Below are 55,271 nucleotides of genomic sequence, written 5' to 3' on the forward strand. Positions count from 1 at the left end.
GACCAGGCGGAAGATGTTATCCAGGATCTTCGCGTCGCTCGGGTCCTGCTCGAACCGCACCAACTGATTGTCGACCGTATCCAGGCTCTCGCTGGTTTCCGTCAGGAACTCCCGCAAAAGGTCGTCCATATCAGCATGCCTTCCAAAAATCAGATATCGGCCTTCTGCAGACTAGCCCTCCGGATTTCACGGCTCCGTTAATTTCACCGTCCGTGCTAATACGGATATGGTGAACAAAATATCGTCATGGACTGTTCGCGGCGGCGGTCGACGACATTTGCTCGGTCGACGACGATGAAGCCATAGCCTTGTAGCCCGGGCGAGCGAAGCGACCCCGGGAGCGGTGCCGGACGAATAGAATGTGGGAAGTTGTTACCACCGTTCCTCGGGGTCGCTTCGCTCGCCCGGGCTACAGCAGCCGGATCCTTGTCGAGCGCGCCGGCGGCAACATGGGCGTTGGCGGCGTCGATCATGATGCGGGCGTCGGCACAATCCCCGTTCGACGACGCGGGTGAACGCAGCGGCTCACGACGTTTGCGAATCATCGTTCGTGCAAATAGGCGGCGGATATACCGCCATAGCGTCTTCAGGGATTTTGAAACGAAGAAGGCGGCGGGGTTTCCCCCGCCGCCATTATTGTTGAGATTGCCGTCCCGCTTAGCGCAGGAGCTGCAGCACGCTCTGCTGGCTCTGGTTGGCCAGCGCCAGCGCGGACACTGCGATCGACTGGCGGGTCGACAGCGCCTGGCTGTTCGCCGCTTCCTCGTTGGTGTCGGCCAGCGTCAGGTTCGACGAGCCGGTCTGCAGCACGTTGATCAGGTTCTTCGAGAAGTCCTGACGGATCTGCACGATCGACAGGTTCGAACCGAGGGCGGACGCCTGCGTGCGGAGAGTGGACGAAGCCTTGCCAAGGCTCGTGATCGCCGAGTTCGCCGAGGAGTTGTCCAGGAAGTCCGTGCCAGCGGTCAGCTTGGACAGGCCGAGGCCCGTATAGTTGAACAAGACTCCCTGGATCGACAGGGTCGACTTGCCGGTTTCGTTGAAGGTCAGCTTGAGCTGATCGCCATTGAGCAAGTTGATGCCGTTGTACGAAGCATCCTGAGCCGTAGAGGTGATCTGGTCCAGGATGTTGTTGTACTGCGACACCAGGTTAGCGCGAATGAGCTGCGCCTCGGGATCCAGGACTGGAGCAGCCCCCGCCAGGCCGTTAAACGGCGTGGCACCCGCAGCCGCCGTACCGCCGATGGCTCCGATGGTCGAGGAAGCCGCTTCGTTGGTCGTCGTGATGGTGATCCGTCCAGTCGAGTCGAGCGACGCCTGGAGGTTGTTGGCGGCGAGCGCGGAGTTCAGATCGTTCAGCGATTTCACCGTGCCGCCGGTGCCGTCACCGAAGGTAATGTTGGTAGCAGTGCCGTTGCCGGTCGCGCCGATGGTCAGGGTCAAGCCGTTAAGCGCGCTGGTGCCGCCGCCACGGGTGGCAGTGTTGGCAGCAGCCGCGCCGAGGCCGAGGGCGGTCAGGACGCCCGCCGAGCCGGTCACGGCAAGGTCGGCGGCAAGGCCGGTGTTGAGCTGGATCGCGCCACCACCCGTAATCGTCGAGGCGTTGGTGGTGTTGCCCTGCAGCGTGTCGATCGCGGCGACCAAGTCGCTCAGGGTCGTACCGATGCCCATCGTGCGGGCGTTGCCCGTACCGGCCAATGCACCGTTGCCGGCGGCAAAGGTGATGGTGATGCCGTTGACGGTGAGCGTGTCGTTAGCGGCGATTGCCTGGGCGGCACCGCCGTTGGTGGTCAGGCCCGACAGCAGCGTCGCACCGGTCGCCGCGGTCGCGGCAGCCGAGAACAGGCCCGCGCCGGCGGTCGCGGCGGTGTTGGTGAAGGCCGAAACGGTACCGCGAAGATCCGAGGCAGTTGCGCCCGTGATCGCGGTTGTGGTGACGCTGGACTTGGCAGAGTAACCCACCGCAGCTTGCAACGCCTGATTGGCAACGGACTTCGCGCTGTCGACGAGCTTCTGCAGCGAGGTGATGCCGGTGTTGGCGGCCTGCAGCACCTGAACGCCGTTGCTGACGCCGTCGAGCAGGTTGTTGATGTCGCTGGCGCGGTTGTCGAGCGAGGCGGCCGTGAAAAAGTTGGTTGGATTGTCGAGGGCCGTGTTGACCTTCTTGCCGGTGGCGAGACGGTTCTGCGTCGTTGAGAGCAGATCAGCGGTCGACTGGAGGGAGAGGAGGTTCTGGCGAACCGACGCGGAGAGGACAATGCCTGACATGTCTATTTCCTTCTGGTTTCAAAGCCATTTCTTTGGCCCTGCCAGCAATACAGAGCGAGATTTAACAATGCCTCAACTTGACGGCTCTGATTTGCAGCAATTGGACACTGAACTGCCAATGGTTAAAGCTGACCTAAGCAGCAAACCGTAAAAACACGGTTAAGTGGCCGTGACCGCGGCTCGCAAAAATTCTGGCGATTGCTGCGGCGAGAAGTTCGCCGGCCGCTAGTTCGACTGGGCGATGCCGCTGAAGCGTGACCGGGCTTCGGCAAGACATTCGTTGACGACCGCCAGCAGCGCCCCCGGCGTGAACGGCTTGCGCAAGCAGCGTGTGGCGCCGAGTTCGAGCGCCATGCGCAAAAAGTCCGGCGCCGGCGAGTCGAGGTTGGCAAAGGCGTATCCCGACATCGCAACCAGGGGAACCGCCGGCGCGCGCTCGTGGAATATCCTGATCGATTCGAAGCCGCGCATGTGCGGCATGAAGATGTCGACGAGCATCAGGTCGAAGCAGGAATCTTCCAGCGCATGAAGCCCGGCTTCGCCGCCATCGGCGATCGTCACGTCAAAGCCGTGACGATCGAGATAGATCTCGATGGCCGCGCAGACCATCGGATCGTCATCGACCACCAGGATGCGACGCATGACCACCTCTCTCGTGGCGGCGGGTGCTCAATGCGCCAACCCCTCCTGAAAAGGGACGACCCTTCCTGAAAAGGGGACGACCTTCCACACGATCGCGCAGGCGGTTTTGCCTTGCGAATCAGTGCGCTACCGCATTTCTGCGGCTAATCGCCGGGCTGTCTGCCCTCTACAGTGTATAAGGCCGGTTCCCCAACCTGGCGCCGTCAGAGCGGGAATTTATGCTCGGTCCCGGCACGCGGCGCCCGCGCCACCGTTGACGCGAGACGTTCGATCTGCCGCGTTCAATGCAAGCGGCATTGCGCCCTCTCGGCAGTTGCGGATCTGGCATTCGCGTCGTTCTGCCCGCATCTCGAAACAGCCTCGGCGGTGCTCCGCGACGGACCGGCGCTGACCGATGCGCTCGTCGTAGAGCCGGCGCGACCTCCGTCGTCAACGCGGATTTTCGAGCCGCCGCCGAGCAGGGCCGCGCATTTCAAGAACACCTGGCACGACATGAGCAGCCCGGGTTGATCGAACGCCCGGCGATGTGCTGCGCGCAACAAATGCGTCTCACCCGGTCGAGCCGCGCTTGTCGCGGCGATATTGCCCGCGCGGGATTTTCGCGGCGGGCGCTCACCTCTCTATTATGCGGCCCGGTGCGGGCGCTGACTGCGTGCGTCTATTTTGCCTGTTCTGCTTGCCGGGAAAATGTGCAAGGATCGCCCTGCATTTCGGATTGCGCATTGGACGCCAGAGACCGGCTTGGCCCGTAAGGCAGGAGACTGCTTTGGATTCAGCCCCTCGTTCTCAGAATGGTTTTTTGTCCTCGCTGACCGCGGACGACTTCGAACTGGTTCGTCCGCATCTGCGTGCCTCGGATCTCAGCCAGGATATGGTGCTGGTTGAAGTCGACGAAACGCTCAAGCGTGCGTACCTTCCGCACAAAGGCGTTATCTCGCTAGTCGTCAAGCTCGCGCGCGGCGAGCATGTCCAGATCGCGATGATCGGCCGCGACAGCATCTTCGGCGCGTTCTCCGCGCTCGGCGACCCCGTTGCGCTGAACACCGCCGAGGTGCTGGTGCCCGGCGCCGCCTCGACCATCGATCTCGACCAGCTTCGTATCGCCGCCGACCAGAGCGCCACGTTGCGTACCGCACTGACGCGGCACGGCCTCGCCGTCTATGCGCAAATCCAGCAGACGGCCGGCTGCAACGCCTCCCACACGGTGGAGTCCCGGCTGGCGCGATGCCTGTTGCATACGCGCGACCTCTCCGGCAGCGACAAGCTCGTCCTGACCCAGGAAGCGATGGCCCAGATGATCGGCGCGCGCCGCAACAGCGTCTCGCTGGTGGCCAACACGCTGCAACAGGCAAACTTCATCCACTACAGCCGCGGACATATCGAAATCACCAATGTGGACGGCCTGATCAAGACTTCCTGCGAGTGCTACGCGACGGTCAAGTCGCAGTACACGAGGCTATTGCATCCGCGCATCCACTGCGCGGCCGCATAACCGCTTGCCGCGACCGGCGGCGGCCGCGGCCCGATCTATGATACGCATCGCGCCGTCGTTGCGCGCAAGGATTGCGAATCCCCTGCACCCTTACCGTATTATTACGGCCAATCCCGGCCTTTGCGACGTTTCGACCGGCGCCGAGTTAACGCGCTGTTCAATGAGCCCTGATAGTTGTCACGGTGCTGACGGGTGCGGGTTCGAGAAAAGGCAATCGAGACTCTTCGCGGCAACGCGCATTCACCTGTGTTCGGCGGCCTGCTGTTTGCGCGGAGTTAAGGACATGGCTTTTGACTTGTCGATGCCGATCCTGGTGGTCGATGACTACAGCACCATGATCCGTATCATCCGCAACCTTCTCAAGCAGCTCGGATTCGAGAATGTCGACGAGGCCAGCGACGGATCGGCCGCGCTCGCCAAGCTGCAGACCAAGCGCTACGGCCTTGTGATCTCCGACTGGAACATGGAGCCGATGACGGGCTACGACCTGCTCAAGGAAGTCCGCGCCAGCCCGGAATTCTCCAAGACGCCTTTCATCATGATCACGGCTGAATCCAAGACCGAGAACGTCATCGCCGCGAAGAAGGCCGGCGTCAACAATTACATCGTCAAGCCGTTCAACGCCGCAACGCTGAAGACCAAGATGGAAGCGGTGTTTCCCGACGCAGCCGGCTGACATCACGCCGGAAGCGCCGAGTCTTTCAGAGCCGCACTTCGCATCCGATCATACCTGCTGCCGATCGACATGAATGCGGCGAACCTCACGAGAACTCCTGCCAAGATCGATTCGCTCCGCGCCACAGATGCGCGGTTAGCCGTACTTCTACGGTTTGAGATTTTCACCTCCGGATAACGTTGACTGAGGATAGTGCGGGGACCAACGGAGTCCCCTCATGTTCACGTTTGAAACGAGCGATCAGAAGGAAGTACGGCGTTTCCGTATCGCCCAGTTCAATGGCAGGACCGCAACTATGCGTTCGGCCGGATCGGCGGTCACCGGCCACGTTCGATCGATCGTAGAAAACAAGTCGAGCGTTCCAGCGGCGTGGACCATCACCATCATCCCGGAAGAGCCCAAGCCGACGCTCTCGTTGCGGCCCGCGCCGCGCGCTCGCTCCTTCGTGGAAGACATCTGCTGAACGGCAGAACGCGCGATCTCGCAGCCCCGCCCGGCCTGCCCGCTCAGGGCATATCGCCAACCTGAAGCCGCGCACTCAGCGGCGCACCGCAGGCATCATTCCGGGAAAAATCAGGCGGGCTGCAGCAGCGCCTTGCGAACCAGATCCGCGGTGTTGCGGGCGCCAAGCTTGCGCATGGCCTCGGCGCGATGGCTCTCGAATGTCCTTGGGCTGATACTCATCCGCAAGGCGCCTTGCTTGTTGGAACAGCCTTCGCTGATCAGGCTCAACACCTCGCGCTCGCGCCTGGTCAGCGGCTTCTGGCCGTTCCCCGCTGCGAAGGTCAGGCCCGTGCGGACGCCATCCGTGGGGTGGCGGGCCTGGGCCTCGCTTGTCTGCTTGCCAGCAGCATCGGAGGCCGGCGCCGGATGATTGTCCGAGATCTGCTTCACCAGCGCGCAGACGCGCTCGGTTTGCTGAAGCGCGTTCTCCACCACCTGTTGCAGGTAGAGCCGATTGCCGGGCGCTTGCGAAAACTGGTGACTGTGCTGCTTGATCTCGTTCATGTAGAGCAGCAACGCCGTCAAGGGCCCGTTCAATTGCCGGGCAATCGCAGCGCTCGCCTCTTCCGCGACACGCGAGCGCGCGGCGGACAGTTGGACGATCTCAGGATTCTCTTCGAGAGGTGTGATGCTTTCCATCCACTTCGTGAAGTGCGAATCAGCGGTGCGACGGTCTTGTCCTGACATATAACTATTTTATCGAGCCCATCCTCGTTCATGGTTAATTTCCGAACCGGTAAGACTACGGAGAAATTCCTCAGCGCGCCCTGTTGGTGGGCCGAAATTGGCTAAAAGCACCTCTAAATCGGGTCTATATCGGCCATTTTGGATCGAAATTCATGACCCAAAGGTAAATGCTGTAGCCCGCTACTCCCGCATTTTTACGGTGAATCCATTTGCTTTGTTAATGAGTCACAACCGGTTCTCTGATGGCTTTCGAGCCCTTGGCACTCGAAGCCGGCGCCCTGCTCCGACGCGGCATTTCACGCCCGGCGCGCCACCAGCCATTGCGCTGACGAATACGTTCGGCTGAGGGATCGTTCGACGGGAGAGGCCAGGATCCGCCTGTCGTCGCGGCGATGGATCAGGGGCGACGCAGCTTGAGGAACTTTTCGAGAAATCGTCCCGAGACGACAAACCTGAACCACCAATAGGCCATCCGCCGCGCTTTCATCGGTTCGATCCTTGCTGACTGGGGCGGCCGCGTTTGGCCGCGGATTAGCGCAAGGTCCGTCACGGGCGTATGACTTGCTTCACAACTGGCCGCGAAAGCGAGAGAGGGCGACGCCGCCATTTTTCGCCGATTCCAATTTACAGGCTGCGGTCGCCTCGCAAGGATCAAGGCCCAAAATCATCCCGCAACGAATCCAAAAAAGGAGACGGCGATGTCGCAAGCAAAGGGATCATGGATGAGAATGGCCGTGCTGGCCGGCGCCTTGGCGGTCAGTTCGGGCGGCAGTAAGCAGAGCCAGCACGTAGCCCGGATGGAGCGAAGCGCAATCCGGGATCAGACCATCCGCTGACATACCGCCCCCGGATTTCGCTTCGCTCCATCCGGGCTACGCGTCTCGGCATCGCGGCGCACGAGAAGGCGCAGTAGGGCGGCACTGAACAGTTCCGATGGGAATGCCCCCGAGGGGTCAGCCGAGCCTGGAGATCTGTTCTTCGGTCACGACGCGCTCGACGTTCTCGGTCTTGCTCTTGATACGATAGCGCGGGCGGCCGTCGGACTCGATCGGCAGGCAGGTAACGATGGTGTAGATGCTGCGTTCCTTTGCCGTGGCGCGGCCCTGCGGGCCCTGCTGCTGGTGAAGAACGTCGTCATTGATCGCGAAATTATGGGCCATCGCCGGTCTTTCCGTTGAAAAAAGGCTTGTAGTCTCCACGGCCTCGCAACGCAACAGATCGTTCAGCGGATTTTGACCTAGATGACCTCGGGTTCCGCCCGTCAGGCCATCAAGAGCGCCTTTCGCTTAGCCACCCGCGCGATCGATTTCTCTATTGCCGAACCGGACAAGGTCTTGTCGCGCAGGCTCTGTTCGACGTCTTCGGCGATGCCAGCCATTTCCTGCTCCTGATCGAACAGGTTGTTGCCGATGCAGAGCATGTCCATGCCTGCTTTCAGCGATTGCAGGCTGGCCTCCCTGGTGCCCAGCGCCTTCTGCAATCCCTGCATCTGCATGTCGTCGGTGATCAAGAGCGTGTCCGGAAGGCGGTTGCGCAACCGGCCAAGCCCCGCCGCGGACAGCGTCATCGGGCGATCCTTGTCCCATTGCCTCACGATGGCATGGCTGACCAGCACCGCATCGCCGAACATCTTTGGCGCGAGCGAATAGAACAGCTCTTCCTGTTCACCCCGAAGTGCATCGGAAATATCCATGAATTCCTGATGCGAATCCACCACCGCGCCGCCGATGCCGGGGAAATGCTTCAGGCACAGGCCGACGCGCTGCGCCCGCGCCACTTCGCTCACTAGGCGCGCATTGGCCTCCACCTCGGCGATGTCGGCGGAGTAGGAACGCTTGATCCTGCCGATATTGGGATTTTCCGGGTTGTAATCGACATCGATCACCGGCGCGAAATCATAGTGGATGCCGAGCCGCCGCATCTCGGCAAAGCTCGCGGTGAGGATCGCGCGCTTGTGATCCGGCGCGAGATGGTTGAATTCCTTCGCGCTCGGCAACGGCGCAAAGCCGCGGCTTTCCTTCAGCCGTCGCACCAGGCCGCCTTCCTGGTCGATGAACACCATCGGGCCTGACGGCAGCGCGGCAATCTCCTCGCAAAGGCGTTGCACCTGTTCGGGCGATTCGATGTTGTTGTCGTATTCGCGCGTCCGGCAGGAATAGTCGAACAGGATCACGCCGCCGAGGCCGTAGCGGGCGGCGAATTGCTTCAGCCACACTGGGACGGTCTTGCCGAAGAAGCCGAGGATGAAGAGTTCGCCGATGGGCATGTGATAGCCTTGGGAATGCGCGCTTTGAGCCGGCCAGGCCAAATTCAGCAAATAATCGCGCCTCGCATGAGGAAGATACCGGACTCCCCGAGTCATACCAAATTGGGAGAGTGACCCTGATCACATCGCATCGCAGCCAGCGCCTCTAGGGATGGATCATCGCAGGGCGATCCTCGCTCTGCCCAACCAGGAGACGTCCATGACGAAGATCAAGAAGATCATTACGGCCACGATCGCTGCTCTGGCGTTGACCACCGCTTCTTTGGCCATCCCGAGTCAGGCTTTCGCTGGAGGTCGTCACGGTGGGCATGGCGGGCACGGTGGAGGCCACGGCCATCACGGGCACCACGGACATGGCCATCATCATGGTCATGGTCATCATCACCATCATCATGGGCATGGTCATCACGGCCATCGCCATCATTTCCACGTTTATAACAGCTGCTGGAAATGGAGCCCCTACGGCCCGGTCAACGTCTGCTACCGCTATTGATTCGAGGCGAAGGAAAGAAGCTCGCCCGGGCCGAGAGGCTCGGGCGAGCTTCTCGATTCCGCGATGCCCGATCGAGGCAGCTGTCCGATCCTGGCGAGACCTGATCAAGGTCGACTGGCCTTCGAAGCCCCAGGTTCGATGGCAGCTTGAGTCTCAATGTTTGCTCCGCAAGCGCCACGTCCTTGAACGCACACATCCGTGAACGCATTGCCTTGGCTTCAAGCTCAATGCGCGTTGAACGGAACCGGCAAAGAAAAGCCGGGTTCCGGCTGCGGCAAGCTGGATATGTGACGGGTCGCACATTTGTCGGCGCGCAGGTGGGCTAGGCTTCAATTCGCGAGAGGTGCTGGGGGAGACTTAGCCCGTCAGCCGCTCGTAACAAGCAGGCGATCGTCGACTCCCGGCTGAGAAGCCAAGCTGAAAGCGTGGACAGCAATGCGGCGCATCCTAAATTTCCGATCGATCAACCCGATCTCAAACCGATCACCGCGGGCAGGATTTCGCTACGCGATGTCGCAGGCCATGAAGCGAACAGTTGTCGCAATTGCCTGCTGCTCCGCTCTGCTGATCGACATCCACACCGCCCTCGCCGACCCCGCGTCCGATCAGAAAGTGGCCAATCACTACGAACAGGCGGCACAAGCGGGCGATGACGATGCCCAATTCTATCTTGGGGCACTTCATTCAGCAGGCGTCGGCCGTACGCGTAGCGACGCGGAGGCATTTCGCTGGTTCTCGCGCGCCGCCGATCAGGGGCACGCCCATGCCATGTTGATCGTCGCCGGCCTATACGCGAGCGGGCGCGGCATAACGAAGGACAATGTGAAGGCCTATAGCTGGGCCTACATCGTCGCTTCGGCGAGCAAACTCGACGAGGACCGCAACGGTGCGCGGCAACTGATGTCGCTGCTCATGAAGAAGATGACGAGCGATGAGATCGGCCGCGCCGTCGTGGCCGCGAGAGCCTGGCGCGCCGTTCGGACTGCTGGCGCGGGCAAGGCTCCGAATATCGAAAAAGCTGTAGAGCAGGACCAGGTCGCGCCGGCGGCGCCTCCACCGGCACCCGCCGTCGTGCAGCCGGCGCCCGCAGCGTCGACGGCGCCCGCGGCCTCGCAACCGGCGCCATCCAACGCCACGGTGTTGTCGACATCTCCCAAGGCAATTTCGGCACCTTCAGTGAAGAGTGCAAAGAGAGATGATGCTCGTGATCTGCTCGACCAGGTTCCATCGGGCCTGCGCAAGCGATTTGGCTTCTGATTTAAGGGGACGCACCATGAAATTGCAGCATCTCGTCGCAACCGGCATTCTGGCCATCGCCGCAACAGGGGCCGGCTATTACGGCTACTCCCATTTGCTTCATCCGCCGTTGGTGACCACCAGCATTGCGAGCCTCGCGCCGGTTTCCGAAGCGGTTTACGGAACGGGCACCGTCGAGCCCGAGCGCTGGGCCAAAGTGGTGCCGCTGCAGCGTCGCCGGTTGGTCGAGCTTTGCCGATGCGAGGGACAGGTGGTCAAGAGCGGCCAGATTCTCGGCCGCCAGGACGACGCCGAGGAGCGCAGCGCGCTGGAGCAGATGGACATCAATCGAGGCCAGCTCGAACGTGATCTGGCGCGCGCCGAAAAGGATCGCGACAAGAACGACGCCGCGCGCACTGAGTACGAGCAGCGCTGGACCAAGCTCGAGGAAGCCAAATCGCGAATCGCCGCGCAGAAGGTGCGGCTCGACTCGCTGTTGCTGAGAGCGCCGCTCGACGGCATGGTACTGCGGCGCGACAGCGAGGTCGGCGAGATCGCCGGTCCCACCGATGTCTTGTTCTGGGTGGGACCGCCTGCCCCGATGCAGGTCGTTGCCGAAATCAATGAGGAGGAGATCAATCGCATCGCGGCTGGCCAGAAGGCTCTTCTACGAAGCGAGGCTTTCCCCGGAAGGGCCCTGCGGGCCACGGTCTCCCAGATCACACCCAAGGGCGACCCGACCCGCAAGACCTTCCGCGTCTATTTGCGGCTGCCGCAGGATACGCCGCTGCGGATCGGGATGTCGGTCGAGACCAATATCATCTTCCGCGAGAAGCAGGCGGCCATCGTCGTACCGGCAGAGGCCGTCGCAGGCGATTCGGTTCAGATGGTCGATGACGGCCGGGTCAAGCGCGTGCCCATCAAAGTCGGCATCCGTGGCAGTCGCAACATCGAGATCATCGGCGAGCTATCCAAAGGCACCCCTGTGCTTTCACCCGCACGCATCGACCTCGCTGACGGCGCCCGGATTCGCATCGACAACAGCCTGACCAGAGCTGTGGAACCGGCGGCCGTGAACGAACCGACCGATCAGCCCAGCGCCACACCTGAAGCTGCCGTGGTAGCCTCGGTCACCACAGCGCCTTCGGATCCCGATGATGCGGTGATTTCGGCAGCCATGACCGCCCACATCGATTCGGTCGTTAATGACGCGCGTCGCAACTTCATCAGCAACAACCGGTAGCCGCCGTGAACCTTATATTCAACATCGCATGGACCCACGTCAGCACCCGGGTGCGGCAGACCCTTGTGGGCATGGCCGGCGTATCCATGGGAGTAGGTTTCACCATCATGATGGCGGGCCTGATGCAGGGGTCGCAGCTCGACTTCCTGCGGCAGCTCGTCGACACCATGCCGCATATCACGGTCGAGGATGAGCGGCGCTCCGTGCCGACGCAACCCGCAGAGCAGGAATATGCGGCGGTCCAGATGTCCGACATCGCCAATGTCGGCAAACGTCCCGGGATCAAATACCCGGAATCGGCGATGAGCTCACTGCGCTCCTGGATACCTGGAGACGTGGCTCCCTCGGCCAAGACCACCGCGATCATCAATCACGGCGGCGCGCGCATCGGCATCACCTTGAGCGGCATCGACCCGCGCCGTGAGGTTCAGGTCTCGAAACTCACCTCGCAAATGCGTGAGGGAAAGCTCGACGACCTTTCACGTGCGCCGAACGGCATCATCATGGGCGAGGCCCTGGCCGAAAAACTCGGCGTGAAAACCGGCAACACCGTCCTCCTGATCGGCGGCCAGGGCGTCCAACTCAATTCGACGGTGGCCGGGCTGTATCGCTCCGGCCTGAAGCGTGTCGATGAGAGCCAGATCTATTCGCTGATGGGGCCGGCGCAGGTCATGATGGGGCAAAGCGGGGTCGTCAACCAGCTCCGGCTGCGGTTGAACGATCCGATGTCGGCGCAAAAGGTCGCGGCCCAGGTCGAAGCGCAGACCGGCTACAAGTCGGTGTCGTGGCAGGAAGCCAATGCCGACTTGCTGTCATCCTTTACCGTGCGCGATTTCATCGTACTCACCGTGATGGGCGCAATGCTGCTGACGTCGTCCTTTGCCACCTACAACATCATCTCGACGATCACCCACGAGAAGCGCCAGGACATTGCGATCATGAAATCGCTGGGCATGCGCGAGTATGCGGTGCGACGGATTTTCATCATCGAAGCCGCCATCATCGGCGTGGTCGGCATCCTGTTCGGGTGGATCCTCGGTTATCTGCTCTGCTTCGGCTGGTCGAAGATCACGATCTTCAATCCGCTGACGGGCTCGACCGTTCCGCTGCAGATCTATTACTCGCTGACGCACTATTTGATCGCCGGCGGCATATCGCTTGTCTGTTGCGCCGGGGCGGCCTATTTCCCGGCGCGCAAGGCGACGAGTGTGCATCCAGTTGAAATCATCCGGGGGGCATCATGACCGAGATCGCTTTGCAGGCGGTGGAGCTGGTTCGCCGCATCGAGGGCGCTGTTTCCCACACCCTCGTCAACGGTATCGATCTTGCGGTGAACAAGGGCGAGTTCGTCGCCATCACCGGGCCGTCGGGATCGGGCAAATCGTCGCTGCTCTATCTCCTGGGCCTGCTCGATGCGCCCAGCGAAGGCGAGGTCATGATCTGCGGTCAGCCGACCTCGAAATTATCGGAGTCTGACCGGGCCGATGTCCGCCTGACCAAATGCGGCTTCGTGTTCCAGTTCCATTTCCTGCTGCCGGAGTTCACCTCGCTCGACAATGTGCTGCTGCCGATGCGCGCCGCGGGCACGATGGCTGAAAGCGAGATGCGCGAGCGCGGCCTTGCTCTCCTCGGCTCGCTTGGGCTTGCCGAGCACGCCAACAAGCGCCCCAACGCGCTCTCCGGCGGCCAGCGCCAGCGCGTCGCCATCGCCCGCGCGCTTGCCAACCGCCCCGAGATCATCGTCGCCGATGAGCCGACGGGCGCCCTCGATACAGCATCGACCGAACAGGTGTTTTCGATCCTCCGCGACATCGCGGACCAGGGCCAGACCGTCGTCGTGGTGACCCACGATCCAGCGCTCGCCGCCCGCGCCGACCGCCGCATCCACATCGTCGACGGCAAGATCGCCGAGATCACCGAACGGGGTGGTGGCGAGCTGGTTTGTGAGGTGGCGAGTTAGTCGGAAGCTGGCGGACCCGCCTACTACACCGCGCAGTGGCGGATAAATTGGCCCCGGGTATAGCGGGCCTTCAACAGGTCGCGCTGCGAGCACCAAATCGACATGCCATATTCGTGCTCGGAGCAGGTATTGAGCAGGGGGTCGGCTGCAACGCTGATGAGGCAATCCTGGCCGCGAAGGTCCTCGCCATTATTCGGAAAGGGAGGCTCGATCCCGAAGAGCCGATGGCCGCGCCAGTCCGTGATATGTGCGGCTACGAATGGTCGATAGGCGGAGGAGATTCTCTGAAATGCCTCCGGGCCGGTCAGCCCCGGGTGAAGGACATTGATCTTTTCCCACGTCTTCTTGGCATTGCCTGGCAGAATGAGCTTGGGCCAATAGTTCTCTACCATTTCATTGGTCAGCGCCGTCCGCTTGGCGAAAATTTCATCGAGGGAAGCCTTGTCGATGATGTCGTCTTGAACCTGAGACAGTGCTCTGTCTCTCCAATCGGTTAGCGCCGCGACAAGTGCAGGGGCTTTTTCCGCCATCAGTGCGTAGTGCAGCGTCTTGCTTCTTATGACATGAGTATCTTGGCGGGGGGGGGGGTCCAGCGGCGGCCTGACGCCGTTCGAAATCATGGAACCACTTCGCCTCTTTCAATTCACGATTCAGGCAATCGATCGCCAGATCGGCTTCAAATGCAGCGATGCCCCAATTGGTGATCCAGTCGGAGGGCTTCTCAAACGTATCAGGGAAGCAATCGGGTCGATCGCTTCCGCGATCCAGATAGGCGACCAGTCGTACTGGCCAAGAGGCGAACGTCTGCTCGTCACTAAAGAAGCCGTGTTTTCTGAGGCTGGGCAATTGCTCGGGCAGAGTGAGCGGTTTGCTGCGCGCGATTTCGTCCGCCCTCAGGATATGGCACGCGTAGGAACGACCGACGAAAAACAGCAAGGCGCCGCTTTGCGGCAGGCTTGGCGGGCGCAAGCCGCTCTCGGGCTCCGGCTTCACATCCGCCAAATCTATTTGGGCGATGAATGAGAGCGGCGTTCCATCACGGTCGAGCGGCCATTTGAAGTCGTCTGGCGCCCGCGGCACGCCACCGAGCCAGGATGTGATGCTTTCAGTTGCCTCGAAGGGAGAACGAAGAAGCAAGGCCCACGCCGGCAATGGAGAAGTACGAGTTTCGGTTCCGGCCCGATCCAGGAACTCGCGAGCAAGATCCGCCCCGCTCGGTGCGCCCTGCGCTATTCGACGGAAAAGGCCGGCGCTTGTCTTGAACACACCGAACATTGCCGCAACCTCCTTGTATGGATGCAACCGTATGGCGGCACGCAGGGGCCTTCGATATGGCGCGTCCGGGGCACGTCTATACCTCTTGTCACAAGGGGGCGTTAACGGCGGCTGGCCTCCGGCTGCGCCAGGCATCCCTGTCGTGCCGCCAAGGTGGACGGAATTGCTCTACAGTGCAGCGGTTGTTGCGAAACGGCCCATGCCACACATCTGAAGCATCGCACCAGACGCGACCGAGCGAATCATGTTTGGCGGAGGAAGGATGTGAAGCCCGGCTTCATCAAACAATCGTGCTCAGATCCCTGATTGAAGTGATTGGGCTCGCGCGCTGCGGCTTTTTAGCTTGCCATGCGCAGGCTTCCGATAGGCAACCTTCAGATCGCTGGCTCGTCCGCCTGCGTCCGGCGATCTCGCATGCAGGTCCGTATGTGGGCAGGTTCAACGAGATTGTGGCTTCGCCGCTCAAGCGCGGGTCTGTGCCTCTCGCTCTTGTTTCTACTCGGCTGGACGCGAGCCATTCTTGCGGATCCTGAGATGGACGCACACGTACGAGCGATCGTGACGGAGAACATTGCTCCGGAGACGACGACCGGCCATCCCGGCGGCGTCGCCGCCGCAGTTTACGTCGTCGGTCATATACAGTTCTTCAATTTCGGGCTCGCTGATGAGGCCGAGAGGCGGCCCGTCACGTCGGACACGCTTTTCAATGTCGCTTCGGTGCGCAAGGTGTTTGAGGCCACGCTGGTCGCGCTCGGCGTGCTCCGCGGCGAATTGAGGCTGGACGACCCCGTCAACAAATACGTCACCGAATTGCACGGCGGCTACATCAGTCGGGTAACCATTGGCCAGCTCGTTACCCACACATCCGGTCTCTTGCTGCCGACGGATCATCCGCCGTGGCCAAGCGCCTCGTACTCCCTGGCCGAATTCGTCGACACGCTGAACGCCTGGACGCCGCACGCCAGCGAAGAGCCCGGCAAGCAGCGCATCTATACTCACGCGGGCTACGTCCTGCTCCAGCTCGCACTTGAGCGTCGCTATGGAGTTCCGATCGGACAACTTGTCGAAAGCCGTATTCTGACGCCCCTCGGCATGCATTCGACACTGATCCCGGAACGCGGGCGGGATAACCGTGCGATCGTGCCGCCGGAGCTATTACAGAAGACCGTCCAGGGTTATTCCGACCGGGGCACGCCGATTGGTTCTCCCGGAAACCAGCAGGGCTATTTCGATTTTCCGGGCACCGGACAGATGTTCTCCTCCGCACGAGACCTTGTCACCTTCATGGCTGCCTGCATCGACGGCAACGTGGCCGATCCGCAATTGCGCGAGGCCTTGCGAATGACCCAGCGCGAGGCGTTCCATATTGACAAGGAGTTCGGACAAGCGATGGCTTGGGAAAACGTAGATCTTGGCGACCTCGACATCGTCGATAAACCGGGCGGTCTCAATAATGCGTCGGCCTATGTGGGACTGGTGCCGGCGAGAAAGATCGGGTTGCTTCTCTTGGCGAACCGTGGCGAATTTTCTCATGAGATCGGCCGCTATCACATCCTCCCGGCGTTGGCGCGACAGTAGGTTGAGATTCAGCGGAGAGGTCGACCGTGATGGCCGGCTCGTAAGGCCGTCGGCCTGCTTGCGCGGTGCGAGGCCTACCTGGCGCTTTTGCTGCTTTGACAGTGGATGCAGGCGATGCGCTCCATGAACGCGGAACCGCCAGGCTTCACAATTATACGCGCCGAGACCTGTGAGCGGCTGGCGGAGAGGGAGGGATTCGAACCCCCGATAGGCTTGCACCTATGCCGCATTTCGAGTGCGGTGCATTCGACCACTCTGCCACCTCTCCAGGCGCCATGACGGGTCGGATTCGACCCGCGGTCGGGGCGAGTTCTAGGCGAGGATGACGGGCCAGACAAGGCGCGGGGCCAAGAAATCCGTCCCGGCCCCGGGGAGCAAAAAAGGAGCCCAAAATGGAGCATTTGACGGTTCAGGCCAATGGCGCGGCACTTCACGTGGCCCGCATGGGTGCCGGGCGACCGCTGTTGTTGCTGCATGGCTGGCCCGAATTCTGGCTGACCTGGGAGCCGGTGATGACGCGGCTTGCCGATCGCTTCACGCTACATGCTCCCGACCTGCGCGGCTTCGGCGACAGCGACAAGCCGGAAGGGCTGTTCGGGCCCGACCAGCAAGCCGCCGACATGCTGGCATTGATGGATGCGTTTGGCCTCGCGCAGGCCGGTATCGTCGGTCACGATGTCGGCGGTGCATTGATGCAGCCGCTGGCGCGGCTGGCGCCCGAGCGCATCGCCGGCCTGTTCTTCTTCGATTTCGTCTATCCTGGAGTCGGGCAGCGGATGGCGGAGCCAGAGCGCCTCAACAACATCTGGTATCAATCCTTTCACCAGATGGAGATGGCGCCTGCCCTCGTCGGCGCGAGCCGCGAAAGCTGCGGGCTCTATATCGGGCATTTCCTCAAGGCGTGGTCGCATCGCAAGCACGTCTTTGACGATCAACTCGAGGCCTTCACCGACAATTTCCTTAAAGAGGGAAACCTTGCCGGTGGCTTCGCGCATTACCGCGCAGCCCATGCCGGCCGGATCCGGATGATGAAGGGTGAAGCGCCGGCGTTACCGCCGATCGGCGTGCCGACCTGTGTTCGCTGGGCCGAGCATGATCCGCTGTTTCCCTATGAGTGGACCGACCGGCTCGGCGAGACCTTTACAAATCTCGATGTCGCGATGTTTCCGGATGTCGGTCACTTTCCCCATCGCGAGGATCCCGATCGCGCAGCATCCGACATCGCGGCGTTCTTTGCGCGCATCGGCTGGAGCTGAAGAAAAATGGGTGGGACCGCCAGACGCGACAAAACACTGACGGTCCCGTGCCGCTGCTTTGAAATCCTGGCCGGGAAGTGCGGCTTCACCGGTCAGCGGAGCGACGAAATGACGGTAGCAAGGCGGAGCAAAACGGCAACGCGAACCCGATTTTAACCTAACCAGTCAACCTTACCCGCGCTGGACAGCGTTAATCCTTGCCCTTTTTCGCCTTTTTCTCGTCCTTGCTGTTGTCTTTCCGACGATTGGTGAAGCGCGCATTGCCAAGGCCGGTGCCGATGGTCAGCACGCCCCAGTGCTCGACGTCCTGCATGAAGGGAACTTCGGACAGGCCCTGCACCACGCCGTCATTGTGCATCAGCACGGCGGTGTCGTGGTCGCCGATCTGCGGGATCGCATCCACCAGGCTTGCCGGCAGGTTGAACTTGCTGCTCTCCCAATTGCCCGGCAGGTTCTGCGCGCCCTTTTCGATCGAGCCGTCCGCGTCGATCACGCCGGGACAGGCAATGCCGATGAAGGGCGCAAGCTTCAGGCCTTCGGTCTCAGCCGCCGTGATCAGGTCCTTCAGCATCTTGACCAGCCTCTTCACCGCGCCTTCGCGCGTCGGCTCGTCGTCGGCGTGGCGCCACAGCTCGGACATCCACACCTCGGCCTTGGAAAGATCGGGCGCCTTCTTCCAGCGCGTGTCCACCACACCGCAACGGATGTTGGTGCCGCCGATATCCACCGCAAGGATGCTGTCATGGCCCTCGAATATCCACGACGGCGCCAGGTGCAGCGTGCCGAGCAGTCCGGCGTCATCGGGATGAAAGCGGATCGGCACCAGATCGACATCGAAGTCTTCGGCCTTGAGGATGATGTCGGTGCGGGCGATCGCGAGCTCGCCGACCCGGCTCTGCCTGAAGCCGCCGCCGACCACGATGCGCTCGGTATCGGCCCACGCCTTGGTCTTCAGGAACCGGCCGGTCACATAAGCCAGCTCCTGGGCGAATTCTTCGATCGCTCCGTGCACCAGGGCCGCAGCGCCGACGTCGTCGCCAACCAGCGCCTCGTCGAGTTCGGTCTTGGCAATCTCGCCGGCGGATTTTTTGCCCAAGGGATCGTCGCCATTTTTCTTCAGCGGCTTGCGTAAGCCGTCCAGGATCTTGCGGAAGGCCCCCTTGCTGGCGCGGTCGCCGAGAAAGCCTTCGTCGTCCTTCAGTTCGATATTGAAGCTGTCGACCTCGACCGACGGCAGGCGGGTGGCCCCGTGGCGGGCAATGCCCGTGGTCGTTACGCTGTCTTCTGCCATGTGCCCAAGCCCCTGCCGGATTTCGCTGTCGATAACGGGCGGGGAACCCATTGGTTTCAAACAGCGGGCGAATAGCGAGTGGCGAATAGCGAGTAGAAGGTGGCTGGGGAGGCCTCCCCATTCGCCATCCGCCACTCGCCGTCAGCCCTTTTTGGCCCAAATCCTTCATTTTTGGCCCGTTTTTGGGTCTCTTTGCCTTGACTCACGGCGTTCTGCGGCTATAAGTCCCCGCATCCGGCGCGGGATTTCTCGCGCCGCTTGTTTTTGCGCGAAATCTTAAGGGACTCGCCCTTGTTCTATGGGGCTCGCCCTTGGCCGCGCGAAAATCGTACCCATAACGACTGACCAAAAAGCCGACCCGGGCAGCCCTGTTGGGAATATGTCCGAGGCCGGGATCGAACACGAAGGAAAAAAACGATGTTCGCAGTCATCAAAACCGGCGGCCGGCAATACCGCGTCGTTCCGGATGATGTGCTCGAGATAGGCAAGATCGCCGGCGATGTCGGCACGATCGTGCAGCTTGGTGAAGTTCTGGTGGTCGGCGGTGACACGCCGGTGCTGGGCACGCCGACGGTGGCAGGCGCTACCGTCGCGGCCGAAGTGCTGGATCACAAGCGCGGCCCCAAGGTGATCGCGTTCAAGAAGCGTCGCCGCAAGAATTCGCGCCGCAAGCGCGGCTATCGCGACGAGATCACGGTGCTTCGCATCACCGAGATCCTGACCGATAACGCCAAACCTTCGATCGGCCCGCGGCCGAAGAGGGAAAAGGTCGTAGCGCCCGCCGCCGAAGGCGATGACGAGGCACCGAAGGCCGCCAAGAAGAAGGCGCCCGCCAAAAAGGCTGCGGCAAAGCCCGCCGCAAAGAAGGCCCCGGCCAAGAAGGCCGCCGCGAAGGGCAAAAGCGACAAGAAGTGATGCGCTTCAACGAAAAGTTGACGCGTGACAAAACGTGAAATGATTCCGTCAAGGAATTGATCTAAAACTTAGCGAAGTCGGAGACGGGCCATGGCTCACAAAAAAGCAGGCGGTTCATCGCGAAACGGACGCGATTCAGCGGGCAAGCGCCTGGGCATCAAGGCCTATGGCGGCGAGCACGTGATTCCCGGCAACATTATCGCGCGTCAGCGCGGCACCACCTGGCATCCCGGCCTTAATGTCGGCATGGGCACCGACCATACTCTCTTTGCCAAGGTCGAAGGTCATGTCGAATTCCGTGCAAAAGCCAACGGTCGCACTTTCGTGTCGGTAGTTCCGATGGCGGAAGCGGCCGAATAGACGGTGGACAAAATTGAGTCCGCCGGGTCCTGTTGAACCGGCGGAGTCAAAAAGGGCTCCAAGGGGAGGCGGGAAACCGGCCTCCCCTTTTTATTTTGCGCATTTTTGCAATCAGGAGCCCGACATGTTGCAGGACATCCCGATCCAAACCCCGGTCTTGCGTGAAGCAAGTAGCTGCGTCCTCGAGACCGAACGGCTGACGTTGCGCCGGCCGACGCTCGCGGACGTAAAAGCGATTACGCATCTCGCCAACGATCGCCGCATTGCGGAAAACACCCGCCGCCTGCCGCATCCCTATTTGCAGGATCATGCGGTCGAGTTCGTGCGCGCGACAGCCGTCGATAACAGCGAGACGGTGTTTCTGATCGAACAGAACTATTCGCCGATCGGCATGGTCGGCATCGACCGGCGCGAGCAGGACGCGCCGGAACTCGGCTATTGGCTCGGCGTCGAGCATTGGGGCCAGGGTTTCGGCACCGAAGCCGCGCGCGCGGTGATCGATTTCTTCTTCGAGGAATTCGACGCCGAGCACCTGATTTCAGGAGCCCGCGTCGCCAGCCCGGCCTCGCGCAACATCCTGGAGAAATGCGGATTCCAGTGGAGCGGCGTCGAGCTGCACCGCTTCGAGGCGCTGGGCTCCTCGACCCCCGTCGACCGCTTCCGCCTGACGCGCGGTGTCTGGTCGTCGCTGAAGAACTGGGGAAGTTCGACGAGGAGAGAGCGGTAGCTGCTCTTACCCGCCCCTTGAGGGGGCGGGTCGGCTCACATGGAGCGAAGCGCAATGTGAGACGGGGTGGGGTGACGGTCTCTCAACGTCGAACAGTTTCCGAGTTGAGAGACCGTCACCCCACCTCGGTTCGCATTTCATGCGAACCGATCCTCCCCCTCCAGGGGAGGATAAGTAAGCAAATCACGCTGGCGGATTGACCACCGTTTCTTCGCGCCCGAGCTGCTGCTCGCGCAGGAAGATATAGAAGCCCGCGCCGATGATGATGGCCGCACCGACAAGGGTCGAGATCGACGGCACGTCACCCCACACGACGAAGCCGAAGATCACCGCCCACACGATCATCGAATATTGATAGGGCACCACGACGCTGGCCGGCGCCAGCTTCAGTGAACGGTTGATGCACAACAGCGCGACGACGGAAACGATTCCCGCCGCAGCAAACAGGCCCAGACTGCCGAGGGTCGGCGTCACCCAACCGATCGGAGACATCAGCGCGCCAAGCAGGAACGTCCCGCCGAACTGCGACGTCGTCAGCACGATATCCGGCGTCGCCCGCAGCGAACGCGTGATCAGCATCAGGAACGCAAACGACAGGCTGCCGCCGAGCGCGATCATCGCGGGCCAGCTCACGGTCTGCGTGGACGGGCGCAGCGCGATCAGGACGCCGCAGAATCCGATCAGGATCGCGGTCCAGCGCCGCCAGCCGACGCGCTCGCCAAGCACGATGCCGGACAGCGCGGTGACGAAGATCGGCGAGGCCAGGTAATAGGTGATGACGTCCGCAAGCGGCAGATAGACGGTGGCGAGAAAGAACGCCGCGACTTCCAGCGTCGAAAGCGTCACGCGCAATAGCTGCAGCCACGGCCGTTCGATGCGGGAAAATTCGGCGCGCTGGCTCCAGATCACCGGCAGCAGCACCAGCAGCGCCGCGCAAGCGCGCAGCCACAGCAACTGCCCGACCGAATAGGTCGCGACCATGTATTTCCCGAGCGCATCGCCGAACGAAAACATGAAGATCGACAGCAGCATCAGCCCGATGCCGGCCAGCCGCGCGGAACGCTCGTCGTAGGTGGAGATTTTGGCGAAGAGGCTCATTGGGAGATTGGCGACCGCCTATTGTTCTTGCGCGGCTGTTTTAAAGACGTGGTTGCCCGGCACAAGTCCGGGCACGACGAATTGAACCAATTGTCGCAGCCATATCGGTGAGATACCGATACGCCATGGACTAATGGCAAGACATCGCAGGGAAATCAGGCATGACCGACTTCGATCCCGCACAACACCGCATGGTGAGCGAACAGCGCTGGTTCGAAGATTTCGTGCTCGGCGAACGCTTCGTGATTCCGAGCCGGACGCAGACCCCGGCGGTATTCGCCGCGTTCCAGACCGCAAGCGGCGATACCCATCCGATCCACTACGATGTCGAATATTGCCGCGCCCGCGGCATGCCGGATCTGCTCGCGCACGGGTTCCAGACGCTGGTCCACACCGCCCCGGGCGCCGGGCTGTTCCCCTATGTCGTTGAGGAATCGCTGGTGGGATTCCTCGAACAGTCGAGCAAGTTCTTGAAGCCGGTCTATGCCGGCGACACCATCTACCCCGCGCTCGAAGTGACCGAGCTCGTCCCCGGCCGCAGCACCGGCGTGGTGACGCTGCGCTCGACCGTGTTCAACCAGCGCAAGGAGCTGGTGCTGGAAGGGATGCAGAAATTTCTGGTTCGAAGGCGGCCGGCCTAGCCTCAAAAAAGGCCCGAAAATTAAGGCTTTTCGCCAATGTTGCGGGCCTTGAGGGTTGCCGCACAGGCCCCCCTGCCCTAACTAGTACAAATCATGAAATTCCTTGACGAGGCAAAGGTCTATATCCGCTCCGGCGACGGTGGAAACGGCTGCGTGGCGTTCCGCCGCGAGAAGTTCATCGAGTTCGGCGGGCCTTCCGGCGGCAATGGCGGCCGTGGCGGCGACGTCATCGTCGAGGTCGTCGACGGGCTGAACACGCTGATCGACTATCGCTACCAGCAGCACTTCAAGGCGCCGAAGGGCACCAATGGCATGGGCAAGGACCGCCATGGCGCCAACGGCAAATCGATCGTGCTCAAGGTGCCGGTCGGCACCCAGATTTTCGATGAGGATCGCGAAACGCTGATCCATGACTTCACCGATCTCGGCGAAAAATTCGTGCTGGCCGAAGGCGGCAATGGCGGCTTCGGCAACGCGCATTTCAAATCCTCCACCAACCGCGCGCCGCGCAACGCCAATCCCGGCCAGGAAGGCGAGGAGCGCTGGATCTGGCTGCGGCTGAAACTGATTGCGGACGCCGGCCTCGTCGGCCTGCCCAACGCCGGCAAGTCGACCTTCCTCTCCGTCGTCAGCGCGGCGAAACCGAAGATCGCCGACTATCCCTTCACCACCCTGCATCCGCAGCTTGGCGTCGTGAACGCGCAGGGCCGCGAATTCGTGCTCGCCGACATTCCCGGCCTGATCGAAGGCGCGCATGAGGGCGCAGGACTGGGCGACCGGTTTCTCGGCCATGTCGAGCGCTGCCGCGTGCTGCTGCATCTGATCGACGCGACCTGCGAGCATGCCGGCAAGGCCTACAAGACGGTGCGGACCGAGCTCGAGGCCTATGAGGGTCACCTCGCCGAGAAGATCGAGATCGTCGCGCTGAACAAGATCGACGCAGTCACGCCGGATGAATTGAAGAAGCAGAAGGACCGGCTGAAACGCGCCGCGAAGAGGACGCCGCTGCTGCTCTCGGCTGCGACCGGCGAAGGCGTGCCCGAAGCGCTCAAGGCGCTGGTCGAAGTGATCGGCGAGGCCCCGGTTTCGCTCAAGGCCAAGGGCAGCCAGGACCCGTGGACGCCGGCGACGCCGCCGCAGGGCTGACGCAAACCTAAGCGCTCCCGCGGCCGCGCCACTTTCAAAACCGAGAGCTGGCGCGTATTGCTTCCCGATCACCCGTCTCATTTCGACCGCATCATGAAACGCCCCGCGCTCAAAAACTTTCGCCGCATCGTCGTCAAGGTCGGCTCCTCGCTCCTGATCGATTCCAATGCGGGCGAGGTCCGCTCGGCGTGGCTGTCGGCGCTGGCCGCTGATATCGCCAAGCTGCACGGCGAAGGCCGTGACGTTCTGGTGGTCTCGTCGGGTTCGATTGCGCTGGGGCGCAGCCGTTTGAAATTGCCGCGCGGCCCGCTGAAGCTCGAGGAGAGCCAGGGCGCCGCCGCGGTGGGGCAGATCGCGCTGGCGCGGATCTGGTCGGAAGTGCTGGGGGCTCACGGCATCGGCGCCGGGCAGATTTTGGTGACGCTGCAGGATACCGAGGAGCGCCGCCGCTATCTCAACGCCCGCTCGACCATCGGCAAATTGCTGGAATGGCGCGCGGTGCCCGTGATCAACGAGAATGACACGGTGGCGACCAACGAAATCCGCTATGGCGACAATGATCGTCTCGCCGCGCGCGTCGCCACCATGGCGAGCGCCGATTTGCTGATCCTGTTGTCCGATATCGACGGCCTCTATGACGCGCCGCCCGGTGCCAATCCCAACGCCAAACTGATTCCGATCGTCGAATCGGTCACCTCGGAGATCGAGGGCATGGCAGGCGCGGCCGAATCCGAACTGTCGCGCGGCGGCATGTTCACCAAGATCGAAGCGGCGAAGATCGCGACGACGTCAGGCACGCATATGCTGATCGCCTCGGGCAAGATCGAACATCCGCTGCAGGCGATATCAGATGGCGGCCGCTGCACCTGGTTCCTGACGCCGGCCAATCCCGTCACCGCCCGCAAGCGCTGGATCGCAGGCTCGCTGGAGCCGAAGGGCACGCTGACCATCGATGCCGGCGCGGTCGCGGCGCTCCGCGCAGGCAAAAGCCTGCTGCCGGCCGGCGTGATCCGGGTCGAGGGCCAATTCGCCCGCGGCGACGCGGTCGTGGTGCGCGGCCCCGACACCCACGAGATCGGGCGCGGCTTGGTGGCCTACGACGCCGAGGATGCGGAGAAGGTCAAGGGCCGCTCCTCGCCGGACGTGATGGCCATTTTGGGCATTAGCGGCCGGGCGGAGATGATCCATCGCGACGACCTGGTGGTCGGCCCGGCCGGGACCGTTCCGGTCAAGTAGGCCACTGGCCGAGCTGCCTATTTCTGATATCGCCAGCCAGCCATGCCGGTTCCGGACCTCGCAAGAGCGGGATTTCCGTGCTAGGACATGGCCTTAATCAAGACACGAGCCTCCCCATGACCGCGCCTCTCAAGGCAATCGACGGCAACGCCGATCTGCCCGCTTTGATGACCGACCTCGCTACCCAGGCGCGCGCCGCTGCGCGGGTGCTGGCGCTGGCGCCGCCGGAGCAGAAGGACCGGGCGCTGGATGCCATCGAGCGAGCAATCCGCGCCAACGCGGCAAAGATTCTCGCGGCCAATGCCGAGGACGTGGCGGAAGTACGCGCCGGCGGGGCGACGCCGGCCTTCATCGACCGCTTGACGCTGACGCCAGCCCGGATCAACTCCATGGCCGAGGGCGTAGCCACGGTGCGCGGCATCCCCGATCCGGTCGGCACCGTTACCGAAAGCTGGCAGCGGCCAAATGGCATGACCATCGAGCGCGTGCGTGTACCGCTCGGCGTCATCGGCGTGATCTTCGAGAGCCGTCCCAATGTCGCCGCTGATGCCGGCGTACTGTGCCTGAAGGCCGGCAACGCCGTGATCCTGCGCGGCGGCTCCGACAGCTTCCGTTCGTGCCGAGCCATCCACGAATGCTTGGCGCAGGGCTTGCGCGAGGCGAGTCTGCCGGAGGCAGCGATCACGCTGGTGCCGACGCGCGACCGTGCCGCGGTCGGGCTGATGCTCGGAGGACTGGGTGGCGGTATCGACGTGATCGTGCCGCGCGGCGGCAAGAGCCTGGTCGCGCGCGTCGAAGCGGAAGCGCGCGTGCCGGTGTTTGCGCATCTCGAAGGCGTCAACCACGTCTATGTCGACGCCAGCGCCAAGCTCGACATGGCCAAGTCGATCGTGCTGAACGCCAAGATGCGCCGTACCGGCGTCTGTGGGGCGGCCGAGACGCTGCTGGTCGATCGTGCAGGCGCAGCGACCAATCTGAAGCCACTGGTCGAAATGCTGATCGAAGCCGGCTGCGAGGTGCGCGGCGACGACGCCGTGCAAAAGATCGACGCGCGGGTGAAGCCGGCAACCGACGACGATTGGGACACCGAGTACCTCGACGCGGTCATCGCCGCGCGTGTCGTCGACGGTGTGGATGCTGCGATCGCGCATATCCAACACCACGGCTCGCGCCACACCGATGCAATCGTGGCCGAGGACGCCAGGGCGGCCGGGAAATTCCTCAGCGAGGTCGATTCCGCGATCGTGCTGCACAACGCATCGACGCAGTTCGCTGATGGCGGTGAGTTCGGCTTCGGCGCGGAGATCGGGATTGCCACCGGCAAATTCCACGCCCGCGGGCCTGTTGGAGCCGAGCAGTTGACGAGCTTCAAATATCGCGTTCACGGCACCGGGCAGACGCGGCCGTGAACGCCAGCCCGTGCACGCGGTGACCCGGCTGATGCAATTGCAATCCGCCGCGCAAGCCATCCCCTTCCATACCAACGGCATGCGCATAGGCCTGCTCGGTGGCTCGTTCAATCCGCCGCACGCGGCGCATCGCGCCATCAGCCTGTTTGCGATCAAGCGCCTGAAGCTCGATCGCGTCTGGTGGCTGCTGACGCCGGGCAATCCTTTGAAGGATAACGGCCGGCTGCATGGTCTTGCCGAACGCGTCGATGCCGCGCTTGATGTAGCCAACGATCCGCGCATCGACGTCAGTTGTCTCGAAGCTGTCATCGGCACCAGATACACTGTCGACACGATCATCCATTTGCGCCGCCGCGTTTCCGGCGTGCACTTCGTCTGGATCATGGGCGCTGACAATCTCGCGCAATTTCATCGTTGGCAAAACTGGCGGCGCATCGCCGCGGAGGTGCCGATTGCGGTGATCGACCGTCCGCCGCAGAGTTTTCGGGCGCTCGCCGCACCGGCCGCACAGGCCTTGGCACGCTATCGGCTGCCCGAGAATCAGGCGGCCCGGCTAGCAGATCAGCATGCTCCCGCCTGGGCTTTCCTCACCGGCCTGAAACTGGACATGTCGTCGACCGGCTTGCGGAACCCGGACGGGAGCTGGAAGGCAAAGAAGTGACAGTTTAGTTCGAACCGGCAGGTGGGATTCACTGGAATATTGAAACCATTAACCCCACATGCCTAATATGGTCCGTGTACGCTAAGGATTCGGCGTTCGCGATACAGTGAAAGGAATGGTCCCTGGCCACATCTGTATTGTCCAAGTCCAAGTCTGTTTTACCCAAGGTTCCCAGCAAGGCTCCTGTTAAGTCTGCCAAGACCCCGCGTAAAACATCGACAAAAGCTGCGGCCTTGAAGGCGCAACCCGACGCCGACAAGACGCTGAATATGATCCTCTCCCGCCTCGACGATATGAAGGCGGAAGAAACGGTCACCATCGACCTTCGCGGCAAATCCGCCTTTTCCGATTACATGATCGTCACCACGGGCCGGGCCAACCGGCATGTCGGCGCGATCGCGGAAAACGTCACGAAAACCCTGAAGGAAAGCGGCATCAAGAACATCCATGTCGAGGGCTTGCCCAATTGCGACTGGGTGCTGATCGATTCCGGCGATGTGGTCGTGCACGTGTTCAGACCCGAGGTGCGCGAATTCTACAATCTCGAAAGATTGTGGGCGCAAAACCCGGCGGCGGCAGCGATCTGAACTCTCGGCCGATGCAAATCGGCTGAGGCGCATCTAGTCTGCTTGCGCGCGCGCAAAGGCGCGCGTGCCGGAAAGTGCACGCCAGAAACAGCATCATGCGCCTTGTCGTGGTCTCAATCGGCCGGCTGAAGCAGGGCCCGGAGCAGGAACTGGCCGAGCGCTATCGCGAGCGCTTCGAGGATATCGGCCGCAAGCTCGGCTTTCGCGGCCTCGCGATCCATGAAATTCCGGAAAGCCGCGCGCGCGACGCCGCGGCCCGGATATCGGAGGAAGCCGCGGCGATTGCGGCGGCGATACCGGAGAAATCCATGCTGGTGGCGCTGGACGAGCACGGCAAGAGCATCGATAGCGCGACCTTCGCCCGGCAGCTCGGCGATTGGCGGGATCAGGGTATCGCCAACACAATTTTCGCGATCGGAGGCGCCGACGGACTTTCGCCCGATTTGCAGCGCAAGGCTAAATTACGCATTGCGTTCGGCTCGGCGACCTGGCCGCATCAAATGGTCCGCGTCATGCTTCTTGAACAGATTTACCGGGCGGCGACCATCTTGGCCGGCCACCCCTACCATCGCGCCTAGGCACGGTGACGTGAATACAGACAACACTGAATAGACCGGATGAATTCAACGCAGGGCTTTCACTCATTCGACACCGCCGGCCGCGTCATGCCGCTGACGCCGGCTGTCTTGCTTTCCCTGCTACTGCTTTCTGCAAGCTTCGTCGCAGCAGCGCTTTCGCCGGCGGTAGCGCAATCCGCAGCGCCCGCACAGCAAGCGACGGCCGTTTCCCCCGACGCCATCAAGCAGCGCGAGGAGGAACTGGAGACCACGCGCGAGCAGCAGCGCAAGGCGGCCGAACTGCAGCAAAAACTGAAGGCCGATATCGCGGCGATCGGTCAGGACCGCTCCAAGCTCAACCAGCAACTGATCGATATCGCCACCCAGGTGCGCAGCGTCGAGACCCGCATCGCCGAGACCGAGGCCCGTCTGCGACCGCTCGACAGCCGCGAGCAGGCGGTCAGGGCTTCGCTCGATTCACGCCGCACCGAAATCGTCGAAGTGCTGGCGGCACTGCAACGCGCCGGCCGGCGCACGCCGCCGGCGCTGCTGGTTCGGCCCGAAGATGCGCTGCAATCGCTGCGCACCGCCATGCTGCTCGGATCGGTCGTGCCCGAACTGCGCGGACGCGCGGAGAAACTTGCCGCCGATCTCGGCGAGCTGGTGAATTTGCGCAAGACCATCGCCACCGAGCGCGACGTGCTGGCGCGGGACCGCGACAGGCTGAAGGACGATTCTGTCAGGCTGGCCGCGCTGGTGGAAGAGCGGCAGCGCAAGCAGAGCGCTATCGAAAAGGACGTCGAGGCCGAAGGCGCCCGCGCCATCAACCTGTCCAGGCAGGTCGAAGGCCTGCAGGGTCTGATCACGAAAATGGAGCAGGATTTGAAGAGCGCCGCCAAGGCGGCCGCAACCGCCAGCCTGCAGGGCGCCCCGGCTGCCCCGGGCGGCAAGCCCAATCTGGGAGCGCTGAAGGACCCTGCTCGATTAAGCCCGGCGATCGCCTTTGCCTCCGCCAAGGGGCTGTTCGCCTTTCCGGTCAATGGCCGCAAGATTCGCTATTTTGGCGGTTCCGACGGTGCCGGCGGCGTAGAAAAAGGCATTTCCTTGGCAACAAAGGCCGGGGCTCAGGTCACAACACCGTGTGACGGCTGGGTTGTTTACGCCGGGCCCTTCCGCAGCTACGGACAACTCTTGATCCTTAATGCCGGGGGCGGGTATCATATCCTGATCGCCGGGATGGAGCGCATTTCGGTAAACATCGGCCAGTTTGTACTTACCGGGGAGCCGGTCGCGACCATGGGATCGACGTCCCAGGTTGCATCCATTCTCGCGACGACCGCGAGCCAGCCGGTGCTGTATGTCGAGTTCCGTAAGGACGGCACTCCAATCGATTCAGGCCCATGGTGGGCCGCTAACGAAGGCGAAAAGGTTCGCGGATGATGCGCAAGACTTCTGTAATTCTTCTCAGCGCCGCCACCGGTGCGGCTTTGACGCTCTTCGTCACGCAGCCTCGTTCCTTGCTGATGGGATCGAGTGCGCGTGCGGCCACCTCGGACACCTATCGCCAGCTCAATCTGTTTGGCGACGTGTTCGAACGCGTGCGCAGCGACTATGTCGAGAAGCCCGACGACAGCAAGCTGGTCGAATCGGCAATCTCGGGCATGCTGGCCGGCCTCGATCCGCATTCGAGCTACATGGACGCGAAGAGCTTCCGCGACATGCAGGTGCAGACCCGCGGTGAATTCGGCGGGCTCGGCATCGAGGTCACGATGGAAGACGGCCTGATCAAGGTGGTCTCGCCGATCGACGACACCCCGGCGTCGAAGGCCGGCGTCATGGCCAACGACATCATCACCAATCTCGACGACGAAGCCGTGCAGGGTCTCACCCTCAATCAGGCGGTCGAGAAGATGCGCGGACCGGTCAACACCAAGATCCGCCTCAAGATCATCCGCAAGGGCCAGGACAATCCGATCGAAGTGACGCTGGTACGCGACAACATCCGCGTCCGCTCGGTGCGCGCCCGCGTCGAACAGGACGACATCGCCTATATCCGCGTCACCACCTTCAACGAGCAAACCACCGAAGGCCTGAAGCGCGAGATCGGCAACCTCTCGAACCAGATCGGCGACAAGCTCAAGGGCTACATCATCGACCTGCGCAACAATCCCGGCGGCTTGCTGGAGGAAGCGGTCACCGTTTCCGACAGCTTCCTGGAGCGCGGCGAGATCGTCTCGACCCGGGGCCGCAATGCCGAGGAAACCCAGCGCCGCGCGGCGCATACGGGCGACCTGACCAAGGGCAAGCCGATCATCGTGCTGGTCAATGGCGGCTCGGCCTCGGCCTCCGAAATCGTCGCCGGCGCACTGCAGGACCACAAGCGGGCCACGCTTGTCGGCACGCGCTCGTTCGGCAAGGGCTCGGTGCAGACCATCATCCCGCTCGGCAGCGGCAACGGCGCGCTGCGGCTCACCACCGCGCGCTATTACACGCCGTCGGGCAAGTCGATCCAGGCCAAGGGCATCGTGCCCGACATCGAGGTGCTGCAGGATGTGCCGGACGAGCTGAAGTCACGTACCGACACCAAGGGCGAGGCCTCGCTGCGCGGCCATCTGAAGAACGACGGCGATGAGAAGACCGGCTCGCAATCCTACGTGCCGCCGGATGCCAAGGACGACAAGGCGCTGAAGACCGCGGCCGACCTGCTGCACGGCATCAAGTCAACCGCGACCGCAGCACCGGCCACCGGCGACAAGGCCGCGGTCGAAAAGCCGGCCACCAAGGCCGCGAACTGATCGACTCCGTCGGCGAGCATTCAAAAAAAGGGCGGCCTTCGGGTCGCCCTTTTTGCCGGGCGGCGGAACTGCCGTGGCCCTGCCCCGTCGTGGTATCGTCGGCCCCGGTGATTCGGGGAGGTCCATGACGGAAATGACCGACGATCTGAGCACGCCGCTCGGACAGAAGACGGAGCGCCAGAAGCGCCGGTTCCGGCTGCCCTTCACTGCGATGCAGGCGCTGGCTGTGCTGCTCGGCCTGTTCCTGGTCGCCTTCCTCGCCGTCGCGCTTTTCACCGACAACCCGTTCGGCGGCGAGCCGGTCGCCCGTATCGCGCTGCGCAAGCCGGCGGACGAAAAGCTGCCCGGAGCCGCCTCCGGCCAGCCCGAACAGGCTGCAAAATCTGCACAGCAGGCTTCAAGCGGAGACAACAAGACCGTCACCATCATCGACGGCTCCAGCGGCAAGCGCCAGGACGTCGTGATCGGCAGCGATGCCGCCGACAAGACCGGCGCCGAGCCTGCGCCGGCGATGGCAATGGCCGGCATCGACCAGCGGCTGCTGGAAAAGTCCCGTTACGGCATGATTCCGGTGGTTGCCGACGGCCTGAAACCCTTCACGGTCTATGCGGCCGACGCCGACCGCACCAAGGCTGCCAAGATGCCTGTCATAGCCATCGTGGTCGGCGGGCTCGGTGTCGGCGCAGCCAAGACGGCCGATGCCATCATGAAGCTGCCACCGGCCGTAACGCTGGCATTCACCCCTTACGGGGCAGACCCCGCCAAGCTCGCCGAGCGGGCTCGTGCGCAGCGCCACGAGATCCTGCTGCAGGTTCCGATGGAGCCGTTCGACTATCCCGACAATGACCCCGGCCCGCAGACCCTGCTCACGACGCTGACGCCTGAGCAGAACATCGACCGCTTGTACTGGCACCTCAGCCGGTTCCAGGGCTATGCCGGGATCGCCAATTTCATGGGCGCACGTTTCACGGCTACCGACACCGTGATGCAGCCGATCATCCGCGAGGCGGCCAAGCGCGGCCTTGGGTATCTCGATGACGGCTCCTCGCCGCGCAGCGCCGCTCCGTCCCTGACGGCGGCCCAATCGATGCCCTTCGCCAAGGCCGATTTCACCATCGATGCCGTGCCAACCTCGGCCGAGATCGACCGGACGCTGGTCAAGCTGGAGACGCTCGCCAAGGAGCGCGGGCTGGCCGTGGGCGTCGCCTCGGCGCTGCCGATTTCGATCGAGCGGCTTGCCGCCTGGATCAAGACGCTCGACAGCCGGGGCATCATGCTTGTGCCATTGACAACGGCGATGCTGAAATCAAAATCGGGCTAGAGATCAAGCTGATGGCGGCGATCCGGACTTTCCCGGACTGCTCCGGACCGATCGATTGCGAGTGGACTTGATGCAGGCAAAGGAAACGTGAGGGACATGGCGCGCTACGAGGACCTGCCTTACCGGACCTGCGTCGGCATGATGCTGATCAATGCGGCCGGGCTGGTCTTCATTGGCCGCCGCGCCGGCGGCATCGAACATGTCGATCAAACCCATGTCTGGCAGATGCCGCAGGGTGGCGTCGATCCCGGCGAGGACACCTGGGAGGCCGCGAAGCGCGAGCTTTACGAGGAAACCAGCGTCCGCTCCGTGGAAAAACTCGGCGAAGTCCCGGATTGGCTGATCTACGACATTCCACGCACGGTGGCCGGCCGCGCCTGGAAGGGCCGATATCGCGGACAACGGCAGAAATGGTACGCGGTGCGCTTTACCGGCAAGGACGCCGAAATCAACGTCTCAAGCCCCGGCGGCGGCGGACACAAGGCCGAATTCGTGAACTGGCGCTGGGAGCCGATGAAGAATCTCCCGAACCTGATCGTTCCGTTCAAGCGGCCGGTCTACGAACGCGTGGTCAAGGAATTCTCCAACCTCGCGGGCGGCTAGCTCTTTTCGTTTTGACGCGCTGTCGCGGCGCGAACCGGTATCACCTCAAACGCCATGTCCGACAAACCCTATCGTCCCAACGTGGGAATCGCGCTGTTCAACCCCTCCGGCGAGGTGCTGATCGGGCGGCGCTTCCGGGACGACGGACCGGAAATTGTTCTTCCCGGATTAGAATGGCAGATGCCGCAGGGCGGCATCGACGCCGACGAGAACCCACGCGATGCCGTCATGCGCGAACTGTGGGAGGAGACCGGGGCGGTCAGCGCCGAATATCTCGGCGAGACCGATTGGATAAAATATGAATTTCCGCCCTATGACGGACCGCCCACCCATCGTCTCGCCCAATTCCGCGGCCAGCGGCAGAAATGGTTCGCACTGCGGTTCACCGGCCGCGACGACGAGATCGACCCGCTGACGCCGCGCAACGGCCAGCCGGCCGAATTCGATTCCTGGCGCTGGGAGCGGCTCGACCGCGTCGCCGATTTGGTCGTGCCGTTCCGGCGCGACGTCTATCGGATGGTGGCGCGGGTATTCGCGGAATTCGCCCATTAGCACAGCTGCGGGACGCGAGGCGGCTTGACAGCGTTTTGTCGCTCAATATTTTTCGGCCGGCCGAGCCCGCAGAAGGCGCCCGATACCGTCGGTGGTTTGGTATCAGCGAACCTTTTTGTGTCGACCGCAGACTAAAAGGCTCAGCTTTGAAATAACCCGCCACCGTACGGTGTCTTGCCTCTCATGATGGAAGTGACTGTAGCCAAGCGCCGCCGGAGTTGGGAGTGGCGGGTGCACGACCAGAGTGGCGCGCTGATCATGCACGGGCGCGAACGTACCCGTCCGGCTGCCCGCTACCAGGGTTACCGGAGCCTGTTCATGCTGTTGGCCGTCGGTCGGAGGTCCACAGCGTTCAGGACTTCCGAGACTCTCCCAAGAGCAGATCAATCGAATTCAGGGCCAGCAGGTCGTGGTCTAGTTAGGCCCGACTGAAAACGGGCCGATGGCGATGACCTGACAATTGCTGTCGCGCTTGGCGCAGTCGGTGAGCGCAGCAGTGACGGCGGCCTGCTCATTGGCCGCCTTCAGTCCCAGCCCCGGCCGGCCAGCCGCGCCGACCGCAACGGCGTTCCAGCCGCTTGACGCATCCACGAGCCGGCGCGCGACGTCGTCGCGCGCATCGGCTGCGATCATCGTAGTGCCGGCAGCCTTGAAGAAACCGGTGACCTTCAGTGTGATCGGAATCGGGACGACAAAATTATCGTTGAGCGCAACGAGCATGCAGGGGACGCCGGCGATCCCGCCGCATGACTCCAGGGCACGCCGTACCGCTTCCTCGACACTGTCCAGAGCAAAGGGAAAGAACAGCGCGCCGCCGGGCCCCAGCGCGAGCGCCTTGTGCTTTCGCGCCGGTGTATACACGTTTTCAAGACGCGCCTTGCCGCCGTCGCGTGTGAGCGGGACGGCCCTGGCGGCGAAGGGCTGCTCGGTCACGGCGTCATGCCTGATCCAGGGCAATGGCGGCATTGGCGGTCTGCCGTGCGCATAAACGACGGTGTCGCCGACCGCGTATAATTCGCATTTGCGCGGCGATTGCGCGGCATCGGCGCGCTTCTGGCATTGCTCCATCGCGGCCGATTTCGCAACCTCCTCGCTCGGCTGGGCGGTGACGAAAGCGTTGAACCCGCCGATATTGAGCGAGATCGCCTTGAAATCGGCAGCCGGCGCGTAGTCCGAAGCAAGCGTGGCGCGGACCTTGTCGCTAACGAAGGGAACGTTGGCGGCGGCGAATTTTTCTGACGATACGACCATCGGCAGCGATGCAGACGGCGCAGGCACCGCCGCCTTTGCGGCGGGCGCCGGTGAAGCGGCGGGAGCGGGCGAAGCCGCCGTTGCCGCTAGAGCAGGCGGTGCCGAAGATGATGCAACGGCTGACGGCACCGGACTTGCGGTGCTGCTGGAGGCCACAGCCTTGGGCGCCGACGTCTCGAGCTTGGTGAAATAGAGAAAGCCGCCGACACCGATCGCGGCCAGGCTGACCACCGTGACCGCGACCGGCCACATCCAGTTCGGCTGCGCCGCGTCTTGCGCCTTGGCCGGCTTCTTGACCTGCGGCGTCGCGTAGGTGCCGTCCTCGCGGCGCATCGCCACCATGTAGGCGTGCACCGGCGTCGGGATGTTCTTCACCTCCTGCGCGCCGATATCCGCGAACTGCACCGACAGCTTGTTGGCGACCTGCTCGTGCACCGCGCGCGAAATGCAGATGCCGCCGACTTCGGCGAGGCCCTCCAGGCGCGCGGCGATGTTGACGCCGTCGCCGAGGAGGTCGCCGTCCCGTTCGACCACGTCGCCAATGGTGATGCCGATGCGAAAGGCCATCTGGCGGCTCGGCGGATAGGCCATGTTGCGGGTACGGAGGCTCTCCTGAATATCGATCGCGCAGCGCACGGCTTCGACCGCGCTCGGAAATTCGGCGAGCACAGCGTCTCCGGCCGTATTGAAAATGCGGCCGCCGCCTTTGGCGATGAAATCGTCGGTCACCTGACGGTAGGACACGAGCCGCCGCAGCGTCTCCTCCTCGTCCTCGGCAACCAGTCTGGAGTAGCCGGCAATATCGGCCGCAAAAATCGCCGCGATCTTGCGTTTCATGAAGACCAGCCCCGGGCAAACACCAGCGGCGGGACAATGCCGCCGGAAGTTCCCGGACGCAACTAGCGCATTTTCAAGCGGGGCGGGGTTCGCGAGAGGAAATACTCCAACAAAAAGCTCAGCGCCCGTCACGGGGTGACGAGCGCTGGCATATTCGGGCCTTCATGGCGCCCCGGAGCGGTGCCCCGGGGCTAGTGCATAGCTGTCGAACTGAGTTCCTGCTGGATGCTCTTGAAGTGATCGAGCCGCTCGATGGCACGATCGAGCTCGGAGCCTTCCTTCTCGGCCAGCTTCGCTTCCATCTCGGCAATGGTCTCAGCAAACTGCGCCCGGTCGACGTCCTCCATCGAAGTAGCGACGTCAGCGAGCACAGTGAGCCCGCTTTCCGACATCTCGGCAAGACCGCCGAGTACGATGACCTTCTGGTGCGACCCGCCGCTGGTGATGGTCAGGATGCCCGGGCGGACCGCGGCCACGACCGGGGCGTGACCGGCGAGCACGCCGAAATCGCCTTCCACGCCGGGAACGTCAACCTGATCGACTTCGCCGGAGAAGGCGAGCTTTTCGGGAGAGACGAGATCGAAATGAAAGGTAGCCATGGTCTTTCCATTCTTTCCGCTGTCACCCGCGGGCTTGACCCGCGGGTCCACCAAGCGAAACATTTCTTGAGTCGATAGATTGCCGGGTCAATTTTTACGAAGATGCGCTTCGCGCTGTTGCCCGGCAGTAACGACTTCAAACTTACGCTGCTTCAGCCGCCAGCTTCTTGCCCTTCTCGACGGCTTCTTCGATGGTGCCGACCATATAGAAGGCAGCTTCCGGCAGGTGATCGTACTTGCCTTCGCAGATCGCGCGGAAACCCTTGATGGTGTCGGCGAGATCGACGAACTTGCCGGGCGAGCCGGTGAAGACTTCGGCGACGTGGAACGGCTGCGACAGGAAGCGCTCGATCTTGCGGGCGCGGGCCACCGCGATCTTGTCCTCTTCGGACAGTTCGTCCATGCCGAGAATGGCGATGATGTCCTGCAGCGACTTGTACTTCTGCAGCACCTGCTGAACCATACGCGCGGTGTTGTAGTGATCTTCGCCGACGACGAGCGGCGAGAGCATGCGCGAGGTCGAGTCGAGCGGATCCACCGCCGGATAGATGCCCTTTTCCGAGATCGCGCGGTTCAGCACCGTGGTGGCGTCCAGATGGGCGAACGAGGTCGCAGGCGCCGGGTCGGTCAAGTCGTCGGCCGGCACGTAGATCGCCTGCACCGAGGTAATCGAACCCTTGTGCGTCGTGGTGATGCGCTCCTGCAGCGCGCCCATGTCGGTGGCGAGCGTCGGCTGATAGCCCACAGCCGAAGGAATACGGCCCAACAGCGCCGACACTTCGGAGCCGGCCTGGGTGAAGCGGAAGATGTTGTCAACGAAGAACAGCACGTCCTGGCCCTGGTCGCGGAAGTGCTCGGCGACCGTCAGACCGGTGAGGCCGACGCGGGCGCGGGCGCCCGGGGGTTCGTTCATCTGGCCGAACACCAGCGCGCATTTGGACTTCACGCTCGGATCGGGATTCTTCGGGTCGGCGTTGACCTTGGATTCGATGAATTCGTGATAGAGGTCGTTGCCTTCGCGGGTACGCTCGCCGACGCCGGCGAACACCGAGTAACCGCCATGGGCCTTGGCGACGTTGTTGATCAGTTCCTGAATCAGCACGGTCTTGCCGACGCCGGCGCCGCCGAACAGGCCGATCTTGCCGCCCTTGGCGTAGGGTGCGAGCAGATCGACGACCTTGATGCCGGTGACGAGAATTTCAGCTTCGGTGGACTGGTCGGTATAGGTCGGCGCTTCCTGATGAATGGCGCGCTTGCCTTCGAACTTGATGGGACCTGCTTCGTCGATCGGCTCGCCGATGACGTTCATGATGCGACCGAGCGTGCCGTCGCCGACCGGAATCGCGATCGGCTGGCCGGTGTCGGTCACTTCCTGGCCGCGCACCAGCCCCTCGGTGGTGTCCATCGCGATGGTGCGCACCGTGGATTCGCCGAGATGCTGTGCCACTTCGAGCACCAGACGGTTGCCGCCGTTCTTGGTCTCGATCGCGTTCAGAATGGCGGGCAGATGTCCCTCGAACTGCACGTCGACGACGGCGCCGATGACCTGCGTGATGCGTCCGGTCTGGTTGGCTTGTGTGGCCATAAACTCTCTCCTTCGAATTCGTATCTAGAAACCGTCAGTTTGATCGTGCCTGTCGCCGTTACATCGCCTCGGCGCCGGAGATGATTTCAATCAGCTCCTTGGTGATCATGGCCTGACGGGTTCGGTTGTAAATCAGGGTCTGCTTGCGGATCATGTCGCCGGCGTTACGGGTGGCGTTGTCCATCGCGCTCATCTGCGCGCCGTAGAACGAGGCGTTGTTTTCCAAGAGCGCACGGAAGATCTGCACCGCGAGATTGCGCGGCAGCAGGCGCGTCAGGATCTCGTCCTCTTCCGGCTCGTATTCGTAAGACGTCGACGGCCCGGCATTCGCTGCCGGCGCTTCCACCACCAGCGGAATGATCTGCTGGGCGGTCGGGATCTGCGAGATCACGGATTTGAAGCGCGAATAGAACAGCGTGCAGACGTCGAACTCGCCGGCGTCGAAGCGCGCCAGAACCTTTTTGGCAATGTCTTCGGCATTGACGAAGCCGAGCTGGCGAACCGAGCGCAGATCGACGTGCTCGATGATCTGCTTCTCAAAGTTTCGGCGGAGTTGCTCGTAGCCCTTGCGGCCGACGCAGAAAATCTTGACCTCTTTGCCCTGACCGATCAGCGACTGCGCGCGTTCACGGGCCAGGCGCACGATCGATGAATTGAAGGCGCCGGAAAGTCCGCGCTCGCCGGTGCACACCAGCAGCAGATGCACCTGATCCGTGCCGGTACCGGCCAGCAGCGCCGGGGCGCCGGGCGAACCCGCCGCGGCGGATGCGATATTGGAAATCACCGCGTCCATCTTTTCGGCGTAAGGCCGCGCCGCTTCGGCAGCGCTCTGCGCGCGGCGCAGCTTTGACGCCGCAACCATCTGCATCGCCTTGGTGATCTTCTGCGTCGCCTTGGTGGAGGCGATGCGTACCCGCATGTCTTTAAGGGAAGCCATTCTCAGTTCACCCCGGCGATCCGGTGTCTAGACCCGACCGCAAGCCACTCTTTTGTTAGACCCGGCCCAAAAGCGCGAAGCGCGTCTTCAGGCTAAAGCGCCGGGCCTCAACGGCAAATCATCAAGCAAACGTCTTGGCGAAACCTTCGACCGCGCTCTTCAGCTTGCCGGCGAGATCGTCGGAGAGATCGCGGCTGTCACGAATGCCGTTGAGAATGTCGACGTTCTTGCCGCGCAGCAGCGACAGCAGGCCGTCCTCGAACGCACGGATCTTGCCGAGCGGCAGCGCGTCGAGATAGCCGTTGGTGCCGGCCCAAATCACGCAGACCTGCTCTTCCATCTTCAGCGGCGAGAACTGCGGCTGCTTCAGGAGTTCGGTCAGGCGCGAGCCGCGGTTCAAGAGCCGCTGCGTCGAGGCGTCGAGGTCGGAGCCGAACTGCGCGAACGCCGCCATTTCGCGGTACTGCGCCAGCTCACCCTTGATCTTGCCGGCGACCTTCTTCATCGCCTTGGTCTGCGCCGACGATCCGACGCGCGACACCGACAGACCGACGTTCACAGCGGGGCGGATGCCCTGGAAGAACAGGTCGGTTTCCAGGAAGATCTGGCCGTCGGTAATCGAAATCACGTTGGTCGGGATGTAGGCCGACACGTCGTTGGCCTGGGTTTCGATGACAGGCAGCGCGGTGAGCGAGCCCGAGCCGTGGTCCTTGCTGAGCTTCGCCGCGCGCTCGAGCAGGCGGGAATGCAGATAGAACACGTCGCCGGGATAGGCTTCGCGGCCCGGCGGGCGGCGCAGCAGCAGCGACATCTGGCGATAGGCGACGGCCTGCTTGGACAGATCGTCATAGATGATGACGGCGTGCATGCCGTTGTCGCGGAAGTACTCGCCCATGGTGCAGCCAGTGAACGGCGCGATGTACTGCATCGGCGCCGGATCGGACGCGGTGGCGGCGACGATGATCGAATATTCCAGCGCGCCCTGCTCTTCCAGCACCTTCACGAACTGGGCGACGGTGGAACGCTTCTGGCCGATCGCGACGTAGACGCAATACAGCTTGATGTTCTCGTCCGGCTGCGCGTTGAGCGGCTTCTGGTTCAGGATGGTGTCGAGCGCGATCGCGGTCTTGCCGGTCTGACGGTCGCCGATGATCAACTCGCGCTGGCCGCGGCCGACCGGGATCAGCGCATCGATCGCCTTGAGGCCGGTCGCCATCGGCTCGTTCACCGACTTGCGCGGAATGATGCCGGGCGCCTTGACGTCGACGCGCATACGCTTGTCGGCCTGGATCGGGCCTTTGCCGTCGATGGGATTGCCGAGCGCGTCGACCACGCGACCGAGCAAGCCCTTGCCGACCGGCGTATCCACGATGGCGCGGGTACGCTTGACGGTCTGGCCTTCCTTGATTTCACGGTCGGCGCCGAAGATCACGATACCAACGTTGTCGGTTTCGAGGTTCAGCGCCATGCCACGGGTGCCGTTCTCGAACTCGACCATTTCACCGGCCTGGACGTTGTCCAGACCATAGACGCGGGCGATACCGTCACCGACGGACAGCACCTGTCCGACTTCGGTAACCTCAGCCTCCTGGCCGAAATTCTTGATCTGGTCCTTGAGGATCGCGGAAATTTCCGCGGCGCGGATGTCCATCAGCCTGCCTCTTTCATCGCGTGCTTGATCGAATTGAGTTTGGTGCGAAGCGAACTATCCACCATGCGGCTGCCGAGCTTGACCACCAGGCCGCCGATAATGGAGGGATCGACTTTCACGTTGAGCGCGACGTCCTTGCCCGTCACCGATTTCAGTGCGGTCTTCAGCGCGTCGAGATTCTTTTCATTGAGCTGTTCGGCGACGGTGACGTCGGCGGTCGCCTCGCCCTTGAACTTCGCCACCAGCGCGCGGAAAGCGCGGATCACATCGGCGACTGCGAACAGCCGGCGGTTGGCGGTCAGGACTTTAAGGAATTTGGCGGAGATGCCGGAGATTCCGGCCTTGTCGAGCACGGCATCGAGCGCCTTTGCCTGCGCACCTGCCGAGAAAACCGGGCTGCGGACGAGACGCCTCAGATCGGCGCTTTCGTTCAACATCGCCTCGAATTTATCGAGATCGGCCCTTACCGTGTCGACGGATTTCTCGTCGCGCGCCAACTCGAACAAGGCCGTAGCATAACGGCCTGACACTCCCGAAACGGACGGATCTTCAGCAGCCACAGACTTTGCTCTTTTCAGCTGTCAAACTCGCAAGGGAAAAACCGTCGCCACGGGTAGCGGCGCCTAGCGATCCAAGCCCTTGGAATTCAAGCGGGACTTCGATTTTCGACCGGCACGAGAGGTGCCGGGATCGGTAAAATCGCGGCTTTGCTAACATAGCGAGCGCGCAGGTGCAACATGACCGCGCGCACAGGCGATGCCTTGTCGCACGTCAATTATCAGCACCGGTCCGACGTTGTTTTTGACTGTCCTCCGTCGCCTCAAAACTCCGCTTCGACGCCGCCGCTGGAATCGCCGGTCCATCGAGCCAGCAATGGTTCCGCCCGTATTTGCATGGCCGGCATGAGCGGAGCGGCCGGAACGAACCGGGCCGATTCTTTTCATTTGAACATTACTTGAACAAATCTTTGCCCCAACAAGGATTACAGTAATAACAAGTAATTCTCAGTAATTTAAAGGTTAAAATTTCGTTAACGCCCAAGATTACGGAATATCGTTTGATTAGTTGATCTCAGTAACAAGATATGTCAGCCGGCCGAAAACCGGCTTTACTGCCCAATTCATGCCTTATTGCGTCACCAAACGGCAACCACTGAAACTGGGACGGGGGTTCCATTTGCCACGCATGTGGCAATACTGTCTGAGGGACTAGTTTAATGTTGAATAACAATAATGTGGTGCCGGGAACTCTAACCCGGTCGCGTACGGCTCTCGCCTTGATCGCCGCAACTCTCCTGGTCGGCGGCAGCATCTCCGAGGCTTCCGCCAAATCCAGGCATCACCGCCACCATTCCCATCACGCGCACGCCCACAAGGCCAAGAGCAATTGGATGGACGCCAATGCGTCGATCGGCTCGGGCTCCGGGCGCAGCTTCTCGGGAAAGGCTTCTTTTTACGGCAATGAATCCGGCAGCAAGACTGCTTCCGGTCAGCGCTTCAACCAGAACGCCATGACCGCAGCCCACCGCTCGCTGCCGTTCGGCACCAAGCTCCGGGTGACCTATCGTGGCCAGAGCGTCGTTGTCACGATCAATGACCGTGGTCCCTTCATCAAGGGCCGCGTGCTCGACCTGTCCACGGGTGCCGCCCGCGCCGTCGGCCTGACCGGCGCCGGCGTCGGCCACGTCACCGCCGAGGTCGTCTCTTAAGCGCGCGTCCTGCGCGCCGTTTTCCGGTCCATCAGATCGAGTAAGCGTTGCGTAACCGTCGCGGAACTTTCCGCAAAGGCCTGCCGTCGCAAATGACGGCAGGCCTTTTTTGTTAAAGGCATTCTTGTTGCCGCGCCGCTCTGGCCACCACGGTGTCAGGAGGGCCGTGCTAGGTTCTGCGGAAACACAGGCGCACGGCCTTCCGCAGCCAGTCGGCACAACCCACTGACGAGAACGCAAGCATGAGCCAGGTCAAAACCGTGGAGCAACTGAGAAACGTTCTCCCCGAACCGCGCGAGACCACCAAGGCCAAGGTACTTCCCTTCCTCGACGAACAGGCGATCGACTTCCTCCAGACATGCCCGTTTGGGCTGATGGCCACGGCCGGTCGCGACGGGCCGATCGAGGTGTCTCCAAAGGGCGACGAACCCGGGTTCGTCCGTGTCGAAAACGAAAGAACGGTTCTGCTTCCCGAACGGGCAGGCAACAACCTCGCGTTCGGCCTGCAGAACATCCTCGATACCGGCCGGATCGGCATGATCTTCCTGCGCCCCCGGACCGGCGAGACGCTGCGGCTCTCCGGCCGGGCAGAGATCTTTGACGATGCCGAACTGTTGGCCGCATTTGCGAAGTCAGGTCGACCGGCGCTGCTTGCGATCCGGATCCACATCGAGCGGTGCTACTTCCATTGCGCGCGTTCGGTGCTCCGATCGCACCTCTGGGAACCGGAGCACTGGCCGGAAGCCAAGCGTATCTCGTTCGGAAAGATTTTTGCGGCCCGGACCGGTGGCGACGAGGATCAGGCGGCGAAAATCGACGCCTTTGTCGAGACGGGATACACGACCAATCTGTGGTCGAATGGCTGACGAGCGCATTCCCGATTGAAGGGTACGGCCCTCACAAAAAGCTCTGCGGGTCGACGTCGACTTCGAGCTTGAGATTACCCTTGGTCTTCGGCCCGGCCGCAAGCCACTCGCGAAGATATTCCGACAGATCGACGTTGCGCAGCGACTTCACCAGCAAGCGAAACCGGTAGCGGCCCTTGATGACGGCAAGCGGCGCTTCGGCAGGCCCCAGCACCTGGATGCGTTCGTCGATCGGGGCTGTGGCGGCGAGCCTTCGTGCGAAACCTTCGGCGGTCGGCCGATCGCCTGCGGAAATGATCAGGCTGGCGAGCCGGCCGAACGGCGGATAGCCGGCGCGTTCGCGCGCCTCGATCTCGCTGGCATAGAACGCCTCGCGGTCGCTTGCGATCAGGGCCTTCATCACGGGATGTTCGGGCTGGTGGGTCTGCAGATAGCCGACGCCGCGGCCCTGCTCGCGCCCGGCGCGGCCGATCACCTGGTTGAGCAGTTGAAACGTCCGCTCGGCGGCGCGCGGATCGCCATTGCCGAGGCCCAAATCCGCATCGACCACGCCGACCAGATTGAGCCGCGGAAAATTATGTCCCTTCGCCACCAGTTGCGTGCCGACGATGATGTCGACGCGGCCTTCCGCGATTTCGTTCAGCTCGCTGCGCATGGTCTCGATCGAGGTGATGAGATCGCTCGACAGCACCATGGTGCGCGCATTCGGAAACAGCGAGGCCGCCTCTTCCTGCAGGCGCTCGACGCCGGGGCCGACCGCGACCAGCGATTCTTCGGCCTGGCAATGCGGGCAGATGTTCGGGCGCGGCATCGAGAAACCGCAATGATGACAGACCAGACGCTGGCGAAAACGATGATCCACCAGCCAGGCGTCGCAGATGGTGCACGCAAAGCGGTGACCGCAGGCCCGGCACAAAGTCAGTGGCGCGTAGCCGCGGCGGTTGAGGAACAACAGTGCCTGTTCACGTTTCTCGATCGCGAACTGAATCTGTGCGGCGAGCGGCGGCGAGATGAAGCGGCCGCGCGGCGGCGGGGCGCGGCGCAGATCGATCGCCTCGATATGTGGCATGTGCTGGCCGCCGAAGCGCGACGGCAGCGCGACGCGCTGATAGCGGCCCTTGCGCGCGTTGACTTCGGTTTCGACCGACGGTGTCGCGGACGCCAGCACGATCGGAATTTTGGCGGTATGCGCGCGCACGACAGCCATGTCGCGGGCGTGGTAATGCGCGCCGTCGTCCTGCTTGTAGGCTTGGTCGTGCTCTTCATCGACGATAATCAGCCCAAGGTCGGCATAGGGCAGAAACAGCGCCGAGCGCGCACCGACCACGACCGGCGCTTCGCCCGCCGATATCCCCGCCCAATTGCGCTGCCGCGTGCGCGGCGTCAATTCGGAATGCCATTCGAGCGGACGCACCCCGAAGCGCTGAGCGAAGCGATCAAGGAATTGCCCTGTCAGCGCGATCTCCGGCATCAGGATCAGCGTCTGCTTGCCGCGGCGGATGATTTCCGCGATCGCCTCGAAATAGACTTCGGTCTTGCCTGAACCGGTGACGCCGTCGAGCAGCGCGACATGGAAAGAGCCATTGGCCGCGAGTGCGCGCATCGCATCGACCGCCGTGCGCTGCTGGGGAGAAAATTCCGGCTGCGCGAAGGCTGGATCGGGCGCGGGCGGTGCCAGCGGCGGCGGCATCGCCTCGACGGCGAGCGTCCCCTCGTCGACCAGCCCGTCGACCACGCCGCCGCTGACGCCGGCCTCCCGCGCCGCTTCGGACTTGCCATGCAGCAGGCCGTCCGACAGCACCTCGATCAGCCGACGCCGCGCCGGCGTCAAACGCCGTGGCGGCTCGCCCACCAGACGCACGCCGAGGCGCATCCGCTCGGGCCCGAGATTTTCGCCCATCCGCAGGGACATGCGAAGCACCATGCCGCGCGCCGACAGGGTGTAGTTGGCGACCCAATCGACAAGGCTGCGCAATTCCTCCTTCAGCGGCGGCACATCGAGCTTTTCGCCGACATCCTTCAGGCGATTATGCAGGCGCGGATCGGGATTGGCGTTCTCCGCCCACACCACCGCCACCACCTCGCGCGGCCCCAGCGGCACGCAAACGACGTCGCCCGGCTTCAGCTCCATGCCGCGCGGCACCCGGTAGGAATAGTTCTGGTTGAGCGCGACCGGCACCAGCACATCGACGACGCGGGTCGATGATGCGGATGAGGTGGTTTCGCGAGTGGCGTGGTCCATCAGGGAATCGGGCTTGAGGTGTTCAGGGCAAGGCTAGCGCCGTGCCGCCAAGTTAGCGAACGGTAAACGAAAGAGGTGCGATATAATGCGTTGAATCACTGTCTCCAAGAGAAGCTTCAAAAGAAGCTTCAAGGCAAGGCTGATGGCCAAGGAAGTTCCGGCACCTCAACCGATCGAGCTAGACTGCGCCGACGAGGGCTTCGCGCAGGAGATGGCGCGATGGCTGACGCATCTGCGCGCCGAGCGGCGGCTGTCGCCAAAGACGCTCGAAGCCTATGCCCGCGACCTCCGTCAATGCCTCATTTTCCTCAGCGAGCATTGGGGGACCCGGGTCACACTGAAACAGTTTGCGGCGCTGGAAGCCACCGACATCAGGGCCTTCATGGCGATGCGCCGCGCCGACGATATTGCCGGGCGTTCGCTGATGCGGGCGCTGGCGGGCTTGCGTTCGTTCGGGCGCTATCTCGAACGCGAAGGCAAGGGCAAGGTCGGGGCGCTGTCCGCCATCCGCGCGCCCAAGGTTGCAAAGAGCCTGCCGAAGCCGATCCAGATGGATGCCGCCAAGCGTTTTGCGGATGCCGACGAGCGCGCCGGGGAGGAACGCGATCCCTGGATCTGGGCGCGCGACGCCGCGGTCATGGCGCTGCTCTACGGTTCGGGCCTGCGCATCTCCGAGGCGCTGGGACTGAAACGGCGCGATGTGCCCAAGCCGGGCGAAGGCGATGTTCTTATCGTGACAGGCAAGGGCAACAAGACCCGGATGGTGCCGGTGCTGCAGAACGTGCTGGCGCTGATCGCCGATTACGTTGCGATGTGCCCGCATTCGCTGCCCCCGGCCGGACCAATTTTTGTCGGCGCGCGCGGCGGGCCGCTTTCGCCGCGGATCATCCAGCTCACCATGGAGCGACTGCGCGGCGCGCTCGGCCTACCCGACAGCGCCACGCCACATGCGCTGCGGCATTCCTTCGCGACCCATCTGCTGAGCCGCGGTGGCGATTTGCGCGCGATCCAGGAACTGCTCGGCCACGCCTCGCTCTCCACCACGCAGATCTATACCGGCATCGACAGCGAGCGGCTGCTGGAAGTGTACAAGAGCGCCCACCCGCGCGGATGAGCGCGCGTACGCCCAGCCGACACACTCCCGTCACATCGATGGCCTCTTAAGCTGCCTCTTGCGCTCGCATTGCGGTTCCGGCAATCGTGCGCGCGTCAATCGCAGGAGGGGAATCAATGGGCGCACATGAAAGCATGGAGCACGCGGAGCATGCCGAGCACGCTTCGGGCTCGAACAAGAAGATCGCGTTGCTGATCGCGGTGATCGCCTTGTTTCTGGCGTTGTCGGAAACGCTGGGCAAGGGTGCGCAAACCGAAGCCATCAGCAAGAATGTCGAGGCCTCGAACCTGTGGGCGTTCTTCCAGGCCAAGAGCATTCGCCGCACCACGGTTCAGGCCACCGCGGAGCACGCCAAGCTCAGCCTGGGGACCATCGGCGACGATGCTGCGAAAGCGGCCTTGCAAAAGCAGATCGACGACTGGAACAAGACTGCGGCGCGTTACCGTTCGGAGCCGGAAACTGGAGAGGGTTCGGAAGAACTCGCCAAGCGCGCCAAGCACGCCGAAAAACAGCGCGACGACGCCACCGCAAAATACCACCACTACGAGATCGCCTCGGCCGCCTTCCAGATCGGCATCGTGCTGGCCTCGGCCACCATCATCACCGGCATGATCGCTCTGGCCTGGGTGTCAGGCATATTGGCGATCGCGGGCATCGGCATCACCGCGCTGGGTCTCTACGCGCCGCATCTGCTGCATCTGCACTGAGCGCCTTCGTTCGTCATCGGCGCGCAGCTGCGAACGCCGTGATCCGTAGGGTGGGCAAAGCGCAGCGTGCCCACCATCTCACAGCGATTTCGGTGATCGATGGTGGGCACGTCGCTTCGCTCCTTTGCCCACCCTACGACTGGGTCGCCCGCCCCAGTGCGCAAGCGCGCGCAAGGCGGGTGGCGACAGCGAGAAACTACCGAGCTTCGTGCACGCTCTTGCGGAAACGTGCGATCAGCCGCAGCGTGCGCGATGACCAGCCGTCGCCGTCGCCACGCAGCATTTCACGAATGCGCTGCTTGATCGGCTGGACCAGGGCCGCCGCCTTGGCGCGCATCGCCATGATAAATTCATAGACCGTCTTGAACCAAGCCATCTGCAGGAGCTTGGCGCGCGTCACGTCGAAGATGAACGCGGTGACGCCGACGCCGACGAGTTTTCCGAACACGATGACGACGACGGCACTCAGCCAATATTCATTCGCCAGCAGCCAGAGGCCGACCAGCTTGAGCGGAAACAGCGGGATCACCGGCACCGCGAACACGATCAGCGTCATCGCCGGCGACAGCGTATCGACACGATCGGACAGCCATTGCTTGAAGGCGCGCAGCGGGATCCGTGCGACGACGCGCTCGACGATCGGCTCGAGATGATCCCACAGCCAGGCTTCAATCAGGAAGATGACCGCAAGCAGGACCCAGAACGGCTGTAACAGGCGGCGCATCACCGATGTGGCCTCTAGAGCGGAATGACGTCCACTGATTGGTCGCTCCGATCTATTTCTTTGTTCAAAGCATGATTTTCGAGAAGGCGGGTCACGCTTTACCCGGGATGTACCGGATATGGATCACATGTGGATGGCACGTTTGCCCACCGCAAGCGCGGCCTCCTTGATGGCTTCCGAGCGTGTCGGATGGGCATGGCACGTGCGCGCCAGATCTTCGGCAGAACCGCCAAACTCCATCAGAACGCAGGCTTCATGGATCATTTCGCCGGCTTCGCGGCCGACAACGTGCACACCGAGCACGCGATCGGTCTTCGCATCTGCGAGAATCTTCACGAAGCCGTCAGTGGTCTGGTTGACCTTGGAGCGGCCGTTGGCGGTGAACGGAAATTTGCCTGACGTGTATGCCACGCCCGCCTGCTTCAGCTCCTCCTCGGTCTTGCCGACCGACGCCACTTCCGGCGTGGTATACACCACGCCGGGGATAACATCGTAGTTCACGTGGCCCGCCTGGCCTGCAATGATCTCGGCGCAGGCAACGCCCTCGTCCTCCGCCTTGTGTGCGAGCATCGGGCCGGCGACCACATCGCCGATCGCATAGACGCCCTTCACGCTGGTCGCGAAATGCGTGTCGATCTGCACCCGCCCGCGGTTATCGAGCGCGATGCCGGCTTCCTTGAGGCCGAGCCCTTCGGTGTACGGCACGCGACCGATACAGACCAGCACCACGTCGGTTTCGAGCGTCTCTGCCGGCCCGCCGGCTGCTGGTTCGACACTGGCCTTCAACGTCTTGCCCGATGTATCGACGCCGGTCACCTTGGCACCGAGCTTGAATACAAAGCCCTGCTTTTCGAGCATGCGCTGGAATTGCTTTGCCACTTCGCCATCCATGCCGGGCAGGATGCGATCGAGGAATTCGACGACCATGACCTCAGCGCCGAGCCGTTTCCAGACCGAGCCGAGCTCGAGCCCGATCACGCCCGCGCCGATGATCAGAAGCTTCTCCGGCACTTTCTCCAGCGACAGCGCGCCGGTCGACGACACGACGCGCTTTTCGTCGATCTCGATGCCCTTCAGCCGTGCGATGTCGGAGCCGGTGGCGATGACGATGTTCTTGGTCTCGACCGTTTGCGCCTTGCCGTCACCGCCCGTAACCTCGACCTTGCCGGCGCCGAGGACCTTGCCCTTGCCATTGATGACGTCGATCTTGTTCTTCTTCATCAGGAACTCGACGCCCTTGACGTTGCCGTCGATGCCCTGCTGCTTGAAATTCATCATCGATGGCAGATCGAGTTTCGGCGAGGAAACGCTGACGCCCATTTTCGCAAAGGAGTGCGCGGCCTCCTCGAACATTTCGGAGGCATGCAGCAGCGCCTTCGACGGCATGCAGCCGACATTGAGGCAGGTGCCGCCCAGCGTCGCGTTCTTCTCGATCACGGCGACCTTCATGCCGAGTTGCGCCGCGCGCACCGCGCAGACATATCCGCCCGGGCCGGTGCCGATGACGACGAGATCGTAGGAAGCCATGATGAAGTCCTGTAGCTGAGAAACGTGTCAGGTATTACCGCCCACCCGAGACATCAAGGATGGCGCTGGTGACGTAGGAAGCCTCGTCCGACATCAGCCAGACGATGGCGTTGGCGATTTCATCCGCGGTACCGACACGCTGCATCGGGACGACGTGCGCCAGCCGGTGCGCGCGATCGGGCTCGCCGCCGCTGGCGTGAATATCGGTGTCAATCAACCCGGGGCGGATCGCGGCAACGCGGATGCCTTCGCCCGCGACTTCGTAGCCGAGGCCGACGGTGAAGGAATCCACCGCGCCCTTTGAGGCCGCATAATCGACATACGTGTTGGGGGCGCCGAGTCTCGCTGCGACCGAGGAAAGATTGACGATGACGCCGCCCTCACCGCCCTTGCGGGTCGACATCCGCTTCACGGCCTCGCGCGCACACAGGATGCTGCCGGTAACGTTGACCGCCATCATGCGCTGGATGCGCTCCGCCGACATATCCTCGACCCGCGCCGACGGACCGACGATGCCGGCATTGTTGACGAGTGCGCCGAGCGTTCCGAATTCGTCGGCGGCCTTGAACAGCGCGAGAATGTCGGCCTCGCTGCCGACATCGCATTTCACGGCAACAGCCTTGCCGTTCTTGCGCTCGATCTGCGCGACGACTTCCTTTGCCGCCGCTTCATTGCTGGCGTAGCCGACCACGACCCGAAAGCCGCGCGCGGCGGCGGCGAGCGCGGTGGCGCGGCCGATGCCGCGGCTGCCGCCGGTGATCACAACAACCTTGTCCGTCATATCAACCCCCACAAGTCAGCGCGCATCGATCCATGGCTCGCAGCGCCGGCCTTTCGCACCGGCACGCGCAAAGCCAGTGGCGTTAGAGATCCAGCACGAGACGCGCCGGATCTTCCAGGCTTTCCTTGACGCGCACGAGGAACGTCACCGCTTCCTTGCCGTCGATCACGCGGTGATCGTAGGACAGCGCCAGATACATCATCGGGCGGACCTCGACCTTGCCGGCGACCACCATCGGCCGCTCCTGGATCTTGTGCATGCCGAGAATGCCGGACTGCGGTGCGTTCAGGATTGGCGTCGACATCAGCGAACCGTAGATGCCGCCATTGGTGATGGTGAAGGTGCCGCCCTGCATCTCGTCGATCTTGAGCTGGCCATCGCGGGCGCGGCGGCCGAAATCGGCGATTCCCTTTTCGATGTCGGAGATCGACTTGTGGTCGCAGTCGCGCACGACGGGCACGACTAGGCCCTTGTCGGTGCCGACGGCGACGCCGATGTGGTAGTAGTTCTTGTAGATCAAATCAGTGCCGTCGATCTCGGCATTGACGGCCGGGATATCCTTCAGTGCCTGCACGACGGCCTTGGTGAAGAAGCCCATGAAGCCGAGCTTCGAACCATGCTTCTTCTCGAACACGTCCTTGTACTGCGCGCGCATCGCCATGATGTCGGTCATGTCGACCTCATTGAAGGTCGTGAGCATCGCGGCGGTGTTCTGCACGTCCTTGAGCCGTCGCGCGATGGTCTGGCGCAGCCGCGTCATCTTCACGCGCTCCTCGCGCGCCGCGTCGTCGGCCGGCGAAGGCGCGCGGACCTGCACGGAAGCCGCCGGCTGATTGACCGGGGTCGGCGCGGACGCCGCCTTCTCGATCGCGGCCAGCATGTCGCCCTTGGTGACGCGGCCATCCTTGCCGGAGCCCGGCACGGTCGCGGCATCGATGCCGCTTTCGGCGGAGAGCTTTCGAACCGACGGCGCCAGCGGCGCATCCGATGCCACAGCCTTCGGAGCCGCAGCAGGCGCGGCGGCGGGCGCCGCAGCCGGGGCGGCGGCCTTGGCAGGCGCAGCCGCTCCCGCCCTGGCGCCGCCGGCCGCGCCTTCATTGATCTGCCCGAGCAGCGCGCCGACGGCGACGGTCTCGCCGTCCTTGGCCGCGATCTCGCCGAGCACACCGGCGGATGGCGCCGGCACTTCGATGGTGACCTTGTCGGTCTCGAGCTCGACCAGCGGCTCGTCCACCGCGACGGCGTCGCCGGCCTTCTTGAACCAGCGGCCGATGGTGGCTTCCGTCACGGACTCGCCGAGCGTCGGAACACGAATTTCAGTCATGGTATGGTTTCCTCAGTAACCTTAGGCTTCATCAATTCCAAAATGGTCATCGCCCGCCTTGTGCGCGATTGCGCACTGGGGCGGGCGAGCCAGTACGCCGGGACGGTCATGATCGAGCTCTAACGGCGCCGGGTACTGGATGCCCCGCCCCAGTGCGCAAGCGCGCACAAGGCGGGGCATGACGGATTCCTAATTCAGCGCCTCATCCAGCATCGCCTTGAGCTGCGCCTGGTGCTTCGACATCAAACCGGTGGCGGTTGCTGCCGACGCCGCACGGCCCGCGTAACGCGGACGCCGGTTCGGCGCATGGATCTGGTTCAGCACCCATTCGAGATAGGGCTCGATGAAGTGCCATGCGCCCATGTTGCGCGGCTCTTCCTGGCACCAGACCACTTCGGCGTTCTTGAAGCGTGCAAGCTCCTGCACCAGCGCCTTGAGCGGCACCGGATAGAGCTGCTCGACGCGCATGATGTAGATGTCGTCGATGCCGCGCTTCTCGCGCTCCTCGTAGAGATCGTAATAGACCTTGCCCGAGCACAGCACGACGCGGCGGATCTTGTCGTCCGACGTGAGCCTGGTCTTCTCGTCGGGCTGCATCTGGGCGTCATCGTACAGGATGCGGTGGAAGGTGGTGTCCGCCCCCAGTTCGTCGAGCCGCGAGACCGCGCGCTTGTGCCGCAACAGCGACTTCGGCGTCATCATGATCAGGGGCTTGCGGATCTCGCGATGCAACTGGCGCCGCAGCACGTGGAAGTAATTCGCAGGCGTGGTGGGATACACCACCTGCATGTTGTCTTCGGCGCACATCTGCAGGAAGCGCTCGAGCCGCGCCGAGGAATGCTCCGGCCCCTGCCCTTCATAGCCATGCGGCAGCAGGCAGACGAGGCCGGACATGCGCAGCCATTTGCGCTCGCCCGACGAGATGAACTGGTCGAACAGCACCTGGGCGCCGTTGGCGAAGTCGCCGAACTGCGCTTCCCACATCGCCAGCGCCTTCGGCTCGGCCAGCGAATAGCCGTACTCGAAGCCGAGCACCGCCTCTTCCGACAATAGCGAGTTGATGACCTCGTAATGGCCCTGGTCGTGGCCGAGATGGTTGAACGGCGTGTAGCGGCTCTCGTCTTCCTGGTCGATCAGCACCGAATGGCGCTGCGAAAACGTGCCGCGCTCGCTGTCCTGTCCCGACAGCCGGACGTGGCGGCCTTCCTGCAGCAGGGTGCAGAATGCCAGCGCCTCGCCGGTCGCCCAGTCGATGCCGACGCCGTTGTCGATGGCTTTGGCGCGGTTTTCCAGGAAGCGCTGGATGGTGCGGTGAACCCGGAAGCCGTCCGGCACCTTGGTGATCTTGCGCCCGATATCCTTCAGGATGTTGATGTCGACGCCGGTGACGCCGCGGCGGGCCTCCTCTTCCTGATCTGCGGACTTGAAGCCCGCCCACTTGCCGTCGAGCCAGTCGGCCTTGTTCGGCTTGTAGCCGGAGCCGGCCTCGAGTTCGGCATCCAGCCGCGCGCGCCAATCGGCCTTGGCCTTCTCGACCTCGCCCTCGGTCATCACGCCGTCGGCGATCAGCCGCTTGGCGTAGATTTCCAGCGTGGAGGGATGCGAGCCGATGCGCTTGTACATTACAGGCTGGGTGAACGCCGGCTCGTCGCCCTCGTTATGGCCATGCCGGCGATAGCAGAACATGTCGATGACGACAGGCTTGTGGAACTTCTGCCGGAACTCGATCGCGACCTTGGCCGCGAACACCACCGCTTCCGGATCGTCGCCGTTCACGTGGAAGATCGGCGCGTCGATCATCTTCGCCACATCGGACGGATAGGGCGAGGAGCGCGAGTAGCGCGGATAGGTGGTGAAGCCGATCTGGTTGTTGACGATGAAATGCAGCGAGCCGCCGGTGCGATAACCCTTCAGGTCGGACAGGCTGAAGCATTCGGCCACCACGCCCTGGCCGGCAAACGCCGCGTCGCCATGCATCAGCATGGGCAGCACGGAGATGCGCATATCAGGCGGATCGCCGTGCTGGTCCTGCTTGGCGCGAACCTTGCCGAGCACGACCGGATCGACGATTTCCAGATGCGACGGGTTGGCGGTCAGCGACAGGTGGATCCTGTTGCCGTCGAACTCGCGGTCGCTTGATGCGCCCAGATGGTATTTGACGTCGCCGGAGCCTTCGACCGCGTCCGGATTGGCGGAGCCGCCCTTGAACTCATGAAACAGCGCGCGGTGCGGCTTGCCCATCACCTGGGTCAGCACGTTGAGCCGGCCGCGATGCGGCATGCCGAGCACGATCTCCTTCACGCCGAGATTGCCGCCGCGCTTGATGATCTGCTCCAGCGCCGGGATCAGCGATTCAGCGCCGTCGAGGCCGAAGCGCTTGGTGCCGGTGAACTTGAGATCGCAGAACTTTTCAAAGCCCTCGGCTTCGACCAGCTTGTTGAGGATCGCGCGACGTCCCTCGCGGGTGAAACTGATTTCCTTGTCCGGACCCTCGATGCGCTCCTGGATCCAGGCCTTCTGCGCCGCGTTGGTGATGTGCATGAACTCGACGCCGAGCGTCTGGCAGTAGGTGCGCTCGCAGATCGCGACGATCTCGCGAAGCGTGCCGTATTCGAGGCCGAGCACATGGTCGAGGAAGATCTTGCGGTCGAAGTCGGCTTCGGTGAAGCCGTAGGTGCGCGGATCGAGCTCTTCGCGATCACGCTGTGCCTCGATGCCGAGCGGATCGAGCTTGGCGAAGAAATGACCGCGGATGCGGTAGGCGCGGATCAGCATCAAGGCGCGAACCGAATCGCGCGTCGCCTGGTTGACGTCGGCGGTCGATAGTTCGGCGCCCCTGGTCTGCGCCTTCGCAGCGAGCTTGGTGCCGACCGCCTTCTCGACGGTGATCCAGTTGCCGTCCAGCGCCGAGGTCAGTTCGTCGCGCGGGGTGAGTGGCCAGTTGTCACGGCCCCAGGAGGGACCCCCGGCGTTCTTCTGGACGTCGGCCGGGGTGTCTTTCAGGCTCTTGAAGAATTCCTGCCACTCGGCATCGACCGACGCGGGGTCCTGCTCGTAGCGGGCGTAGAGATCGTCGATGTAGGTGGCGTTGGTGCCCTGCAAAAAGGAAGAGAGGGCAAATGCTGCATTCGCGTCCTGGCGAGACATGATGGCGTCCTGGTAATTTTCGCTTTGCGCGTGGAAAACGGCGCTTTAGCCGGTCCGGAGGCCCGAACCAGCTCGGTAAAGCACCTCTACCCTATTTAGGACGGATATTCGCGCCTAAAAGAACCAAGGACTGAATTAAGACTTCAACTTTTCGGCAAGGGTATGTCCGAGCCTCGCGGGCGACGGAGAGACCGTGATTCCAGCCGCTTCCATGGCCGCGGTCTTGGATCCGGCGTCGCCCTTGCCGCCGGAGATGATGGCGCCGGCATGACCCATGCGGCGACCGGGAGGGGCGGTAACGCCGGCGATGAAGCCGACCATCGGCTTCTTGCGGCCGCGCTTGGCCTCGTCCTTGATGAACTGGGCGGCGTCTTCCTCGGCCGAGCCGCCGATTTCACCGATCATAATGATCGAGGTGGTCTTCGGGTCACCTAAGAACATTTCCAGCACATCGATGAATTCGGTTCCCTTGACCGGGTCGCCGCCGATGCCGACCGCGGTGGTCTGGCCGAGGCCTTCCTGGGTGGTCTGGAACACTGCTTCATAGGTCAACGTCCCCGACCGCGAAACGATCCCGACGCTGCCCGGCTTGAAGATGTTGGCCGGCATGATGCCGATCTTGCATTCCCCCGCCGTCATGACGCCCGGGCAGTTCGGCCCGATCAGGCGCGATTTCGACCCGCTCAACGATCTTTTGACGCGCACCATGTCGAGCACCGGAATGCCCTCGGTGATGCAGACGATCAGCGGAATTTCCGCGTCGATCGCCTCGCAGATCGCGTCCGCCGCACCCGGC

54 protein-coding genes, 1 tRNA gene and 1 pseudogene (1 of these 56 running past the window's edge) are annotated in these 55,271 nt (G+C 62.9%); 31 read left to right on the forward strand and 25 right to left on the reverse strand.

Going from position 1 to position 55,271, the window contains the following annotated elements:
* Positions 1–215: 215 nt before the first annotated feature.
* The gene (locus IVB22_RS18635) at positions 216–545 is read right to left on the reverse strand and encodes a hypothetical protein (RefSeq protein WP_247518757.1); all 330 of its coding nucleotides are present in this window, start codon (positions 543–545) and stop codon (positions 216–218) included.
* A 112-nt stretch (positions 546–657) separates the two neighbouring features.
* The gene (locus IVB22_RS18640; RefSeq protein WP_247518758.1) at positions 658–2,268 is read right to left on the reverse strand and encodes a flagellin; all 1,611 of its coding nucleotides are present in this window, start codon (positions 2,266–2,268) and stop codon (positions 658–660) included.
* Between IVB22_RS18640 and IVB22_RS18645 the strand changes: the two genes are divergently transcribed.
* Positions 2,258–2,419, forward strand: a complete 162-nt coding sequence (locus IVB22_RS18645; RefSeq protein WP_247518759.1) for a hypothetical protein — start codon at positions 2,258–2,260, stop codon at positions 2,417–2,419. The genes IVB22_RS18640 and IVB22_RS18645 overlap by 11 nt on opposite strands.
* A gap of 74 nt (positions 2,420–2,493) precedes the next feature.
* Here the strand turns inward: IVB22_RS18645 and IVB22_RS18650 are convergent, their stop codons facing one another.
* The gene (locus tag IVB22_RS18650; RefSeq protein ID WP_247518760.1) at positions 2,494–2,910 is read right to left on the reverse strand and encodes a response regulator; all 417 of its coding nucleotides are present in this window, start codon (positions 2,908–2,910) and stop codon (positions 2,494–2,496) included.
* 799 nt (positions 2,911–3,709) lie between these two features.
* On the opposite strand from IVB22_RS18650, the gene IVB22_RS18655 reads away from it, so the two are divergent.
* The 3 genes from IVB22_RS18655 to IVB22_RS18665 all read left to right on the forward strand — a co-directional run bounded on the left by IVB22_RS18655 (position 3,710) and on the right by IVB22_RS18665 (position 5,541).
* A complete protein-coding gene (locus IVB22_RS18655) occupies positions 3,710–4,402 on the forward strand; it encodes a Crp/Fnr family transcriptional regulator (RefSeq protein ID WP_374207559.1) in 693 nt (230 codons plus the stop codon).
* 283 nt (positions 4,403–4,685) lie between these two features.
* Complete coding sequence (locus IVB22_RS18660; protein WP_247518762.1) at positions 4,686–5,078, forward strand: response regulator; 393 nt, start codon at positions 4,686–4,688, stop codon at positions 5,076–5,078.
* A 217-nt stretch (positions 5,079–5,295) separates the two neighbouring features.
* Positions 5,296–5,541, forward strand: a complete 246-nt coding sequence (locus tag IVB22_RS18665; RefSeq protein ID WP_247518763.1) for a hypothetical protein — start codon at positions 5,296–5,298, stop codon at positions 5,539–5,541.
* Between the two features lie 110 nt (positions 5,542–5,651).
* On the opposite strand, the gene IVB22_RS18670 is transcribed toward IVB22_RS18665, so the two are convergent.
* A complete protein-coding gene (locus IVB22_RS18670) occupies positions 5,652–6,221 on the reverse strand; it encodes a LuxR C-terminal-related transcriptional regulator (protein WP_247518764.1) in 570 nt (189 codons plus the stop codon).
* A gap of 746 nt (positions 6,222–6,967) precedes the next feature.
* On the opposite strand from IVB22_RS18670, the gene IVB22_RS18675 reads away from it, so the two are divergent.
* Entirely contained in the window at positions 6,968–7,105 is a 138-nt protein-coding gene (locus tag IVB22_RS18675; protein ID WP_247518765.1) for a hypothetical protein, read from the forward strand.
* 117 nt (positions 7,106–7,222) lie between these two features.
* Here the strand turns inward: IVB22_RS18675 and IVB22_RS18680 are convergent, their stop codons facing one another.
* From IVB22_RS18680 to IVB22_RS18690, 3 genes are all read right to left on the reverse strand, one after another.
* Positions 7,223–7,429 carry a hypothetical protein gene (locus IVB22_RS18680; protein ID WP_247518766.1) on the reverse strand — a complete coding sequence of 69 codons (207 nt, stop codon included), beginning with the start codon at positions 7,427–7,429 and terminating at the stop codon, positions 7,223–7,225.
* A gap of 101 nt (positions 7,430–7,530) precedes the next feature.
* Positions 7,531–8,535, reverse strand: coding sequence for a glycoside hydrolase family 3 N-terminal domain-containing protein (locus IVB22_RS18685; RefSeq protein WP_247518767.1), 1,005 nt, complete (start codon positions 8,533–8,535; stop codon positions 7,531–7,533).
* A 145-nt stretch (positions 8,536–8,680) separates the two neighbouring features.
* Positions 8,681–8,950, reverse strand: coding sequence for a hypothetical protein (locus tag IVB22_RS18690; RefSeq protein WP_247518768.1), 270 nt, complete (start codon positions 8,948–8,950; stop codon positions 8,681–8,683).
* A 600-nt stretch (positions 8,951–9,550) separates the two neighbouring features.
* Between IVB22_RS18690 and IVB22_RS18695 the strand changes: the two genes are divergently transcribed.
* From IVB22_RS18695 to IVB22_RS18710, 4 genes are read left to right on the forward strand one after another with little or no spacing between them, the layout of a single operon-like run.
* Positions 9,551–10,285, forward strand: coding sequence for a tetratricopeptide repeat protein (locus tag IVB22_RS18695; protein WP_247518769.1), 735 nt, complete (start codon positions 9,551–9,553; stop codon positions 10,283–10,285).
* A gap of 16 nt (positions 10,286–10,301) precedes the next feature.
* Positions 10,302–11,507 (forward strand): efflux RND transporter periplasmic adaptor subunit, encoded by a 1,206-nt coding sequence (locus tag IVB22_RS18700; protein ID WP_247518770.1) that lies wholly within the window; start codon positions 10,302–10,304, stop codon positions 11,505–11,507.
* Between the two features lie 5 nt (positions 11,508–11,512).
* On the forward strand, positions 11,513–12,751 hold the full coding sequence (locus IVB22_RS18705) for an ABC transporter permease (RefSeq protein ID WP_247518771.1): 1,239 nt from the start codon (positions 11,513–11,515) through the stop codon (positions 12,749–12,751).
* Positions 12,748–13,467 carry an ABC transporter ATP-binding protein gene (locus tag IVB22_RS18710; RefSeq protein WP_247518772.1) on the forward strand — a complete coding sequence of 240 codons (720 nt, stop codon included), beginning with the start codon at positions 12,748–12,750 and terminating at the stop codon, positions 13,465–13,467. The genes IVB22_RS18705 and IVB22_RS18710 overlap by 4 nt, the downstream gene beginning before the upstream one ends.
* A gap of 23 nt (positions 13,468–13,490) precedes the next feature.
* Here IVB22_RS18710 and IVB22_RS18715 read toward each other — a convergent pair whose 3' ends face one another.
* Positions 13,491–14,087, reverse strand: a complete 597-nt coding sequence (locus IVB22_RS18715; RefSeq protein WP_247518773.1) for a hypothetical protein — start codon at positions 14,085–14,087, stop codon at positions 13,491–13,493.
* Here IVB22_RS18715 and IVB22_RS18720 point away from each other — a divergent pair.
* The gene (locus IVB22_RS18720; protein WP_247518774.1) at positions 14,086–14,490 is read left to right on the forward strand and encodes a hypothetical protein; all 405 of its coding nucleotides are present in this window, start codon (positions 14,086–14,088) and stop codon (positions 14,488–14,490) included. The genes IVB22_RS18715 and IVB22_RS18720 overlap by 2 nt on opposite strands.
* Here IVB22_RS18720 and IVB22_RS41955 read toward each other — a convergent pair.
* A pseudogene (locus tag IVB22_RS41955) lies at positions 14,446–14,877 on the reverse strand (DUF1963 domain-containing protein); the annotation flags it as partial. The gene IVB22_RS18720 and the pseudogene IVB22_RS41955 sit on opposite strands and share 45 nt — an antisense overlap.
* A gap of 279 nt (positions 14,878–15,156) precedes the next feature.
* On the opposite strand from IVB22_RS41955, the gene IVB22_RS18725 reads away from it, so the two are divergent.
* Positions 15,157–16,320 (forward strand): serine hydrolase, encoded by a 1,164-nt coding sequence (locus tag IVB22_RS18725; RefSeq protein ID WP_247518775.1) that lies wholly within the window; start codon positions 15,157–15,159, stop codon positions 16,318–16,320.
* Positions 16,321–16,498: 178 nt separating this feature from the next.
* On the opposite strand, the gene IVB22_RS18730 is transcribed toward IVB22_RS18725, so the two are convergent.
* Positions 16,499–16,588 (reverse strand) — tRNA-Ser (locus IVB22_RS18730).
* Between the two features lie 124 nt (positions 16,589–16,712).
* Here IVB22_RS18730 and IVB22_RS18735 point away from each other — a divergent pair.
* Positions 16,713–17,576 (forward strand): alpha/beta fold hydrolase, encoded by an 864-nt coding sequence (locus IVB22_RS18735; RefSeq protein WP_247518776.1) that lies wholly within the window; start codon positions 16,713–16,715, stop codon positions 17,574–17,576.
* 190 nt (positions 17,577–17,766) lie between these two features.
* Here the strand turns inward: IVB22_RS18735 and IVB22_RS18740 are convergent, their stop codons facing one another.
* On the reverse strand, positions 17,767–18,867 hold the full coding sequence (locus tag IVB22_RS18740) for an ROK family protein (protein ID WP_247518777.1): 1,101 nt from the start codon (positions 18,865–18,867) through the stop codon (positions 17,767–17,769).
* A gap of 417 nt (positions 18,868–19,284) precedes the next feature.
* On the opposite strand from IVB22_RS18740, the gene rplU reads away from it, so the two are divergent.
* The 3 genes from rplU (at position 19,285) to IVB22_RS18755 (ending at position 20,869) form a co-directional block, all read left to right on the forward strand.
* On the forward strand, positions 19,285–19,782 hold the full coding sequence (gene rplU, locus IVB22_RS18745; protein WP_247518778.1) for a 50S ribosomal protein L21: 498 nt from the start codon (positions 19,285–19,287) through the stop codon (positions 19,780–19,782).
* A gap of 90 nt (positions 19,783–19,872) precedes the next feature.
* Complete coding sequence (gene rpmA / locus IVB22_RS18750) at positions 19,873–20,142, forward strand: 50S ribosomal protein L27 (protein WP_065744718.1); 270 nt, start codon at positions 19,873–19,875, stop codon at positions 20,140–20,142.
* A 124-nt stretch (positions 20,143–20,266) separates the two neighbouring features.
* Positions 20,267–20,869 (forward strand): GNAT family N-acetyltransferase, encoded by a 603-nt coding sequence (locus IVB22_RS18755; protein WP_247518779.1) that lies wholly within the window; start codon positions 20,267–20,269, stop codon positions 20,867–20,869.
* Positions 20,870–21,052: 183 nt separating this feature from the next.
* Here IVB22_RS18755 and IVB22_RS18760 read toward each other — a convergent pair whose 3' ends face one another.
* Positions 21,053–21,967 carry a DMT family transporter gene (locus IVB22_RS18760; RefSeq protein ID WP_247518780.1) on the reverse strand — a complete coding sequence of 305 codons (915 nt, stop codon included), beginning with the start codon at positions 21,965–21,967 and terminating at the stop codon, positions 21,053–21,055.
* A gap of 161 nt (positions 21,968–22,128) precedes the next feature.
* On the opposite strand from IVB22_RS18760, the gene IVB22_RS18765 reads away from it, so the two are divergent.
* The 12 genes from IVB22_RS18765 to IVB22_RS18820 all read left to right on the forward strand — a co-directional run bounded on the left by IVB22_RS18765 (position 22,129) and on the right by IVB22_RS18820 (position 33,475).
* Positions 22,129–22,608 (forward strand): MaoC family dehydratase, encoded by a 480-nt coding sequence (locus tag IVB22_RS18765; RefSeq protein WP_247518781.1) that lies wholly within the window; start codon positions 22,129–22,131, stop codon positions 22,606–22,608.
* Between the two features lie 93 nt (positions 22,609–22,701).
* Positions 22,702–23,754, forward strand: a complete 1,053-nt coding sequence (gene obgE / locus IVB22_RS18770) for a GTPase ObgE (protein ID WP_247518782.1) — start codon at positions 22,702–22,704, stop codon at positions 23,752–23,754.
* 93 nt (positions 23,755–23,847) lie between these two features.
* Positions 23,848–24,990: a glutamate 5-kinase gene (gene proB, locus IVB22_RS18775; RefSeq protein WP_247518783.1), complete on the forward strand. Its 1,143-nt coding sequence runs from the start codon at positions 23,848–23,850 to the stop codon at positions 24,988–24,990.
* A gap of 116 nt (positions 24,991–25,106) precedes the next feature.
* On the forward strand, positions 25,107–26,399 hold the full coding sequence (locus IVB22_RS18780) for a glutamate-5-semialdehyde dehydrogenase (RefSeq protein ID WP_247518784.1): 1,293 nt from the start codon (positions 25,107–25,109) through the stop codon (positions 26,397–26,399).
* Between the two features lie 31 nt (positions 26,400–26,430).
* Positions 26,431–27,060, forward strand: coding sequence for a nicotinate-nucleotide adenylyltransferase (locus tag IVB22_RS18785; RefSeq protein ID WP_247518785.1), 630 nt, complete (start codon positions 26,431–26,433; stop codon positions 27,058–27,060).
* Positions 27,061–27,293: 233 nt separating this feature from the next.
* Complete coding sequence (gene rsfS / locus IVB22_RS18790) at positions 27,294–27,647, forward strand: ribosome silencing factor (RefSeq protein ID WP_247518786.1); 354 nt, start codon at positions 27,294–27,296, stop codon at positions 27,645–27,647.
* A 95-nt stretch (positions 27,648–27,742) separates the two neighbouring features.
* Positions 27,743–28,225: a 23S rRNA (pseudouridine(1915)-N(3))-methyltransferase RlmH gene (gene rlmH / locus IVB22_RS18795; RefSeq protein WP_247518787.1), complete on the forward strand. Its 483-nt coding sequence runs from the start codon at positions 27,743–27,745 to the stop codon at positions 28,223–28,225.
* 87 nt (positions 28,226–28,312) lie between these two features.
* Positions 28,313–29,644, forward strand: a complete 1,332-nt coding sequence (locus IVB22_RS18800) for a murein hydrolase activator EnvC (protein WP_247518857.1) — start codon at positions 28,313–28,315, stop codon at positions 29,642–29,644.
* Positions 29,641–30,999, forward strand: a complete 1,359-nt coding sequence (locus tag IVB22_RS18805) for a S41 family peptidase (protein ID WP_247518788.1) — start codon at positions 29,641–29,643, stop codon at positions 30,997–30,999. Before IVB22_RS18800 ends, IVB22_RS18805 begins: the two co-directional genes overlap by 4 nt.
* Positions 31,000–31,123: 124 nt before the next feature.
* The gene (locus IVB22_RS18810; RefSeq protein WP_247518789.1) at positions 31,124–32,320 is read left to right on the forward strand and encodes a divergent polysaccharide deacetylase family protein; all 1,197 of its coding nucleotides are present in this window, start codon (positions 31,124–31,126) and stop codon (positions 32,318–32,320) included.
* Positions 32,321–32,416: 96 nt separating this feature from the next.
* Positions 32,417–32,923: an RNA pyrophosphohydrolase gene (locus IVB22_RS18815; RefSeq protein WP_108520585.1), complete on the forward strand. Its 507-nt coding sequence runs from the start codon at positions 32,417–32,419 to the stop codon at positions 32,921–32,923.
* 54 nt (positions 32,924–32,977) lie between these two features.
* Complete coding sequence (locus IVB22_RS18820; protein ID WP_247518790.1) at positions 32,978–33,475, forward strand: RNA pyrophosphohydrolase; 498 nt, start codon at positions 32,978–32,980, stop codon at positions 33,473–33,475.
* A 414-nt stretch (positions 33,476–33,889) separates the two neighbouring features.
* Here IVB22_RS18820 and IVB22_RS18825 read toward each other — a convergent pair whose 3' ends face one another.
* From IVB22_RS18825 to IVB22_RS18850, 6 genes are all read right to left on the reverse strand, one after another.
* The gene (locus IVB22_RS18825; protein WP_247518791.1) at positions 33,890–35,563 is read right to left on the reverse strand and encodes an adenylate/guanylate cyclase domain-containing protein; all 1,674 of its coding nucleotides are present in this window, start codon (positions 35,561–35,563) and stop codon (positions 33,890–33,892) included.
* 191 nt (positions 35,564–35,754) lie between these two features.
* A complete protein-coding gene (locus IVB22_RS18830) occupies positions 35,755–36,162 on the reverse strand; it encodes a F0F1 ATP synthase subunit epsilon (protein ID WP_247518792.1) in 408 nt (135 codons plus the stop codon).
* Between the two features lie 142 nt (positions 36,163–36,304).
* Positions 36,305–37,747 (reverse strand): F0F1 ATP synthase subunit beta, encoded by a 1,443-nt coding sequence (gene atpD / locus IVB22_RS18835; protein ID WP_247518793.1) that lies wholly within the window; start codon positions 37,745–37,747, stop codon positions 36,305–36,307.
* Positions 37,748–37,805: 58 nt separating this feature from the next.
* Positions 37,806–38,684 carry a F0F1 ATP synthase subunit gamma gene (locus IVB22_RS18840; protein ID WP_247518794.1) on the reverse strand — a complete coding sequence of 293 codons (879 nt, stop codon included), beginning with the start codon at positions 38,682–38,684 and terminating at the stop codon, positions 37,806–37,808.
* A 121-nt stretch (positions 38,685–38,805) separates the two neighbouring features.
* Positions 38,806–40,335, reverse strand: coding sequence for a F0F1 ATP synthase subunit alpha (gene atpA / locus IVB22_RS18845; protein ID WP_247518795.1), 1,530 nt, complete (start codon positions 40,333–40,335; stop codon positions 38,806–38,808).
* A complete protein-coding gene (locus IVB22_RS18850) occupies positions 40,335–40,895 on the reverse strand; it encodes a F0F1 ATP synthase subunit delta (protein WP_247518796.1) in 561 nt (186 codons plus the stop codon). Before IVB22_RS18850 ends, atpA begins: the two co-directional genes overlap by 1 nt.
* Positions 40,896–41,551: 656 nt before the next feature.
* On the opposite strand from IVB22_RS18850, the gene IVB22_RS18855 reads away from it, so the two are divergent.
* Together IVB22_RS18855 and IVB22_RS18860 are read left to right on the forward strand one after the other, a co-directional pair.
* Positions 41,552–42,043 (forward strand): septal ring lytic transglycosylase RlpA family protein, encoded by a 492-nt coding sequence (locus tag IVB22_RS18855; protein WP_247518797.1) that lies wholly within the window; start codon positions 41,552–41,554, stop codon positions 42,041–42,043.
* A gap of 242 nt (positions 42,044–42,285) precedes the next feature.
* Positions 42,286–42,909: an MSMEG_1061 family FMN-dependent PPOX-type flavoprotein gene (locus IVB22_RS18860; RefSeq protein WP_247518798.1), complete on the forward strand. Its 624-nt coding sequence runs from the start codon at positions 42,286–42,288 to the stop codon at positions 42,907–42,909.
* Between the two features lie 31 nt (positions 42,910–42,940).
* On the opposite strand, the gene IVB22_RS18865 is transcribed toward IVB22_RS18860, so the two are convergent.
* Positions 42,941–45,151: a primosomal protein N' gene (locus IVB22_RS18865; RefSeq protein WP_247518799.1), complete on the reverse strand. Its 2,211-nt coding sequence runs from the start codon at positions 45,149–45,151 to the stop codon at positions 42,941–42,943.
* A gap of 142 nt (positions 45,152–45,293) precedes the next feature.
* Here IVB22_RS18865 and IVB22_RS18870 point away from each other — a divergent pair, with 142 nt between their 5' ends.
* Positions 45,294–46,265, forward strand: coding sequence for a tyrosine recombinase XerC (locus IVB22_RS18870; protein ID WP_247518800.1), 972 nt, complete (start codon positions 45,294–45,296; stop codon positions 46,263–46,265).
* A gap of 116 nt (positions 46,266–46,381) precedes the next feature.
* A complete protein-coding gene (locus tag IVB22_RS18875) occupies positions 46,382–46,972 on the forward strand; it encodes a DUF4337 domain-containing protein (RefSeq protein WP_214488371.1) in 591 nt (196 codons plus the stop codon).
* A 196-nt stretch (positions 46,973–47,168) separates the two neighbouring features.
* Here IVB22_RS18875 and IVB22_RS18880 read toward each other — a convergent pair whose 3' ends face one another.
* The 6 genes from IVB22_RS18880 to sucD all read right to left on the reverse strand — a co-directional run.
* The gene (locus IVB22_RS18880) at positions 47,169–47,699 is read right to left on the reverse strand and encodes a hypothetical protein (RefSeq protein ID WP_247518801.1); all 531 of its coding nucleotides are present in this window, start codon (positions 47,697–47,699) and stop codon (positions 47,169–47,171) included.
* A gap of 120 nt (positions 47,700–47,819) precedes the next feature.
* Complete coding sequence (gene lpdA, locus IVB22_RS18885) at positions 47,820–49,223, reverse strand: dihydrolipoyl dehydrogenase (RefSeq protein WP_247518802.1); 1,404 nt, start codon at positions 49,221–49,223, stop codon at positions 47,820–47,822.
* 34 nt (positions 49,224–49,257) lie between these two features.
* Entirely contained in the window at positions 49,258–50,004 is a 747-nt protein-coding gene (locus IVB22_RS18890) for an SDR family oxidoreductase (RefSeq protein ID WP_247518803.1), read from the reverse strand.
* An 82-nt stretch (positions 50,005–50,086) separates the two neighbouring features.
* Positions 50,087–51,328, reverse strand: a complete 1,242-nt coding sequence (gene odhB, locus IVB22_RS18895) for a 2-oxoglutarate dehydrogenase complex dihydrolipoyllysine-residue succinyltransferase (protein WP_247518804.1) — start codon at positions 51,326–51,328, stop codon at positions 50,087–50,089.
* A 189-nt stretch (positions 51,329–51,517) separates the two neighbouring features.
* The gene (locus IVB22_RS18900; protein ID WP_247518805.1) at positions 51,518–54,475 is read right to left on the reverse strand and encodes a 2-oxoglutarate dehydrogenase E1 component; all 2,958 of its coding nucleotides are present in this window, start codon (positions 54,473–54,475) and stop codon (positions 51,518–51,520) included.
* Positions 54,476–54,610: 135 nt separating this feature from the next.
* Positions 54,611–55,271: the 3' portion of a succinate--CoA ligase subunit alpha gene (gene sucD, locus IVB22_RS18905; RefSeq protein ID WP_247518806.1), read on the reverse strand. Its footprint extends 224 nt past the window's final position; 661 of the gene's 885 nt are visible here — the last part of the coding sequence; its start codon lies beyond the right edge, outside the window; it ends in the stop codon at positions 54,611–54,613.

The sequence above is a fragment of the Bradyrhizobium sp. 190 genome (assembly GCF_023073415.1).
In the GTDB taxonomy this organism is placed as follows: domain Bacteria; phylum Pseudomonadota; class Alphaproteobacteria; order Rhizobiales; family Xanthobacteraceae; genus Bradyrhizobium.

Coding starts and splice junctions, on each gene's coding strand:
- IVB22_RS18635 (WP_247518757.1), bottom strand. CDS start 545: ATGATTCGCAAACGTCGTGAGCCGCTGCGTTCACCCGCGTCGTCGAAC.
- IVB22_RS18645 (WP_247518759.1), top strand. CDS start 2,258: ATGCCTGACATGTCTATTTCCTTCTGGTTTCAAAGCCATTTCTTTGGC.
- IVB22_RS18640 (WP_247518758.1), bottom strand. CDS start 2,268: ATGTCAGGCATTGTCCTCTCCGCGTCGGTTCGCCAGAACCTCCTCTCC.
- IVB22_RS18650 (WP_247518760.1), bottom strand. CDS start 2,910: ATGCGTCGCATCCTGGTGGTCGATGACGATCCGATGGTCTGCGCGGCC.
- IVB22_RS18660 (WP_247518762.1), top strand. CDS start 4,686: ATGGCTTTTGACTTGTCGATGCCGATCCTGGTGGTCGATGACTACAGC.
- IVB22_RS18665 (WP_247518763.1), top strand. CDS start 5,296: ATGTTCACGTTTGAAACGAGCGATCAGAAGGAAGTACGGCGTTTCCGT.
- IVB22_RS18670 (WP_247518764.1), bottom strand. CDS start 6,221: ATGGAAAGCATCACACCTCTCGAAGAGAATCCTGAGATCGTCCAACTG.
- IVB22_RS18675 (WP_247518765.1), top strand. CDS start 6,968: ATGTCGCAAGCAAAGGGATCATGGATGAGAATGGCCGTGCTGGCCGGC.
- IVB22_RS18680 (WP_247518766.1), bottom strand. CDS start 7,429: ATGGCCCATAATTTCGCGATCAATGACGACGTTCTTCACCAGCAGCAG.
- IVB22_RS18685 (WP_247518767.1), bottom strand. CDS start 8,535: ATGCCCATCGGCGAACTCTTCATCCTCGGCTTCTTCGGCAAGACCGTC.
- IVB22_RS18690 (WP_247518768.1), bottom strand. CDS start 8,950: ATGGCCGTGATGACCATGCCCATGATGATGGTGATGATGACCATGACC.
- IVB22_RS18695 (WP_247518769.1), top strand. CDS start 9,551: ATGAAGCGAACAGTTGTCGCAATTGCCTGCTGCTCCGCTCTGCTGATC.
- IVB22_RS18700 (WP_247518770.1), top strand. CDS start 10,302: ATGAAATTGCAGCATCTCGTCGCAACCGGCATTCTGGCCATCGCCGCA.
- IVB22_RS18710 (WP_247518772.1), top strand. CDS start 12,748: ATGACCGAGATCGCTTTGCAGGCGGTGGAGCTGGTTCGCCGCATCGAG.
- IVB22_RS18720 (WP_247518774.1), top strand. CDS start 14,086: ATGGAACCACTTCGCCTCTTTCAATTCACGATTCAGGCAATCGATCGC.
- IVB22_RS18715 (WP_247518773.1), bottom strand. CDS start 14,087: ATGATTTCGAACGGCGTCAGGCCGCCGCTGGACCCCCCCCCCCGCCAA.
- IVB22_RS18725 (WP_247518775.1), top strand. CDS start 15,157: ATGCAGGTCCGTATGTGGGCAGGTTCAACGAGATTGTGGCTTCGCCGC.
- IVB22_RS18735 (WP_247518776.1), top strand. CDS start 16,713: ATGGAGCATTTGACGGTTCAGGCCAATGGCGCGGCACTTCACGTGGCC.
- IVB22_RS18740 (WP_247518777.1), bottom strand. CDS start 18,867: ATGGCAGAAGACAGCGTAACGACCACGGGCATTGCCCGCCACGGGGCC.
- rplU (WP_247518778.1), top strand. CDS start 19,285: ATGTTCGCAGTCATCAAAACCGGCGGCCGGCAATACCGCGTCGTTCCG.
- rpmA (WP_065744718.1), top strand. CDS start 19,873: ATGGCTCACAAAAAAGCAGGCGGTTCATCGCGAAACGGACGCGATTCA.
- IVB22_RS18755 (WP_247518779.1), top strand. CDS start 20,267: ATGTTGCAGGACATCCCGATCCAAACCCCGGTCTTGCGTGAAGCAAGT.
- IVB22_RS18760 (WP_247518780.1), bottom strand. CDS start 21,967: ATGAGCCTCTTCGCCAAAATCTCCACCTACGACGAGCGTTCCGCGCGG.
- IVB22_RS18765 (WP_247518781.1), top strand. CDS start 22,129: ATGACCGACTTCGATCCCGCACAACACCGCATGGTGAGCGAACAGCGC.
- obgE (WP_247518782.1), top strand. CDS start 22,702: ATGAAATTCCTTGACGAGGCAAAGGTCTATATCCGCTCCGGCGACGGT.
- proB (WP_247518783.1), top strand. CDS start 23,848: ATGAAACGCCCCGCGCTCAAAAACTTTCGCCGCATCGTCGTCAAGGTC.
- IVB22_RS18780 (WP_247518784.1), top strand. CDS start 25,107: ATGACCGCGCCTCTCAAGGCAATCGACGGCAACGCCGATCTGCCCGCT.
- IVB22_RS18785 (WP_247518785.1), top strand. CDS start 26,431: ATGCAATTGCAATCCGCCGCGCAAGCCATCCCCTTCCATACCAACGGC.
- rlmH (WP_247518787.1), top strand. CDS start 27,743: ATGCGCCTTGTCGTGGTCTCAATCGGCCGGCTGAAGCAGGGCCCGGAG.
- IVB22_RS18800 (WP_247518857.1), top strand. CDS start 28,313: ATGCCGCTGACGCCGGCTGTCTTGCTTTCCCTGCTACTGCTTTCTGCA.
- IVB22_RS18805 (WP_247518788.1), top strand. CDS start 29,641: ATGATGCGCAAGACTTCTGTAATTCTTCTCAGCGCCGCCACCGGTGCG.
- IVB22_RS18810 (WP_247518789.1), top strand. CDS start 31,124: ATGACGGAAATGACCGACGATCTGAGCACGCCGCTCGGACAGAAGACG.
- IVB22_RS18815 (WP_108520585.1), top strand. CDS start 32,417: ATGGCGCGCTACGAGGACCTGCCTTACCGGACCTGCGTCGGCATGATG.
- IVB22_RS18820 (WP_247518790.1), top strand. CDS start 32,978: ATGTCCGACAAACCCTATCGTCCCAACGTGGGAATCGCGCTGTTCAAC.
- IVB22_RS18825 (WP_247518791.1), bottom strand. CDS start 35,563: ATGAAACGCAAGATCGCGGCGATTTTTGCGGCCGATATTGCCGGCTAC.
- IVB22_RS18830 (WP_247518792.1), bottom strand. CDS start 36,162: ATGGCTACCTTTCATTTCGATCTCGTCTCTCCCGAAAAGCTCGCCTTC.
- atpD (WP_247518793.1), bottom strand. CDS start 37,747: ATGGCCACACAAGCCAACCAGACCGGACGCATCACGCAGGTCATCGGC.
- IVB22_RS18840 (WP_247518794.1), bottom strand. CDS start 38,684: ATGGCTTCCCTTAAAGACATGCGGGTACGCATCGCCTCCACCAAGGCG.
- atpA (WP_247518795.1), bottom strand. CDS start 40,335: ATGGACATCCGCGCCGCGGAAATTTCCGCGATCCTCAAGGACCAGATC.
- IVB22_RS18855 (WP_247518797.1), top strand. CDS start 41,552: ATGTTGAATAACAATAATGTGGTGCCGGGAACTCTAACCCGGTCGCGT.
- IVB22_RS18860 (WP_247518798.1), top strand. CDS start 42,286: ATGAGCCAGGTCAAAACCGTGGAGCAACTGAGAAACGTTCTCCCCGAA.
- IVB22_RS18865 (WP_247518799.1), bottom strand. CDS start 45,151: ATGGACCACGCCACTCGCGAAACCACCTCATCCGCATCATCGACCCGC.
- IVB22_RS18870 (WP_247518800.1), top strand. CDS start 45,294: ATGGCCAAGGAAGTTCCGGCACCTCAACCGATCGAGCTAGACTGCGCC.
- IVB22_RS18875 (WP_214488371.1), top strand. CDS start 46,382: ATGGGCGCACATGAAAGCATGGAGCACGCGGAGCATGCCGAGCACGCT.
- lpdA (WP_247518802.1), bottom strand. CDS start 49,223: ATGGCTTCCTACGATCTCGTCGTCATCGGCACCGGCCCGGGCGGATAT.
- IVB22_RS18890 (WP_247518803.1), bottom strand. CDS start 50,004: ATGACGGACAAGGTTGTTGTGATCACCGGCGGCAGCCGCGGCATCGGC.
- odhB (WP_247518804.1), bottom strand. CDS start 51,328: ATGACTGAAATTCGTGTTCCGACGCTCGGCGAGTCCGTGACGGAAGCC.
- IVB22_RS18900 (WP_247518805.1), bottom strand. CDS start 54,475: ATGTCTCGCCAGGACGCGAATGCAGCATTTGCCCTCTCTTCCTTTTTG.